Raw genomic sequence first — 57,671 nt, forward strand, 5'->3', positions numbered from 1 at the left:
TAGAAACTTGCTACTTATTATTAAATGGCGAGCTTCCAAATGCTGAACAGAAAGCAGAATTTGATGCTAAAGTTCGCAACCACACTATGGTACATGACCAAGTAAGCCGTTTCTTCAATGGCTTCCGTCGTGATGCTCACCCTATGGCAATTATGGTTGGTGTAGTAGGTGCATTATCTGCGTTTTATCACAACGGTTTAGACATCGAAGATGTTAACCATCGTGAAATTACTGCAATTCGCTTAATCGCGAAAATCCCTACGCTTGCAGCGTGGAGCTATAAGTACACTGTAGGTCAACCATTCATTTACCCACGTAATGACTTAGGTTATGCAGAAAACTTCTTGCACATGATGTTTGCAACTCCTGCTGATCGTGACTACAAAGTAAATCCTGTTCTTGCACGTGCAATGGATCGTATCTTTACGCTTCATGCTGACCACGAGCAAAATGCATCTACGTCTACAGTTCGTCTTGCTGGTTCTACTGGTGCGAACCCATATGCATGTATCTCTGCTGGTATCTCTGCACTTTGGGGACCTGCTCACGGTGGTGCAAACGAAGCTGTACTTAAAATGTTAGATGAAATTGGTAGCGTAGAAAACGTTGCTGAATTCATGGAAAAAGTGAAGAGCAAAGAAGTTAAACTCATGGGCTTCGGTCACCGTGTTTACAAAAACTTCGATCCACGTGCGAAAGTCATGAAACAAACTTGTGACGAAGTACTTGAAGCTTTAGGTATCCAAGATCCACAACTTGCTCTTGCAATGGAACTTGAAAGAATTGCGCTTTCTGATGAATACTTCATCAAGCGTAACTTATATCCAAACGTAGACTTCTATTCAGGTATCATCTTAAAAGCGATTGGTATCCCAACAGAAATGTTTACTGTAATCTTCGCGCTTGCACGTACAGTTGGTTGGATCAGCCACTGGTTAGAAATGCACAGCGGTCCTTACAAGATCGGTCGTCCACGTCAGCTTTACACAGGCTCGACTCAACGCGACATCCAACGTTAATTTTATTTTTAAAATTAATGTTAAAAAAGCTGCCAAATGGCAGCTTTTTTATTAGAAACAGTATTCATCGAAATGAATTAACGCCCCCAATCTACATCTTTTGCATATGGTTCGACCATTTTAATACGCTTTATATTTTCTTTTTCAATTTGAGTTAGACGTGTATCCACATTGGTATAGCAAGGCATATACCAATCATATTGCGAAAATGTAGTTGCCCAATTTTTGTTCTGAAAAGCATAACCATGACGTGCATAAATTTCATTACGCATATATTGCAACTGCCCTAGAGGCACTTGTAAATCAGCATCTTTCAACAAACGCACAGAAGCATCAGGAAATTCACCTTGCCCTTTTGCATATTTACATTGCTGCGCATTTAAACTAAAAAATTTCGGTTTCACCGTTTTCGTTGTAGACAACCACTGAGCTTCAATCGGTGAAGTATTACCCTTATATTCTAAAATAAACTGACCAACACTTACCCCCTGTCCAATTTCATTTAAAGTCAAAGTGTGATTCAAGTCAGTTTGCTGAATTTTCCCTTTAAAATTTAGTTGCTTACCATTTAACAGACTATAACCTGTAATATCACTGCCTTTTTGCTGCATGAACAAAGAAATTTTTTGCTCATCGTTATATAACCCTGTCCATGAAGGTGCTATTTGAGGGGATTGTGCTAAAGTCAGCGTAGTGCTTGATAAAATAGCAATCGCAATTAATAATTGTTTAGGCTTATTCATTTTAATGCTCTCATCTAAAAAAACTATTTCAATTATTTTGCTTGCACAGCATATCAGTGATCAATATTTATGTGGAAAATACTCAACCGATTCTCTCAATTGATCATCATATTAGTTTTTGGCTATCTATCTTGGTTAATGCTTAAAATCTGCCTGAATTATTTCCCTTGGTCGGATAGCACCAATTTTTTAGTTCTTAAGCAAGATGTCGTACACACTCAGCCTTGGCGCTTTGCATTTCAAACTCATGTTATCACTAGCAGCTTGGTATTATTGGCAGGTTTTACCCAATTCTCACATTCAATTCGTAATAACACACCACGTTTGCATCGCTGTGCAGGCTGGCTTTATATTGTTGCAACACTTGGAGCCGCCTTGCCTAGCGGCTTCATTCTTGCAATCTCAGCAAATGGCGGTTTTAGTACCCAAATTTGCTTTGTGATTCTAGGATTATTATGGGGAACAAGTACCCTATTTGCACTTTATTATGCTTTTGAAAAAAAATGGATTGCACATCGTAACTGGATGATTCGAAGTTTTGCTTTAGCCTTATCTGCATTAAGCTTAAGAACATGGAAACTTGCACTTTACCAAATTCAACCCTATTGGGATTGGCTTACACCAATCCACATTTATCAGCTTGAAGCATGGTTAGGCTGGACGATCAATCTATTAATCGCTGAAATCATTATTTACAGATTGAGTATTCAGAAGAAAAATATTTAAATTTCATCTTCTTCTAATGCACGCAGTAAATTATTACTAATTCCATCTGCACGCAACCATGCTAACTCATAACTCGCCTTTGCCAAAGCCAACACACGACGCTCAAACTCATCCCAAATGGGTTTAACCTGTGAATCTGTAATGCCTAGCCCACTATCATGTGCCAAATGCTTATTCTTCTCGCAAATTTTCAAAGCATGATACAACTTCCGCCCTGTAGTGGCTGTCTCTAAGACACGAATATGTTTACTGTGAATAAAACCTTCAATATGTTGAAGATTGGCGTGAGGTAGTAAAGGCACCAAAATTTGATTCAGCTGCGCATCTAAGCGCTTCCACACCATGAGCCTTTGCTCTGGCGTATAAGTATTCCATTGAATCACTTCATGATTGAAACGGCGACAACCACGACAAACTAAATCACCAAATACCGTTGAGCAACGTCCCGCACAAGGGGTCAATGATGGAATTCGACGATCGTTACTCAAAACCAACTCCTTTAAAACCATATTTTTTTTATGGTTTTCTCGCTTATTTTCAGATTTCGCGCTAAAATGTGCGCCTTATTTTTCTATCTTAATACATTTGGAGTTATCCATGAACGCTACTGTAGAACAGCTTGCACCTGTAGAACAGCAAGCGACCAATAATTGGGTTGTTGCGGCACTATATCAATTTAAAGAAGTTTCAGATGCAGCTGACCTGCAACAACGTCTTTTGAACTTAGTGAAGAGCATCAATTTATGTGGAACTCTGATTGTAGCGTCTGAAGGAATTAATGGAACTGTTGCTGGCGACCGTACCGCGATTGATACCGTTCATCAATTCCTTTTAAACGAAGGGTTTAATGCAATGGAATATAAAGAGTCTGAAAGCTCTGAAAAACCATTCCGTAAAATGAAAATTAAACTTAAAAATGAAATTGTCACTTTAGGTGTTGAAGTTAAACCACGTGATTTGGTTGGCCACTATCTTGATCCTAAAGAATGGAACGATTTAATTAGTCGTGATGATGTGATCTTGATCGACACGCGTAATGACTATGAATACAAAGCTGGTACATTTAAAGGCGCGATTGATCCGAAAACTGAAAGTTTCCGTGAATTTCCTGAATATGTAAAACAAAACCTTGAACAACATAAAGACAAAAAAATTGCGATGTTCTGTACAGGCGGTATTCGTTGCGAGAAATCAACGTCTCTACTTCTACAAGAAGGCTTTAATGAAGTTTATCACCTCAAAGGCGGTATTTTAAAATATCTAGAAGAAACCCCTGCCGAAGAAAGTATGTGGGAAGGTGAATGCTTCGTATTTGATGGTCGTACGGCGGTGACTCACGGCGTTGAAGAAGGTGAAAATATTAAGTGTCACGCTTGTGGATGGCCACTTACTAGGGTTGAAGCTGAATTACCAAGCTATGAACACGGTGTGTCTTGTGTTTACTGTATTGATAAAACTACGGATAAACAAAAAGCTGGCTTCCGTATGCGTCAGTCACAAATTGCAGCGGCAAAACGCAAGCGTCTATAAATAAGTATAAACATTTAATAAAAAGCCTTAGCTCAAACTAAGGCTTTTTTTATTTTAATCATCAAGATTATTAACCAATACATTATTGAGAGTTATTTAGACAACGATTATTCTACCCCCTAACTCACAAATCACATTTAGGCGCTATGGCACTGGAAGACTGGGTATTATCCATCATGGAGAAACTAGGATACTTGGGTATCGCATTTTTAATGTTTCTTGATAATATTTTCCCACCGATTCCATCCGAAATCATTATGCCATCCGCAGGCTATACTGCGGCAAAAGGTGAACTGACTTTAATCGGAGTGATTATTGCTGGTAGTATCGGCTCACTTCTAGCCGCGGCATTACTGTATTGGATGGGTAGAAAGATTCCGCAACACCACCTTTTTACTCTTGTCGAACGCTACGGAAAATACCTCCGTATTAGTGTTGCTGATCTTGAAAAATCACTCACTTGGTTTGAAAAATATGGACATAGGATTGTATTTTTTGGTCGTATAGTACCTGCACTTCGCTCTTTAATTAGTATCCCAGCAGGTATGAGCAAAATGCCTTTTAGTAAGTTCATGGCTTACAGTACTGCAGGTACAATTCTTTGGACCACGCTACTTGCCTATGTTGGTTATCATTTTAGTGAAAATCCAGCATTGATGAGTGCTATTACACAACGTATTGGTACTATTATTTTAGCTATTGCAATAGCATACGTACTTTGGTTCTTAATCAAGAAATTCTATTTATCAAAAAAATACTAGATGACATTTTCAACTCTATTTAAATGAATACTGAGGTTCAAATAATGCAACATGATTTTTGGCATGACAAATGGCAAAACAATAATATTGGTTTTCATCAAGACCAACCTCACGCCCTACTCACCCAATATTTTAGATCATTAGATTTAAAGCCTCATGCTCGTATTTTTGTTCCACTTTGTGGTAAAAGTTTAGATATAAGCTGGCTAATAAATCAGGGTTATCAAATAGTTGGTATTGATCTTAGCCCTATTGCAATCCAAGATCTTATTTCAAATTTAGAGTTAAGTTTTAAAGAGACGGAATCAGGTGAATTGACTCACTATCAACATCCTCAAATTGAATTATTCGTTGGTGATTTTTTTCAATTAACAGCACAACAACTTGGGGATATAGATGCTGTTTATGATCGAGCTGCTCTAATCGCTCTTCCACCACAAATGCGAAGCCAATATACACAACATTTATTAGACATTACAAAACAAGCACCTCAGCTATTAATTAGCCTTGAATATGATCAAAACCTACTTCAAGGACCGCCGTTTTCCGTTCCTGAACATGAATTAACTCAGCATTATGCAACGCATTACCAAATTAAATTATTGGAAACGATAACAGAGAATCTTAAGGGTAAAGTAATCGCCCATGAAAATGCTTGGTCTCTGAGTAAATCACCACAAATAAACTAAATAGTGCAGACGCATATCAAAGGATTGAAAGTGATCTCGACTTGATGCTTCCTCAATCACAGAAACCTTAACTCCCAAACGAGATATAAAAAACGTCCTCTAAAGGACGTTTAATATTTAATTTGGTGTCAAATTATGCATTACTTTTGTAACTACATAAGATGTAGCATCACGCAGGCGTATGGTACATGAGATAAATTTCGTTCAAATTATCAGGAATTTCTTCCGCTAATTCATCCATCAATTGACCATTACGACGGAAAGACTCCATTTGAGGATCTTCTTCATCAATGCCACTAAACACCATAATTGGTAAAGTTAAATCAACCAATTGTTCTTCAAACTCTGGAGCAAACCATGCCTCTTCATTCAAGAACATTGCATCAACAAAACCAACGCTCCAATCACCTAAACTTGAATCAACATCTGCTTCTTCAATTTCAAAAGGGAATTCAATTCCGTTTTCATTGGCTAAATCTTGACGAATAGACTCTAACCAAGCTTTGATTTGTTCAATGATTTCACTAGGAACTTTCTTTTGGTTACTCTCAAAAAGCTCATCCAACCAACGATCAAATTTTGGACCAACCGCGATAGCACACAAAAAGCCATGAGTCGCTGCAAAATCTAAACCGTGCTCATTTTGATCACCGTCAAGAAAATTACTCAATAAGTCTAAATCTAATGTGCTCATTTTATGATCCAAATTTTAAATACATCGGCAACAGCATAACATTTTCAAACATAAAGTCTTAGCAATTTCGCTTCACTTTAGTCATCCAAATCATCGTCGTCGAAATCATAATCGAAATCTTTTAATTCTCGTTCTAAACGGCGTTGAGCGAGTAGATCATCAATCAAACGGCGCTTTTCTAATGATTCTTTGGCACTGATTTTGCCTGATGACTCATCAAAACCAACATCATCCTCACCGTAGTTATCATCATCTAATTCGAAATCTGTAGAAGACACTAACAGTACCTCTAAATGAAAAAATATAAATGGGTCTAGCCGCTATTTATCGGTCTTATCCAACCTTGTCAAGTTTTATTTGATTTTTTCACTATAAAATGGTGTTTTGTACTTTTTTTCATCGTTTTTTTTGTGTATTTATATTCTAACAATTGTAAAAATGAAAAAATTCTTGAATAGGAATTCTCTGCTTGAAAAATTATGACACACCCCCATATTTAAGAAACTACAGTTCAATCCAACCTATTTTTTATTTAAAGCGAGCGGATCAAATCCAAAACATTCCTCGTGAATTGTGCTATCATGCACGGTTTTTCACCGCCACAGATTCAACAAAAGAGTAAGCAAAGATGAGCGATATGAATTCCCCTACTTCGCAAGTAGCGGCTCTGATTAGCCGAGGCAAAGAACAAGGTTACTTAACTTACGCTGAGGTTAACGATCATCTACCAGACTCAATTACGGAAAGTGAGCAGATTGAAGACATCATCCAGATGCTTCAAGACGTTGGTATTCCAGTGCATGAACGTGCACCAGAAACTGATGACACCATGTTTGGTGAGTCTACTGAAGCTGCAGACGAAGTCGCTGAAGAAGAAGCTGCTGCCGTATTAGCATCGGTTGAAAGTGAGCCTGGTCGTACCACTGACCCTGTACGTATGTACATGCGTGAAATGGGGACAGTTGAACTTTTAACGCGTGAAGGCGAAATTAGCATTGCAAAACGTATCGAAGAAGGTATTCGTGACGTTTTACATTCAATTGCTTATTGGCCAAATGCTGTTGAAGTCGTTTTACAAGAATATAATGACTTTTTAACAGGTGAGCGTCGTCTTGCCGATATTCTTTCTGGCTACTTAGACCCAGAAACTGATGATGACATTCCAGAAGTACTGGAAGAAGAAGCAGAACTTGAAGAAGCTGAAAGTGCTTCACCTGCGACAAAAGATGTAAAACTTGACGATGATGACGAAGACGAAGAATCTGAAGGTGATGATGATTCTGAAGGTGAATCTGGACCTGACCCTGAAATTGCCAAAGTTCGTTTTTCTGAACTAGAAGCTGCTTGGAATGATACAAAAGCAATTGTAGCAAAACATGGTCGTAATAGTGACGAAGCAAAAGCTGCACTAGAAGCTTTAGCTGCTGTCTTTATGATGTTTAAATTCACACCACGTTTATTTGACATCATTTCAGAAATGATTCGCGGCACACATGAACAAATTCGTACCAATGAACGTGAAATCATGCGTTATGCAGTGCGTCGTGGTCGTATGGATCGTAATCAATTCCGTACAACGTTCCCTGAACAAGAGTCAAATCCAGCTTGGTTAGATGAACAAATCGCGAAAGCCCCTGCTGAAACCAAAGCACATTTAGAAAAAGTGCGTCCTGACGTATTGGCATTCCAACAGAAGATTGCCGATATTGAGAAAGACCTTGGTTTGAACGTAAAAGATATCAAAGATATCTCTAAGCGTATGGCAGTTGGTGAAGCAAAAGCACGTCGTGCCAAGAAAGAAATGGTTGAAGCAAACTTACGTTTGGTTATTTCAATTGCGAAGAAATATACCAACCGTGGCTTACAATTCCTTGATTTAATTCAAGAAGGTAACATTGGTTTGATGAAGGCTGTAGACAAGTTTGAATATCGTCGTGGTTATAAATTCTCGACCTATGCAACTTGGTGGATTCGTCAGGCGATTACACGTTCGATTGCCGATCAAGCGCGTACTATTCGTATTCCAGTCCACATGATTGAAACGATTAACAAGATCAATCGTGTATCACGTCAACTTCTTCAAGAGATGGGACGTGAACCGACACCTGAAGAATTAGGTGAACGTCTTGAAATGGACGAGGTTAAAGTTCGTAAAGTACTTAAAATCGCAAAAGAACCGATTTCGATGGAAACACCGATCGGTGATGATGAAGATTCGCATCTTGGTGACTTCATTGAGGACTCAAACATCACATCTCCAGTCGATGCTGCGACCTCAGAAGGTTTAAAAGAAGCGACTCGTGAAGTGCTTGAAAATTTAACAGAACGTGAAGCTAAAGTGTTAAAAATGCGTTTTGGTATCGATATGCCAACCGACCATACTTTAGAAGAAGTGGGTAAACAGTTTGACGTAACACGTGAACGTATCCGTCAGATTGAAGCGAAAGCGTTACGTAAACTTCGCCACCCTTCTCGCTCTGAACACTTACGTTCATTCTTGGAAAATGACTAATTGATGGGAAGTTTTGAGTGATGGTGAGAGCCACCGTTCAAAACTTGAAATTAAACATTCCATCCCCATCTAGTTATTAGATCATAAGCGCCTGCACTGATGCAGGCGTTTCAAATTAAGAGGTTGCTCATGTTAGACCGCACTCCTTCTCGTGAATTACAAGAACATCTTTGGGTTTTCCCAATGGACTATCCAATCAAATTGATTGGTGATGCTGGGGATGAACTTCGAGTGGCTGTTGTTGATATTTTGCAGAAGCACTTCCCTGAATTCGATGGTGGTACAGTAAAAGTACAACCTTCACGTACAGGTAAATACCATTCTTTGACCGCACAATTACGCTTCGAAGAATTGGAACAAGTTCATGCGCTATATGCTGATCTTGCAGCCTGCCCTTTAATTAAGACGGCGCTTTAATACAATATAGGGATATACAAGATATCCCTATATTTTTCACAATATACAAATAATTTTAATCAGCGACAATTTTTAATGTTTTTGTTACTATAAGTAGTATATTACTAGGAGTAACAATAAGTGCAACAAATAACCCTTCTATTCTGTATTATTTCAACGTCTTTTCTAGTTGGTTGTGAAAAATTATCTTTTAATTCTGCTAAATGTAATAGCGATGATACTCGTAAACTAGTCATCGAACTTATAAATAAAGATATTGATCAATTAACATCAGAACAAGTTAAAACACTTATCAATACTCAAAATATAACCCTAGATATGGGAAAAGTCAGAAGTACAATTAAACAATTTGATATTACAGTTAATGATGTCAGAACTAATAACTCAGACCCTAATAGTAAAAAAGAATTTTGTGTGGCTGAATTAGATATTAAGATCCCATCACAGGTTATAGATGCTGCAAATGAAAGTCGAAAGCTATCAGACGAAACAGATATTGCACAGCAGGCTGTTTTAGATGATCTTAAATTCGAATTAAACCAATTAAAACACGAATTAGAATATTCAGTTCAACCAACAGATGACGCAAAGAAAATCTATGTCTCTTTAGAAAATCAGAATCTTATTTCAAATTTTGTTGCAAAAATCACTATTGACTCTCTCACTAGAACTGCTAAACAAAGTGCCAAACAGCAAGCTGAACAAGCAGAAGCAGAAGCGGCTCAAGCACAAGCACAGGCTGAAACTGAATATGCACAATTACGTATAAACGAAGCTCAACAACAAATTGATGCCGCAAACGCGAATCTTAATTTAGTTTGGAATGCAACAACCAAAGAGATTCGTAGTCAATTATTAGATAGCCAAAAAACATGGTTAAAAAAACGTGAACTCGAATGCAAACTACAAGGTAATAATGCCGAATATGGTGAAGAAGAAATCACTACCCTTAACTGTGAAACAGAAATGACAAACTCTCGAGTGGATCAATTAAAACAAGCTATTTATCAACTTGATTCTAATTATTAAGCTATTTCCCCTTACATTTAAAATATTGGAATTTTTTATGAAAAAACTCGTATTACTTAGCTGCCTTTTTGGCCTCCCTATACTACACGGATGTTCATTTACGGGTCAAAAGCATCTTAAATGTGATGATCCTAATGCTATTGTATTACTACAGAAAAACCTACAAGAACAATTAGAGAAAAAACTTGATATAGGATTAAAAGATTTAATCAAGAAAAATCTTTTGGAAGATGTAGATACAAGTAAACTTCAAGTATCAGCTAAATCTATCCAGTTTAATTTAATGGATAGTCGTACCAATCATATTGATCCAGATAGCCCTAAAACAGTATGTGCAATTGATTTAACAACCACAATTCCATCAGACATTATTAAAAAATCTGACAGTGTCCGTAATATTGCAAATACGTCAAATACAGAAGATCAAGCACAAAAATTAGAACTTGATTTTACTCAAAGTAAAGTAAAAATCACATTGGACTATATTTTACAACCTTCTGATAAAGGTGATAAAATTTTTGCAACAATTACCAACTCAGACAAACTTACTACACTTCTTTCGGACACGCTATTTTATGCATTTATTAAACCACAGGTAGATAGTGGGAAAATTGGCTTTAATGGTCAACAACACGAGCCTGATACTCAATATTCTAATGAAGAATATTACGAATAAATTCATAAATTTTTTTTGAAATAGAATTTCATAGCTTTTATAGAGTTATGAGAATCTATTTCGAAACAAAAAAATATCTTTTAATGCCCATTTTAAATACAATAATCTAGAATCAAATGAATCTATCTATTCCTATGGATATTTTAAGCCCTCAAGTTAATACTCCCTCCTTAATCGTTCGTTGTTTCAATGATCTACAAGACTACACAGCTCGTTTTGAAGCAATGAAAGACTTCACAACCAATCGCGATGAAACCACACCCGATGAAGTTTGGTTATTACAACATCAAGATGTTTTGACTCAAGGGCAAGCAGGTAAAGCTGAACATATCCTGATGCACAGCAACCTCCCTGTTGTCCATACTGATCGCGGGGGACAGGTCACTTGGCATGGCAAGGGGCAACTGGTCGCATATTTTTTGATTGATCTAAACCGTCTAAAATGGCATGTCCGTACATTAGTCAGCTTTGCTGAGCAGGTCATGATCGATCTACTCAAACAATACAATATCGAGGCTTACGCTAAGCCTGATGCACCAGGGGTCTATGTCGATGGGCGAAAAATTGGCTCTCTAGGCTTTAAAATTCGCCGTGGTCGTAGTTACCACGGTTTAGCCTTAAATATTGATTGTGACCTAAGTGGTTTTCAAACCATTAATCCTTGTGGATACGCAGGTTTAGAAATGGTACGCTTGCAAGACTTGCTTGAAGATTACCCAAGCTTTGAGCAACTTTGTCATGATTTTATTATCTATTTACAAAATACGAATTTCTTTCATGACCTTGTAGTCAAATCTGAATAAACTACTTTTAAATTCCAAAGAAATAAATTAGAGTAATTACTCTAAATTTGCTTTTGCATAATTTTAACAAGGGATACGCGAGTGATTTCGACCAAAGCAGTGAAGCCCACTTTGCAATTTGCCTACGTAAAACTCATGATGGATGTCGTCGGTCGTGGTTTAGTAATGGCAAGCCAAGTGGATGAAGAAGTACAACAGGAAGTCTCTAAATTTCCAGTTGGCTTTGTACTTTCAATGAATGTTTTCCCAAATGGTCCTGCATTTATTGCACGAGTGACCGAAGAAAAACAATTAGAGCTTTTATCCAACTATAAAGGCAAACCTGATTTAACAATTACCTTCAAACATTTAACTCATGCTTTTCTGGTATTTTCTTTCCAAGAAAGTACCGCTCAAGCATTTGCCAATGACCGTATGATTGCTGATGGTGATGTGTCAAGCGCCATTCGCTTAGTGCGTTGTTTGAATAAAATGGAAGCGTTAATTCTACCTAAATTGATTGCCTCACTTGCTGTGAAACGCTATCCAGCTGAATTAACATTCAAAGAAAAATTCACTGGCGCAAAAAATATCTACCTCAAAGTCGCACAATCATACTTCAAACGGAGCGCATAACATGGCTAAGCCTTATTACGAATTTTTCTGTCCTGTAAAAGTAATTGCTGGTAACGCCGCGTTAGAGCACATCCCTTTTGAACTTGCGACTCTAGGCGCAAAACGCCCAATGATCATTACCGATAAAGGCGTACGTGCAAATGGTCTACTCAGCCCAATTGAAGCTGCTTTTAGCACCACAGATGCTGTAATTGGTGCAATTTTTGATGACGTCCCACCCGATTCAAGCTTAGAAGTAGTACGCGCAGCAGCACAACTATATCGCGAAAAAAAATGTGATGCGATTATTGCGATTGGCGGTGGTTCGGTTATTGATACATCGAAAGCAACTAATATTTTAGTTTCAGAAGGTGGCGATGATTTATTGCAATACTCAGGTGCGCATAACCTACCAAAACCATTAAAACCATTCTTCGTTATTCCGACAACCTCTGGTACAGGTTCTGAAGCAACAATGGTTGCTGTCGTTTCTGATACGCAAAAAAATGTCAAACTTGCATTTGCTTCTTACTACCTCATGCCACATGCTGCAATTCTTGATCCGCGCATGACACAAACATTGCCACCACACCTAACCGCAATGACAGGTATGGATGCACTAACTCACTGTGTTGAAGCTTATACCTGCTTAGCAGCGAATCCTTTAAGCGATGCTTATGCAAGCGCGGGTATCAAGAAAATTAGTGAAAACTTATTTAAAGTTTTAGACAACCCAAGTGATGCCCAAGGTCGCTTAGAACTTGCTCAAGCATCAACAATGGCTGGGATTGCATTCTCGAACTCAATGGTGGGCTTGGTACACTCACTCGGTCATGCCTTAGGTGCTGTTGCTCACCTACCCCATGGTCTTTGCATGAACTTATTCTTGCCATATGTGCTTGAATACAACAAAGAAGTCAATGGCGCCAAGATTGGTGAATTATTATTGCCACTTGCTGGTGCAGATATTTATGCACAAACGCCTGCAAACTTACGTGCAGATAAAGCCATTGCAACAATCTTAACCATGCGTGATCGTTTATTCTCGCTGACTAAACTTCCTCGTACTTTACGTGAAACAGGTAAAGTGACTGAAGCTCAATTAGATGAAGTTGCTGAAAAAGCATTGAATGATGGCTCAATCATCTACAATCCAAAAGAAGCAAATTTAGAAGATCTTCGTGCAATTTTGCAAAAAGCATGGTAATTCATTAAGTTAAATAAATAATTTAATGTATCAAGCCCCGATATCAATCTGTTATCGGGGCTTTTATATTTTGAATGAATCTTTATTCATCTATTTGTCTACCTATTTGGCAAAAAAATTGCTAAAACAAGCATAAAAGTACTGACAATTTATAACAAACTACGATAAATTGGCGCACTTCTATTTTCTGTAGCAGGGATCATTTTCGTCTCAAATGATCCTTAAACCATAGCTGATCCTTGATCAACGATTATGAGGATAACGCCGTTGACAAATACTTCTGGGACTCCATCGGTAGCTAAACTACAAAAAACGCTTGGTCTCTGGCACATTATCATTATTGGCTTGGCCTATATTCAACCGATGACCTTGTTTGACACTTTCGGTCTGGTATCAGAAGAAAGCCATCATCATGTTCCAACCTCTTATATTGTGGCATTGATTGCGATTTTGTTTACATCGCTAAGCTATGGGCATATGATTCGCCGCTATCCATCTTCAGGATCGGCTTATACGTACGCACAAAAATCAATCCATCCCAATGTTGGCTTTATGGTGGGCTGGTCTTCTTGGCTTGATTATTTACTATCGCCAATGGTAAATATTATCTTGGCAGGAATTTATCTTGAAGCCTTATTTCCAAATGTAAATCATTGGATTTGGGTAATTGTATTAACAGCCTTTATGACTGGCGTTAATTTACGTGGCGCTCGTTTTGTTGCAAACTTTAATAGCTTGATTGTTTTAGTTCAACTGATCGTCATTGGTGTATTCACCTATTTAGTTTATAACAAACTACAAATGGGGTATAACGCAGAAGGTCCGATTACTGCAGAAACACGCTATCAACTTTGGAGCTTACAGCCATTCTGGAATGAGCTAACCTCTATTGGTGCGTTAATTACAGGTGCGACTTTACTGTGCTTTTCATTTACAGGTTTTGATTCTCTAAGCTCTCTTGCAGAAGAAACCAAAGATACTGAAAAGACCTTACCAAAAGCGATTTTCTTGACTGCATTATTCGCAGGTGTAATTTTTATTATCAGCACCTACTTTATGCAAATCTATTTCCCTAATGATCCAAAGAGCTATTTCCAAGATGTCGCTGCAACACAGCCAGATATTTTATTATTGGTGGGTGGTTCGCTGTTCCAGTCTTACGTTTTAGCGTTTGCAATTGTGACTGTCATGGCATCTGGTATTTCGGCTCATGCCGGCGTATCTCGTTTAATGTATGTAATGGGACGAGATGGTGTCATTAATAAGAAAATCTTTGGTCATATTAGCCCAAAGAACTTCACCCCTTCTTATAACATTATCATTGTCGGTATTGTCGCCTTAGCTGCTGGACGCATGAGTTTGGATATTGTGATTTCAATGATCAGCTTTGGTGCTTTGATTGCATTTACTTTTGTAAATCTCTCAGTAATTTCTCGCTATGCACTGCGTGATGGTCGAACCAAAAATATCAAAGATATCTTCAACTTTGTTATTATTCCATTGCTAGGCTTTCTGAGCGTTTTTGCAATGTGGTTAGAAATTGAAGAGACCGCGCTGAAATATGGTTTATGGTGGGCAATGTTTGGTGTTTTATATTTAGGCTATAAAACCAAAGGCTTTAAATATAATGCCCCTCAACACAATGAACACGAATAAAATCATCTAAATCTAAAAAGGCGCTAAATGCGCCTTTTTATTAACTCAAAAACTTAGCTGTGCAGTTTTTCAACAATTGATTTAACACGTTCCGCATACAGCTTCGCTGTTTCTAAGTCCCCTGTTGGAATCTCATCTACACTCGCATCAGAAGGTGATTGAACCAGTAAACCAACAGAACCGCCTAAATTATTCACATCTTCGCGTTTTGCAGCTTTGGTATTGGCTGGAAGTAAACCTAAACTCACCCAAATACCACCATGCTGAGAAGCTAAGGTTTGTAATTGAATTAATGTCACTTGTTTATCACCATTTAAACTCGCACTGTTTGTAAAACCTGCAAAAACTTTATCTTGCCAACCACGCGTGAACCATACCTTTGAGGAAGCATCAGCAAATTTCTTAAATTGCCAAGGTGCTGTTCCCATATATGTAGGTGCACCAAATACAATCGCTTGGGCATCATTTAACGTTTGCCAGTCTTGCTCTGTAATTTCACCGTTCTGATCGATTTCAATTAATGTAGCATCAATCGGTTGTGCAAAAGTTTGTGCAATTACTTTGGTGTGACCATAACCAGAGAAATAAACCACTGCAATTTTTGTCATGAGATGATCCAAAATTTTTTAAAAAGTTCGATTTAATGATATATTTTAGAAACTAGGTGTCAATTAGTTACCAATAGGTAACTAGGTGTGCTAAATGAATAAATCGAGAGTTAAAAACATGAATCAGGCATTAAAATATAATATTTATCAACAACATTGCCCTGCTCGATTATTTTTTGAAAAAATTGCAGATAAATGGGTTTTGTTGATCATCAATATACTTGCAAAAGAAACTCAGCATTTTAATTTACTCAAAAAAAGTATTCAGGGTATTTCCCCAAAAGTGCTTTCACAAAAACTAAAAATGTTAGAACGAGATGGATTTATTACAAGACAAGTACAAGATACTGCACCCATTCGTGTTGATTACTCATTAACCCCACTCGGCTTAGAAGTCGCAAAAATGGCATATCAATTAAAAGACTGGGCAGAAAGTAATATTGAACAAGTCATTTATGCACAGCAACGTTTTGATGCAATACAAGAACAATAATTCTAATCATTCAGTGAGGTGTGTATGTATCCACAGCCTTTAATTGCAGTAGCTGATGTCGAAAAAAACAGTCAGTGGTATCAAACAATACTTGGTTTAGAAAGCGGACATGGTGGCAGAGAATATGAACAATTGTTGTTTGAGCAGCGTGTGGTGTTACAACTGCACCAATGGCAAGCTCATGACCAGTCATATATCGGTGACCCCAAACGGCTGATTGAAAATGGGGTTTTATTGCGATTTGAAAGCACTTAGATTGATGAGATTGTTCAAAAATTACAAACTCATCAAATCGAAATTTTAGAAGGACCAAAATACAACTCTAACGCACACCATCGAGAGATTTGGTTTAAATATCTGAATGGTTATACCTTAGTTGTTGCAAGTCCGTATGGTGATCTCTAACCAAAGGAATTAAAGTTGTTTAAAACCCTGTTGTCTCCAAGCTTCATAGACGATTACCGCAGTCGCATTAGAAAGGTTTAAGCTTCTTGAGTTCTCAGCCATCGGCAAACGAATCCATTGTTCTTGCGGAAACATGAGACGGACTTGCTCAGGCAAACCCCTTGTTTCAGGTCCCATCAGCAAAGCGACAGGACGATTAAGATCAACGGTGTGCGGTGTCGCTGTACCTTTAGTAGTCAGTGGAAAAACATGCTCAACACCTTTGGTTTTTAAATCGGCAAGACAGAGTTCGATATTATCCCAAATTTGCATTCTTGCCCATTCGTGGTAATCCAAACCTGCTCGCTTCAATTTCTTATCGTCTAGTTCAAAACCTAAAGGTCTCACTAAATGCAATTGAGCACCTGTATTGGCACACAAACGAATAATATTACCTGTGTTTGCAGGTATTTCTGGTTCGTATAGGACAACATGAATCACAAATTTTCTCTACTATTTAAATTCTCCAAATCTATTTATTAAATAGATCTGGAATGATGACAACGCCATAATGGAATTTTATTGCCATTTTAACTGTTCACGCAGACTGACCACTTCACCAATAATGGTTAAAGTCGGTGCTACGATATGATGCTCAGATACTTTGGTCGCTATATCCGCTAAAGTTCCAACAACCACATTTTGATCTGGCGTAGTACCTTTGGAAATAAGCGCAACTGGCATATTTGGACGCTGACCATGAGCAATCAGTTGCTCACAAATGCGTTCTAAACCGACTAAGCCCATGTATAACACCAAAGTTTGGTTTTCATAGACTAGCTCTTTCCAAGGAAGTTCTGGTGATCCTTCTTTAAGGTGTCCTGTTAAAAAACGTACGCTTTGCGCGTAATCACGATGCGTGAGTGGAATACCTGCATAAGCAGAACACCCAGACGCCGCTGTAATACCTGGCACAACTTGAAATGTAACATCAGCTTCAACTAATTCTTGAATCTCTTCGCCACCACGCCCAAAAATAAATGGATCACCACCTTTTAAGCGGCAAACACGCTTACCCTTTTGCGCATATTCAACCAACAAAGCATTAATACCATCTTGTGGGACTGAATGATTAGAACGTGCTTTACCGACATAAATTTTTTCAGCATCACGGCGGCACAATTCTAAGATCGGTGCAGAAACCAAACGATCATAAATCACCACATCAGCTTGTTGCATCAAACGTAATGCTTTTAAAGTCAGCAACTCTGGATCACCGGGACCCGCACCCACTAAATAGACTTCACCTTTCGGTGCAGTCCATTCTGTTAAGGCTTGTTCAATTAAATTATTTGCTACCTCAAGATTGTCATTAAAGACTTGTTCTTTTAGTGGGCTTGCGTATAAGTTTTCCCAAAAAATACGACGCTCATCTGGATTCGCAATTTTTTCTTTCACCTGTTTACGCCATTGACCAGAAAACTCAGCTAATTTACCCATACCATGTGGAATAGAACTTTCTAACTGTGTACGAATTTGACGTGATAAAACAGGTGAAGCTCCATTTGAAGCCACAGAAATAACGAGTGGTGACCGATCAATAATTGCAGGCACCATAAAACGACAATTTGGAATATCATCCACGCTATTGACGAGAAGATTACGTATCTCACATTGCTCAAAGACAGCTTTATTCACATCAGGCTGATCTGTCGCTGCAATCACTAAGCGATATGGCGTTGCTAAAATATTTACAGAAAAAGGCGCTTGGATATATTGCCCCAGTGACTTCTCAACTAATTGTTGCAAATCAGGCTCAATCTCTGGTGCAATCACATCAATAATCGCACCAGCTTTGACTAACAAGTTTGCTTTGCGGTAGGCAATATGCCCACCACCCACAATCAGACAACGTTGCTGCTGCAACTTTAAAGAGATTGGGAAAATTTCCACGATACGCCTCTATATTTTTTAGATCTGATTGAGTTAAAGCAAAAACTATGCACAAATTCGATGCATTTTAGTCGATATAACTAATACCGCCCATATATGGACGTAAAACTTCAGGAATTTCGATTGAACCATCAGCACGTTGATAGTTTTCCATCACTGCAAGCAAAGTACGACCTACAGCTAAACCTGAACCATTCAACGTATGCACTAATTCGATCTTCTTCTGATCTACGCGGTAGCGTGCTTTCATACGTCGTGCTTGGAAATCGCCCATGTTTGAGCAACTTGAGATTTCACGATAGGTATTTTGGCTTGGCACCCATACTTCTAAGTCATAAGTTTTGACTGCACCGAAGCCCATATCACCACCACAGAGCAAAATCTTACGATATGGCAAACCAAGTGCTTGCAAAATGCCCTCTGCATGTGCAGTTAGGTCTTCAAGTGCCTGCATTGAGTGCTCTGGTTTTGAAATTTGCACCATTTCGACCTTATCGAACTGATGTTGACGAATCAAACCACGCGTATCACGACCATAAGAACCTGCTTCACTACGGAAACATGGTGTATGTGCTGCATATTTCAGTGGCAAACGATCTGCATCTAAAATTTCATCACGCACAAAGTTGGTGACTGGCACTTCAGCAGTTGGAATCAGGTAATATTCTTTTTCACCTTGCAACTTGAATAAATCTTCTTCAAACTTTGGTAATTGACCTGTACCACGCAAGCTATCCGCATTGACCAAATACGGTACATACGCTTCGGTATAACCATTTTTAAGCGTATGTGTATCTAACATAAACTGGGTCAACGCACGTTGTAGACGTGCCAAAGGACCTTTAAGTACGCTGAAACGTGAACCTGTTAATTTAGTTGCTGTTTCAAACTCAAGACCGCCCATCCACTCGCCAAGATCGGTATGATCTTTGATTTCAAAATCAAATTGACGTGGTGTGCCCCACTTTAAGATTTCTAAGTTATCACTTTCATCTTTACCTTCTGGAACAGATTCATCAGGTAAGTTTGGAATCGCCAGTGATTTTTGCTCTAGTTCAGTTTGCAACTCAGCAAGCGCAACTTCAGCAGCTTTGATTTCATCTCCAATGGCAGCCATACGTGCCATAATTTCAGATGCATCTCCGCCCGACTTTTTGATTTGACCAACTTGTTTTGCACCAGCGTTACGTTCAGCCTGTAAATTTTCAGCTTTGGATTGTAAATCTTTACGGCGAACTTCTAAATCAGCCCACTCTTGTGCATTAAGCTGAATACCACGTTTTGCTAAAGCAGCATTGACTGCTTCAATATTATTTCTGAGTAATTTTGGGTCGATCATAATCAATCATGAATAGAGAAAAAACTGGCTATAGTGTAAGGCTTTAACCTAAAAAAATACAGCGATTGGCAATAAACTATCAGCATCTATAAACAATGTTTAGATGCTGACTAACAACTAATTTGGCTCTTTAGGTAAGCTTGGTAAATATTCAGCTTTAATGAATTGCTTCGCTTCATAATATGGCAAGGTCAACTCACTCATCCCTTCCGCATAAGAAGCCAATTCATACAGCGGATAAACAAATACAATTCCATTCACGCCATAGTAATAGTTATCACTGACTTGCAATTGATCTTTCTTAATTTGGTGACCATCTAACCAGTTTTGATTAGCTGCATATAACTCATCACGAAGTTTTTGATTCATATTCGCTTTGATTAGCTCACTTACGGTGATGTGTTTCTTATTGGATAAATCAAAATTCACAAATTCTTGATGCGACATACCATGCGCTGCACCCGCAGAATAGGAATAAGTCTGCATCGCAAAAGTCGCTAAATTATAATTCTGCCCCACGAAACGCACATAGGTGCTGCTTTCACTAAGCGATGGTTGATCAGCAGGCACTTTTACTTTTTGATCAGCAAGATTAGAAAATGCATTTGGCTCTGCTTTTTTCATACGATTGAGAAAATATTCATCAATCCATTTTTGATTGGTTTCAACATTTTGTAAATTATACTTGGTACAACCATCTTCTAAACAGACTTTTTGTTTGGGTATTTTGACTGCAATAACTTTCGCTTGAATGAGTGGAATATCTACTTTGTCCTTTTCATTAGTTGTATCTTTTTTAGGTTGGCAACCTGTTAATGCAATAATCGTCAGGATAGGAAGAAGCGGAATAATTTTTGATAATTGTGTAAAGTTCATCGTCATGCAAGTCTCTGATGTTTTTCTTAACTATACAAAGCCTTGCCTATAGATGAAATTAAGAAATGTATCTACATTTCACCTCAAAGAGCCACAGTAATGGCAGCCCTTTGAGTATTTAGAATATTACTGATCAATAATATCCGTACCTTTCGGTGGCGTGAAATTAAATACTGATGCAGGAATAGTTGGATTAACTTTTACATTAGTAAAGCGAACATTTGTTGTTTGACCTAAAGAATCTTGTAAGACCATTAAGTTAGGTGCCTTATTTGCACCAAAACTAATCGTTAAACTTTGGAATGCTCCATCCTCTTGTTTTGGATACAAAGTATAATAAAGCTTACTACGATCAGGCTGCGTTACGCGATAAGATTGCATAATCTGATTGGTATTCCCAGACAGTAAAAGCGCTGGGGTATTCGCAATTTGATCATCCAAGCTTTGACGTACTGCTTGTTGAAGATCAGGATCATAAATCCAGACTACTTTACCTGTGGTCACAATCGTTTGTTTAGCAGGACTTGTGGTTTCCCAATAAAACTTTCCAGGTCGTTCAACTTTCATTGAACCTTTAAAAGTCTGATTCATATGTTGTGCAGTTAAACCTTTTTTCTGAACTGCTTTATTACTCGCAGCTACTTTGGTACTTTGTTCAAAATCTGCTGTGAATCTTTGTAAGCCAGAGAGTTGTTGAACCAAACTATTCGTCGCCTGCTGAGTCGATGCAGCCACGGGTGCAGCAAATACCTGACTACTCACAACAGGAGCAAGTGTAGCTACACTTAAAGTTGTTGCATAAGCGATTTTTTTTACGAAATTCATAAAATGAACCTTCTATCAGATTTTTACTGTTATGACGACATCTTACTGTTTTTGATCATTTAAAAAATGAAGAAAAGCATTGGTTTTGTGTAATTCGTGTCGCAAAGTTCTGCATTATGTATGAAGTTACAGCCTTTATGTAGAAATTGTAATAATAAAAGTGCTTAGCGATAAAGATTAAAGAAGCGTACATTTTTAATGATTGTGTCTGAAATAAGAAACTGTTTATCAACAGCATGCTAGACGAAAAATTAGATTTTGTTAGTCTACTATAAGCTCCATTTAGAAGTATAACGAATGAAAAGCCTTGCCTTTATTCACCGTAATGATACCCGCTTTGCCATCGGTGACTTTTATCCTGCTCTTTCCGTATTTTCCTATCAAGAGTTAGGTAATACTACTTCACCTTTTTTACTCTTAGATCATCTTGGCCCTGGTATTTTAGAACCTAAAAGTAATAAAAAAGGTGTCCACGAACACCCTCATCGTGGTTTTGAAACCGTGACCTTTGTTTTTGCTGGGGAATTAGAGCATCAAGATTCAATTGGGCATGGGGGGATTATTAAACAAGGTGATGTGCAGTGGATGACAGCTGCCTCTGGGGTACAGCATATTGAACATTTCAGCCCAGAGTTCAGAGAGCAAGGCGGCTATTTTGAAATGGTGCAATTATGGGTCAATTTACCAGCTAAAGATAAAATGTCACGCCCTCGCTATCAAAGCTTATCGAATAATACGATTCCAAAAATATTATTAGAACACGATGCTGGTTATGTCCGTATTGTTGCAGGGCAATTTGAAAATATTCAAGGTATTGCTCAAACCTTTAGTCCAATGAATGTATTTGATGTTCATCTAAATAAAGGACATCAAATTATTCTGCCAGCAGCTCATGGAGATACAACATTAGTTTATTTACGTCGCGGTAAGGCGCAATTTGCTGAAGATGAAGACCTTTTAGAGGAACAAGCCATCGCGATGATGTCTAGTTTTGAGACCGATGTTTCAATCACCGCTTTAGAAAATTGCGACATCTTATTTCTATCTGCTCCACCTTTACAGGAACCTGTTAATGGGCATGGTTTTTTCGTAATGAATAGTTATGAAGAAATTCTACAAGCCTATGAAGACTTAAAAATGGGTGTGTTTGGCAAGTACTGAACTAATGATCTATTTCAAAATGAAGAGCAATAAAAAACCCGCTAAAAGCGGGTTTTTTTTGAACCATTAAAGCTTAAGCTTCAACAGTTACATAGCGACGGCCAAATTGACCTTTCACTTCAAATTTTACTACGCCGTCAGCAGTAGCAAATAAAGTATGGTCACGACCCATACCAACATTTGCACCAGCGTGGAATTCTGTACCACGTTGACGAACGATGATGTTACCAGCAGTTACAGTTTGACCACCGTAAACTTTAACACCTAACATCTTAGGATTCGAATCACGACCGTTCTTCGTCGATCCACCGGCTTTTTTAGTTGCCATGTCTATTTACTCCTGAGTTAGCCTGCGATACCAGTAATTTTCAACTCGGTAAACCATTGACGGTGACCTTGTTGCTTACGGTAGTGTTTACGACGACGCATTTTGATGATGCGGATTTTGTCGTGACGACCATGGCCAACTACTTCTGCAGTTACTTTTGCGCCAGCTACTACTGGAGCACCGATTTGAATGCTGTCACCGTTAACAACCATCAATACGTCATCAAACGTAATAGTTGAACCAGTTTCTGCTTTCAACAATTCTACTTTAAGGGTTTCACCCTCAACAACACGGTGCTGTTTACCACCGCTTTGGATTACTGCGTACATAATGTACTCCAACATGCCCGTGTCGTCGTGTCGATAAAGGGATATACCGAGCTTAAAACGAACGCCACTGGGGTTATACAAGGGGACAAATTTTAAGTGAAAACTGATCAAACAACAAGTCATTTTGCACAAATGCAAAGATATTGATAAGTTGCTTGGATTTTTTAATGAAATCAATTAGATTGATGTCGGCTTGTTTTGATTGATTCTGATCAAAATTTGAAATACATTTTTTAAAACAAATTGCGACAATAACAAACTGTGTTTTTACAAAGTCATAAGTAGAGTGATAACGGTTGGTAGAGAATTTCTTTTTTTGCCTAAATTAAAACCAAAAAACTCACCGTCTTGTTGTAAATCACAGATTACATGACTTGTATAACTGTTTAGCAATAAATTAATTGATACACTTGGCAACATTATCCACCTATACGAGGTTTTCCTTCATATGGTTATCGATTTCAAGCAAGACATTCTCTCCCCTGTTGCGACAGATTTTGCTGCGATGGATCACCTTATCAATGAAGGTATAAGTTCTAAAGTTGGTCTTGTTATGTCTGTCAGTAAACATGTGGTTGAAGCTGGCGGTAAACGCATGCGCCCAATCATGTGCTTACTTGCCGCTCGTGCTTGTAATATCGCAAATATGGAACAAGCTCAACACTTAGCTGCCATTATCGAAATGCTGCATACAGCGACCTTGGTGCATGATGATGTCGTTGATGAATCCAACTTACGCCGTGGTCGCCCAACCGCAAATGCCACTTGGAATAACCAAACTGCGGTTTTAGTCGGTGACTTTTTAATTGCACGTGCTTTTGATTTATTGGTCGACCTCGGCAACATGACTTTATTGAAAGATTTCTCAGCTGGAACATGTGAAATTGCTGAAGGTGAAGTCCTTCAACTACAATCACAACATCAACCTGATACCACTGAAGAAACCTATCTCAGAATTATTCACGGTAAAACTTCGCGTTTATTTGAGCTTGCAACAGAAGGTGCAGCAATTTTAGCTGGCACTGAAGAATATCGAGAGCCTTTGCGTCGTTTTGCTGGTCATTTTGGTAATGCCTTCCAAATTATTGATGATATTTTGGACTACACCTCTGATGCCGACACATTAGGTAAAAATATTGGTGATGATTTAATGGAAGGTAAACCGACTTTACCGTTAATTTCAGCATTAGCTCATTCAACTGGAGATGATCATGCGATTATTCGTCGCAGTATCGCGACAGGTGGTATCGAGCATTTGGACAAAGTCATTGAAATTGTTCACAACTCAGGCGGCTTAGACTACTGTCAAAAACGTGCCCAACAAGAAACGGATGCAGCTTTAGAGGCGCTTAAAGCGCTACCAGATAATGAATATCGCCAAGCACTGATTAATTTGACCTTAATGGCCTTACATCGACTTCAATAATTTTATGAGTGCCTATGCATTTAACTTTATCTGATTTATTTTTAAAAATGCAGGAACAGCTTGATCAAAACCAAGCTGTTTTAGATGAAAATATTATCATCGAATTAATTAACTGCTTACGACCAAAGAATCCAAAGGATGCGGACGAAGTTAAACAACAGATTCAGGGCTTCATCAAAATATTATTATTGACGCCGACGTCTGCACTCCTATTACAAAATTTCTTACTCAAACTGATTAGCCAATACAAACAGATTAGCTTGTATGCTGATAGTGGTATTCTTTCATTAGATGGCTTTTGGAATCAGCTGAGTCAACGCCTTGGCGCGCACTTTCTTCCATTGGTTGAAGATGGTCAGCAGTTAAAGACTCTTATTAGGAAAGTATTTCACCAAGAAACAGATAGTCAATGGCTTGATCTGATTGAGAATCAAGACTGGATCACTTTATTTAATCTGTTAGCCGAAAACCAAAGTAATACGATTGAAAAACAAATTTCTAAAAATGAGTTAATCAAAGCGATTACCGTTTTGTCTTATCGAATCAGCGGTATAGGTTTATATCCTGAATTTATTAATGCTCAGCCAGATATTATTGAATATGAATCTCCCTTCTTAGTTCAAAATCGAGAAATTGTTGAGTTCATCGAAAAATATAAAAAACAAATTGATGATCAAGATGCTGTTGTTGTAATGCCACCACCTGATGCATCTCAGGCATTCGTGATGCTAGATCAATGTCGTGAAGTTGTGCTCAAAATTCGCCGTGCAACTAAACGTATTGGTGTGAGTGTTAGCTTAACCTATTTATTGTCTCTACTTGAGCAAGCAATTGATCGTATTGAACTTTTATTGAGCTTATTGGCAAGTAAAAATGAGGTACGCTATCTTGCACTGGGTGAATTACTCACTGACTTAACCAAAGCACATTATGATGAAAAAAGTGTTCGTCATTTACTCAGTTCAACCAGTGAACTGATTGCATTACAGGTCACTGAAAATGCGAGTAAAACAGGTGAACATTATGTAAGCACTGATAAAGCTGGCTTTTTGGGTATGTATAAAGCAGCAGCTGGTGCTGGTGCAATTATCGCAACGATGGCCACTTTAAAGATTTTGACTGCTCGTTTAGTGCTCGCACCTTTTACACATGCATTTTTATATAGTATGAATTATGCATTAGGCTTCATGCTTATCCATGTCTTACACTTTACCGTTGCGACTAAGCAACCCGCGATGACAGCGGCAGCACTTGCTGCAACAGTACAACATCAGAAAGGCAGTAAAACAGCTCAAATTGCTGAATTGGCTGCTCTGATTATCAACATTATTCGAACTCAATTTATTGCTATCCTCGGTAACATTTCGATTGCTATACCAGTAGCAGCTTTAATTACTTTTTTATGGCAATACAATCTACATGAACCTTTGCTTTCATCAACAAAAGCAAGCAAAACCTTACATGATCTAAATCCGTTTACTTCGTTAGCTGTACCCCATGCTGCAATTGCTGGAATATGCTTATTTTTCTCAGGACTACTTGCAGGCTACTTCGATAATTTGGCGATCTACCGAAAGGTTGGTCCTCGCTTAAAACAACACCAGCGTTTGAAACGCTGGATGGGACAACAGCGTTTAGATAAATTTGCCAATTATATTGAAACCAATCTTGGGGCTTTGGCTGGTAATTTTCTTTTTGGCATCATGCTTGGCAGTATGGGGACGATTGGTTTTATTCTTGGTTTACCTTTAGATATTCGACATATTGCCTTTGCCTCTGCCAATTTTATTCAAGGTCTTATGACCATCGGTAGCCCTGATATTGGTTTAATCATCGTGTCTTTTTTAGGGGTTATGCTAATCGGCCTGACTAACTTATTTGTCAGCTTTACCTTGACAATTATTGTTGCACTTCGTGCCCGCCGCGTCCGCTTCGCTCAATGGAAACCACTCGCAAAATTAGTGATGACTCATTTCTTAACTCGACCAAGTGACTTTTTTTGGCCCCCTAGCCAACCTGTACACTTAGAAGAACAAAATAAAACTGAGCAAAAAATGAGACATTAATCGAATTTTGTTATGTTTTTTTAATGAAGCTTATAAAAATATGAAAATGAAATTATCATAAAATTTCAAGACTTGACCAAAAGTGTACTCACGAGTACACTTTAAAACATTCGATAACCCTGAACAATGGTTAAGCAAAAAATGAGGTTCGCATGCCGTACCTACTGCTTTGTATTGGTTGCTTTTTTTTAGGATTGGGTGTGATTGGGTTCATTTTTCCAAACACATCAAATCTAGACCTTTTTAGTGTTCAAGCTTTTTTTGAACACCGTTCATTGATGCTTAACAACGTGACAATTCTACTTTCTCTGTTAGGTGGGATGCCATTTTTATTATTTTTAACCACTTTTTTGTGTCTTTATCAAACTTGGATTAAAAACTATAAGAATGTGATTTTTATCACTTTGAGTGTGGGTGGAAGTATTGTGATTGGTTGGCTTCTGAAATGGAGTATTGATCGACCAAGACCCTTGGAGTTTTATCACTTAGTTCAAAGCTATGGCGCATCATTCCCAAGTGCCCATAGCCTTTATGCAGCAACCCTTGCGAGTTTAATGATGTTATTGCTTCAGCAACATAAATATCGCACGAGTGTCATTTTAGTATCTACGTTATGGTTTATTTTCATGGGGATATCTAGAGTTTACGCGGGGGTTCACTTTCCGACTGACGTACTTACGGGTTGGGGAATTGGATTGGTTTGGACTTCATTGCTTTGGTTTTGGCTGTATCAAAGCAATTTCAGCAATAATTTGTTTTTAGATAAGAAATCTAAATTGAGGTGGAATAATGATGTCGGCTAAGCTTTGGGCACCTGCCCTGACTGCTTGCGCATTAGCAACAAGCATTGCGCTTGTTGGTTGTAGCAAAGATCCTAAAAATGCACAGCAAACTGCTGCTGCACAAAAAATGCCACCTCCAGAAGTCGGTGTCATCGTTGCACAACCACAAAGCGTTGAACAAAACGTTGAACTTTCGGGTCGAACATCTGCATATCAAATTTCAGAAGTTCGTCCACAAACAGGCGGTGTCATTTTAAAGCGTTTATTTGCTGAAGGCAGTTATGTACAAGCAGGTCAAGCACTCTATGAAATTGATGCGAATACAAATCGTGCAACTGCTGATAGTGCTCGAGCAACTTTATTGCGTCAGCAAGCAAATCTAAATGCGCTACGTGTGAAAGAAGGTCGTTATCGTCAATTGGTTGGAACTAATGCTGTTTCTAAACAAGAATATGATGATATCAATGCTCAAGTTCAACTCGCTGAAGCAGATGTCGCAGCATCACAAGCAGCGCTTAAAAATGCTGAAATTAATTTAGGTTACTCAACTGTTCGAGCACCTATTTCAGGACAATCGAGTCGTTCATCAGTTACCTCTGGTGCTTTAGTTACAGCAAATCAAGCAGATCCATTAGTGACAATTCAACAACTTGACCCAATCTATGTTGATATCAATCAATCAAGTGCTGAACTATTGCGTCTGCGCCAGCAACTTAGCAAAGGTAGTTTAGACAATAGCAACAATACTCGGGTCAAAATTACACTTGAAGATGGTTCAGATTATCCATTAGAAGGACAACTTGCATTCTCTGGCGCTAGTGTTAACCCAGAAACTGGTACAGTGACTTTACGTGCGGTATTCCCAAACCCAAATCATCTGTTATTACCAGGTATGTATGCAACTGCAAAAATTTCTCAAGCAGTTCTACCGAATGCTTACTTGATTCCTCAAGCGGCTGTAACACGTTTACCAACAGGTCAAGCAATCGCACTGATCGTAAATGCGAAAGGTGCAATTGAAACTCGCCCTATCACAACAGTCGGCGTAAAAGGTCAAGATTGGATTGTGACTGAAGGCCTAAAAGTTGGTGATAAAGTTGTAGTCGATGGCGTTGCTAAGGTCAAAGAAGGGCAGGAAGTTTCTGCTAAGCCTTATCAACCACAAGCAAAAGCACAACAAGATCAGAATGCTGCTCCTCAGGCAAGCGAACAAAAGCAAGTCAATTCACCAAAAGCTGAACAAAAAGCTACTTCACAAGCTTAAGGGGTAGATTGCATGGCTCAATTTTTTATCCATCGCCCGATTTTTGCATGGGTGATTGCGTTGGTCATTATGTTGGCGGGTATCCTCACGCTGACAAAAATGCCCGTTGCGCAATATCCAACAATTGCTCCCCCCACGGTAACGATTTCCGCAACTTATCCTGGGGCATCTGCTGAAACAGTTGAAAATACAGTTACCCAAATCATCGAACAACAAATGAATGGTTTGGATGGCTTACGTTATATTTCTTCAAACAGTGCAGGTAATGGTCAAGCATCTATCAATTTAAACTTTGAACAAGGTATTGATCCAGATATTGCTCAAGTTCAAGTTCAAAACAAACTTCAATCAGCTACAGCACTATTACCTGAAGATGTACAACGTCAAGGGGTACGAGTGACTAAGTCTGGTGCAAGTTTTATGCAAGTTGTTGCATTTTACTCGCCAGATGGCAGCTTAACTGGATCAGATATTAAAGACTATGTAAACTCAAACATCTCTGAACCACTTAGTCGTGTTGCAGGTGTCGGTGAAGTCACTGTATTTGGTGGTTCTTATGCAATGCGTATCTGGTTAGATCCAGCGAAACTGACTAGCTTTAATCTCACACCTTCAGATGTTGCTGCGGCTATACGTTCACAAAACGCTCAAGTTGCAGTAGGTCAATTAGGTGGTGCTCCAGCAGTTCAGGGTCAAATTTTAAATGCGACTGTCAATGCACAAAGTATGTTGCAAACACCTGAACAGTTTAAAAACATTTTCCTGAAAAATACGGCTGCTGGCGCACAAGTTCGCTTGAGTGATGTGGCACGTGTTGAATTAGGCTCGGATAATTATCAATTCGATTCTAAGTTTAATGGTAATCCTGCGGGTGGTGTTGCAATCAAACTTGCAACAGGAGCAAATGCACTTGATACAGCAAAAGCTGTTGAGAAACGTTTATCAGAGCTTCGTAATAACTATCCAACAGGTTTAAAAGACAAACTTGCTTATGACACAACACCCTTTGTTAAACTTTCGATTGAAAGTGTAGTTCATACGCTGATTGAAGCAGTTATTCTTGTATTTATTGTGATGTTCCTGTTCTTACAGAACTGGCGCGCAACCATTATTCCAACGCTTGCTGTACCCGTGGTGGTATTGGGAACATTTGCCGTAATTAATATCTTTGGCTTTTCGATCAATACGCTCACCATGTTCGCAATGGTACTTGCCATCGGTCTATTAGTTGATGATGCGATTGTCGTCGTCGAGAACGTCGAACGTGTGATGCAAGAAGAGCACTTAGAACCTGTACCTGCAACTGAAAAGTCAATGAGTCAGATTTCTGGTGCTTTAATTGGTATTACCAGTGTATTAACAGCGGTATTCGTACCAATGGCATTTTTTGGTGGTACAACTGGGGTTATTTATCGCCAGTTCTCAATCACTTTAGTCACTGCAATGATTTTATCTTTAATCGTTGCATTAACCTTTACCCCTGCCCTTTGTGCAACGTTGTTAAAACAACACGATCCAAACAAGCCAGAAAGCAACAATATTTTTGCACGCTTCTTTCGTTGGTTTAACCGTAGCTTCGATAAACTATCAGTGAAATATCAAGGTGGTGTCAATCGTATGACACACCATAAGATTTTCTCTGGGATCATTTATATCGTAGTGATTGCTGGTTTGGTTGGTCTATACAAAGTGTTGCCATCTTCTTTCTTACCAGAAGAAGACCAAGGCGTAGTTATGACTTTAGTTCAGTTGCCGCCAAGCGCTAGCTTAGAACGTACTGATAAAGTTATTACCACAATGACCGATTACTTCCTGCATAAGGAAAAAGATCATGTTGATTCGATCTTTACCGTTTCTGGTTTCTCGTTCACTGGGGTCGGTCAAAATGCGGGTCTCGCCTTCATTAAATTGAAGGACTGGAGCGAACGTACCACACCTGAATCACAAATTGGTGCGATTATTCAGCGTGGTATGGCACTCAATATGATTGTAAAGGATGCTTCTTACATCATGCCATTACAATTGCCTGCTATGCCAGAATTAGGCGTATCATCAGGATTTAATATCCAGTTGAAAGATGTCAGTGGTCAAGGTCATGAAAAACTGATTGCGGCAAGAAATGCAATTTTAGGTATGGCATCACAAGACAAACGTCTTGCAGGTGTTCGTCCGAACGGTCAAGAAGATACACCTCAATACAAAATCACTGTTGATCAAGCGCAAGCTGGCGCAATGGGTGTCAGTATTAGTGATATTAACAGCACCATGAGCATGGCTTGGGGTGGCTCTTATATCAATGATTTTGTTGACCGTGGTCGTGTCAAAAAAGTTTATGTCCAAGGTGAAGCAGATACTCGCATGATGCCCGAAGACCTAAACAAATGGTATGTACGCAATAACAAAGGCCAAATGGTTTCATTCTCAGCATTTGCTAAAGGCGAATGGACGTATGGTTCACCACGTTTAGAACGTTATAACGGCGTATCATCTGTCAACATTCAAGGTACACCTGCACAAGGTGTCAGCTCTGGTGATGCAATGTTGGCAATGGAAGAAATCATTGGAAAGTTACCATCAATGGGCTTACAAGGTTTCGACTATGAATGGACAGGTTTATCTTTAGAAGAACGTGATTCTGGTAATCAGACACTTCCTTTACTGATTCTTTCGTTATTGATCGTCTTCCTATGTCTTTCTGCATTATATGAAAGTTGGGCGATTCCAATTTCTGTATTGTTAGTTGTACCTTTAGGTATTATTGGTGCCTTTACATTGACATGGTTGGGTATGGTGATTAAGGGCGATCCAAACCTGTCCTTTAATATTTACTTCCAAGTCGCGATCGTAGCAGTCATAGGTCTTTCTGCCAAAAATGCAATTTTAATTGTAGAATTTGCTAAAGAATTGCAGGAGCAAGGTGAAGATCTATTTGATGCAACCTTACATGCTGCAAAAATGCGTTTACGTCCAATTATCATGACTACACTTGCTTTTGGTTTTGGTGTTTTACCATTAGCCTTAGCAAGCGGTGCTGGTGCTGGTAGTCAGCACTCAGTCGGTTATGGTGTACTTGGTGGTGTAATTTCTTCAACACTTTTAGGTATCTTCTTCATCCCTGTGTTCTTCGTGTGGATTCGTAGTATCTTTAAGTACAAACCTAAAACTTTAAATACTCAGGAGCATTGATCGTGATGCAAACTGTTTGGTCTATTTCCAGTCGTGGCATTGCAATCTCTGCACTCGCGCTCTCTTTGGCTGCCTGCCAAAGTATGCGCGGGCCAGAGCCTGTTGTGAACACAAATACTCCTGAAAGCTACGCGTCTTATGGTAATGCTTCTGGAAAATCAATTGCTGAACAAGGTTATAAAGACTTTTTTGCTGACCAACGTTTATTACAGGTCATTGATTTGGCTCTTGCTAATAACCGCGATTTACGTACTGCTGCATTGAATATCCAAAAAGCTCAACAGCAATATCAAATCTCAGAAAATAATCAATTGCCAACAATCGGAGCAAGCGGTAGTGCTGTGCGCCAAGTCAGCCCTTCTCGTGATCCGAATAATCCTTATTCAACTTATCAAGTTGGTTTAGGTCTCACCTCTTATGAGCTTGATTTCTGGGGACGCGTACGCAGCTTAAAAGATGCGGCTTTAGACGGTTATCTTGCAACTCAAAGTTCACGTGATGCAACGCAAATCAGTTTAATCAGCCAAGTCACTCAAGCTTGGTTGAATTATTCATTTGCAAGTGCGCAACTTAAACTTGCCGATCAAACGCTCAAAGCACAACAAGATTCGTTTAACTTGAACAAGAAACGTTTTGATGTGGGCATCGATAGCGAAATTCCTGTGCGTCAAGCACAAATTTCGGTTGAAACTGCGCGTAATGATGTGGCGAACTATAAAACACAAATTGCTCAAGCACAAAACTTGTTGAACTTGCTTGTTGGCCAGCCTGTTCCTCAGAACTTGCTGCCTCAACAACAAGTGACTCGTATCACTCAGCAAAATGCGTTAAGTGCAGGCTTACCAAGTGATTTGTTAAATAATCGTCCTGACGTGAAAGCTGCCGAATATCAACTCAGTGCTGCTGGTGCGAATATTGGTGCAGCAAAAGCACAATTATTCCCAACCATTAGTTTGACTGGTTCGGCAGGTTATGCATCAACTGACTTGAGTGATTTATTCAAATCAGGAAATGCGTTATGGTCTATTGGACCAAGTATTAACATGCCAATCTTTGATTGGGGTACACGCAAAGCGAATGTGAAGATTTCTGAAACGGATCAAAAAATTGCACTTGCTAACTATGAAAAGTCAGTACAGTCTGCTTTCCGTGAAGTGAATGATGCACTTGCAACGCGTGCCAATATTGGTGATCGTTTAACAGCTCAACGTCGTCTAGTTGAAGCAACAAATACGACTTATAAACTTTCTAATGCTCGCTTCCGTGCAGGTATTGATAGTTACCTAACCGTATTAGATGCGCAACGTTCAGCATATTCGGCTGAGCAAGGTTTATTGTTGTTACAACAAGCGAACTTAAATAGCCAAGTGGAACTCTATAAAACGCTTGGTGGTGGTTTAAAAGCCAATACAAGTGAAACTGTAAATCCACAACCTTCTAGCGCACAAATTCACGCCGCTCAATAATTTTGATTATTTTCGGTTTAAAAGCTCACTTCGGTGAGCTTTTTTATTGCAACACATGCAAATTTTTCTTATCTTCAAAGATAGCATATCAATGATTTAGACAAATACCATGTTATTAAGCAGTTTAGAATCTATGCCCGGGCATACTATTTTACGTCAGTTAGATGTTGTTTATGGCAGCACCGTTCGTAGTAAACACGTTGGTCGTGACCTTATGGCTGGTTTGAAAAACATCGTGGGTGGTGAACTGACAGGTTATACAGAATTACTTGAAGAATCTCGTCAAGAAGCAACTCAACGTATGATTGATAAAGCACGAGGTTTAGGTGCCAATGCTGTTGTCGGAATCCGCTTCTCGACCTCAAATATCGCTCAAGGTGCATCTGAACTCTTTGTCTATGGAACAGCGGTCGTCGTCCAGCCGATTACACCAAAACTTCCTGATCCATTTAACGCTTAGGCATGTCTATGAGTGGATTAATTTTTCAGATCATTCTTTTTCTGATTCTATTTTCAGTCGGTTGGGGATTTGGTCGTCATATCGAACAAAAACATTTACGTGAATTAGATGAAAAAGAAAAACAATTTGCCCATATTCGGATTGATACCAATCGATTTGTTGAAACATCAGCAAAGGGGCAATTGGTGAGTAGCAATGTCGTCATCTCACATGATTACTTTAAATATGTACTTGCCAATATTCAGAACTTTTTCGGTGGTCGCCTGACCAGTTATGAAAGTGTGGTTGAACGCGCACGTCGTGAAGCCATGCTCCGTCTCAAGCAAGAAGCAGATCGAATAGGCGCAAATCATATTATGGGGGTTCGTCTCAGTACCACAGAATTAGGTATGCAGGGTGGTATGGTTGAAGTATTTGCTTATGGTACCGCGATTTTAAATAAATAAACTGGCTTCAGGATTCTGTGCTAATGCTTGCTTAATAATATCTGCTGTTTTGTATCGGACAAACTCTAGAGCCATACCATTTTGTTGCACTGCTTTTAAACAAATTTCTTGAGTTTGTTGTTTCACACAAGAGAGTAACAAACCATTTAGAGAAACTGCTTCCAAACAAATTAAGTCTGTTTGCTCACGAACATATTCAAAACCATTACCATAATGATTTTGTATACAAAACAAACAAATTTCTTCAGTTTGCTCATGGACATATTGCAAGTAAAATTCATCTTGAGCAACTGCTATTCGACATAGATCGGGCGTTTGCTGTTTAACAAAATATAAAGCTAGACCAAAACATTCAACAGCTGCATAACAAATTTCTTCAGTCTGTTCAGGCACAAACTCAAGTGCACTACCTGTTTTTTTTACGGCAATTAAACAAAGCTGCTCAGTACGATTAGGGATAAACTGTAATAAATGACCATCATATTTAACAGCTGTGAATGCCATTTCATCATCAATAAATTGGGCAAAACATATAGCTTCTGGATTTTGGAAAATCGCAGCTCGACAAATCTCCAAACTTTGTATTTTGACAAACTCTAATGCCAACCCATCATTAGCAACGGCTTCAAGTACAAGCGCTTTGGTCTGTTGATCTATATATTCTAAAACCAAACCATTTTGTTGGACTGCAAGCAATAACATTTCAGTGCTAATATTTTTTACATATTTAATCGCATAGCCTGTTTGTGCAAGTGCAACTTTACAAATATCACTTGTTTGATATGGAACAAATTGTAAAGCCATACCATTTTGCTGAACTGCAACTAAACTAAGTGCTTCTGTCCTTTGCTCTACTGGGATTAAACCCAAGGCATAACCATCTGCTTTTACAGCAGCATATAAAACGTCATTAGTTGGATCAGATAGAAATTGTAAAGCTAAGTAATTCTGTTGAACTGCTATAATTTGCATCTCTAAGTCTGGCTGCACCACAAATTGTATTGCTCTACCGTCGAATTGTAACTGGTTAATAATTTCATTACGTTTTTGAGACATTAATAAACCTTTTAAAATATTCACTCCGCAAAAATCGCTTGCCAATAATGATAGGTTTTCTCTTCACCATTCTCTAACTTAAACTCGTATGACATCTGACGCGTCTCAATAATTTCAAACTCAACAGGATGTTTGAATAAACCGCCTGCATAAGCAAAGGTATGATATTCACCATTCTCACCACAGAGATCAACTTCACTTGGTATTCGTGCAATCAGTTCAGCATCAATATTTTGACCAATAAACGACTCATCGAGCTTACTGGCATCAGTCACAATAATTTTAGTTTTAATACCTGAGTCTAAAAAATCTTGCATCACTTCGTTCGAATTAAGATTCCAGATCGGTTCAACGACTTCAATCCCTAAAGGATGCAAACGATCTTCTCGATATTTGCGTACATCGCTCAGGTAAATATCACCAAAGATAAAGTGTTCAACACCTTGCGCTTTAAAATGATTGGCAGCATCTAACATACGCTGCTCATACACAGGCAGATTTTTGGGTAAAAATACAGGATAAAGTGGAATCCCAATACTTTCAGCTTGCTTCATCAATAATAAAAATGGAATCGCATGCATGGAAGACAATTCAGTTTCTTCATTTATTGTAGTTAATAAGGCAACTACCTCAAATTCATCCTGTTGTAATACTTTATACAATGCCAAAGATGAATCTTTACCACCACTCCAATTGAAAACGGCTTTCTTGCGCTTATTCACACTCATTTCACTTTCATTTTGCGAATCATCTTATACAATAAGTTTGGTGATAATCGAGAGACCAAGACACCCAATTGTTCTTTTTTCCCACCAACAACAATATATTCATCTCCTGCCATCAAAGATTCAACGACACGTTCTGCAAATACATCTGCTTCTAAACCATTTTCAATCGCTTCATCTTGATGCCCTTGCGGTTTACCCTCACCATTTAAAGCATTAAATGAAACATTGGTTTTAATAAAACCAGGGAAAACCACTGAAACCGCTATTCCCTCTTTGGCGACTTCCGCACGTAAACTATTGGCCCACATGTGAATTGCAGCCTTAGCCGCAGAATAAGTCGCGCGATATTGGGTTCCTAAAAGACCCGCCACACTCGAAATAAACACTACCCGACCTGATTTTTGTTTGAGCAAAGTTGGTAATACGGTTTTGGTAAAGAACACTTGTGAGAAATAATCCACCTCCATGATGGCACGTTCAGTGTGCATACTCGTTTCTTCAATCAACGCGCGCTGACTCAAGCCTGCATTATTAATCAGCCAATCAATACGTCCTTTGGTTGCGAGAACTTGTTCATGTGCATGGCGGACTTGCGCTTCATCGGTAATATCAGCAGCGATTGAAAGATGCTGTTCAGGCTTAAGTAAACCCACTCGAACCGATTCCAACTCATCATAACGGCGTGATGTCAGTACAACTTGAGCACCTTGTAAAGCGCACTCTCGTGCCAAAGCTTTACCTAAGCCCGAAGATGCACCTGTAATCCATACGACTTTATTTTCAAGACTTTTAAGTTTCGCCATGTCATATATCTCCTTTATTTATGCAGGGTGACGCATAAATTTAAGAAAGTAATCTACATAAGTTGCCGCAACCTGTTGATCAAGTTGAGTACCTAATTTCTCTAAACGCTTATACCCTAAATGAGTCGTCATATTAATTACGCCATTTAAAGTTTTATCCACTACGAAATTAAATTTTAAGCTCTTTTTAGGCTCACGAATTAAATGAGTTACTCCAACATCAATCACTTCTGTCAGTAATTTAAGTGAATTCGCAATTTCCCGACTTTCCCCTTCAGCTAATTTTTGACTCGAAGCTTTAACCTGTTGAGTCAACTGTTGCTCAATCGGATACGTCATATATACCGACTCATCTTCAACTCGAATTGTTTTAGATAAATATTCAACCAATGGAACTAGACGATCATTCCCAAAGAATGACACTGACCATGGCATATATTTTCGAATTGCTTCTAAAATCTGCTGAATCACTTTTTCAGATTCACCTGTGAGTGAGTGATGTTGATTGTCTTGTAATAGCACCATAAAAACTTGTTCAATCACTTCACATGCAATTTCAGATAAAACTGCCCCCAAAGCATTTGCTTGGCTTTCTTTACTACCTTGTAAGAGCTGCGTACGGATATGAGCAAATCGCGCGTATGTATCGGCATGAATATTTAAAAAAACGTCAGTTTTCATTCTAATAACCCTATTCTAGATTCCATAAAATAAGGGCTTATTAAATAAGCCCTTATTCACCCTTAGATTCTGTTTTTCTTTCATTTTTGGCTTTTCAAGTGCTGAATTTACCACATTCTATTCACGATCAACATGCATAAATGCCAAAAAGTGATTAACGCAATCTGATGCAGTATTTAGATCTACTTGGTTACTCATTTTCTCTAAACGCTTATAACTGAGTTGTGCCGTTATATGAATCACCCCATTTAAAGTTTTATCCACCACCTTATTGAAATTTAGGCATTTTTTTGGTTCACGAATTAGATTAGTTACACCTAAGTCTATAATCTGAATCAACGTATGAAACACATCAGCCATATCATTGATTTCGTTGTTTTTGATCTGTGCAACTAATGCGTGTGCCTGTTGTACTAGGTTTCGATCAATCGGATAAGATACATAAACTTGCTGATCATGATATTTAATCATATTAGAAAAATAGTTCACAAAAGGACAAAGCCGTTCATTACCAAATAGTGCGATTGACCAAGGCATATATCGACGTACTGCACCAATAATTTGTTGAATTACTTTTTCAGATTCAGTCTTATATTTCTGCGATATCGCTGTAGGTTGAGTATTTTGAATCAATAATACTGAAAAAACTTGTTCTACGATGTCACAAGCAATTTCTGAAAGTACTTCAACTAGAACTCTAGATTGACTCGCACTCGTTCCATCATTGAGTTACTGATGAATCGTCTCAAACTTATCATAAGTTACTTCATTGATTTTTAATAGAATTGAATAACTCATCGTAACCGTCCTGTTTTAAGTTTTAATATTTTTATATCGTTGTTTTATGCTTAAACATTTTTAATTATGTGATGTAACACACATAAATCTAACTTTTTTCAAGAAAAAAACAACTGTTTTCATCGACTTTTTTTGATGAAAATATTCATCATTTTTTTGCTACAATAGATCTAATTTTTTATTCAATTTTAATCTTCTGTACTATGACTGACGCTCAATCTGCTCAAAATATTGCAACTACTTACGATCCAACTGAGATCGAAAAGAAGTGGTACCAAATCTGGGAACAACAAGGTTATTTCAAACCCTCAGGTCAAGGTGAATCATTCTGTATTATGATTCCACCACCGAACGTCACAGGCAGCTTGCACATGGGTCATGGTTTTAACAATGCCATCATGGATGCTTTGACTCGCTATAACCGTATGTCTGGTAAAAATACCTTATGGCAACCAGGTACTGACCATGCAGGTATTGCAACACAAATGGTGGTAGAACGTCAGCTTGGCGCACAAAACATCAGCCGTCATGACTTAGGTCGTGAAAAGTTCATTGAAAAAATTTGGGAATGGAAAGAACAATCTGGTGGTACGATTACTCGTCAAATTCGCCGTTTAGGTTCTTCTGTTGACTGGTCACGTGAACGCTTCACCATGGATGAAGGCTTATCCAATGCGGTGAAAGAAGTCTTCGTTAAACTGCATGAAGATGGCTTAATTTACCGCGGTAAACGTTTGGTAAACTGGGATCCTAAATTACAAACTGCCCTTTCTGATCTTGAAGTAGAGTCTGATAAAGAAGAAGCAGGCTCATTGTGGCATTTCAAATACTTCTTTGAAGATAAATCACTCCGCACGCACGATGGTAAAGATCACATTGTTGTCGCAACTACACGTCCTGAAACTTTATTAGGCGATACTGCGGTTGCAGTTGCACTGGATGATGAACGCTATTCACACCTTGTAGGTCAAAATATCATTCTACCGATTACAGGTCGTGCTGTTCCTATCGTTAAAGATGAATATGTTGATAAAGAATTCGGCACAGGCTGTGTAAAAATTACGCCTGCACATGACTTCAATGACTATGAAGTCGGTAAACGTTGTGAATTGCCGATCATCAACATCTTCAACAAAAATGCGGAAGTATTGGCTGAGTTTGAATACATCGCTAAAGCAGGCGAGCAAATTTCTAAAACCATCGCTGCACCAGCAGACTACATTGGTTTAGAGCGTTTTGCTGCACGTAAACAATTGGTTGAACAAGCTGAAGCGGAAGGCTGGTTAGATCAAATTCAACCGTATACGCTTAAACCACCTCGCGGTGACCGTTCAGGTGTGATCGTTGAGCCATTATTGACTGACCAATGGTATGTAAAAATTGCACCACTTGCTGAGCCAGCGATTAAAGCGGTGAAAGATGGTGACATCAAATTTGTACCTGAGCAGTACAGCAACATGTACATGGCGTGGATGAACAACATTCAAGACTGGTGTATTTCACGTCAGCTTTGGTGGGGTCATCGTATTCCAGCTTGGTACGATGCTGAAGGTAATGTATTCGTTGGTCGTGACGAAGCAGAAGTTCGTGCCAATAATAACATTCCTGCTGATGTTGCATTGAGTCAAGATGAAGATGTATTGGATACATGGTTCTCTTCTGCGCTTTGGACATTTTCAACTTTGGGTTGGACTGGCGACAAAGCAAAAGATGCTGAAAACTATTTCCTCAATACCTTCCACCCGACTGATGTGTTAGTGACTGGTTTTGACATTATCTTCTTCTGGGTTGCACGCATGATCATGATGACCATGCACTTCATGAAAAATGAAGATGGTACGTCACAAGTTCCGTTCAAAACTGTGTATGTACATGGTTTAGTTCGTGATGGCGAAGGTCAGAAGATGTCTAAGTCGAAAGGTAACGTACTTGACCCACTCGACTTGATTGACGGTGTAGACCTTGAAACCTTAGTACAAAAACGTACGACGGGTTTGATGAACCCGAAACAAGCAGCGAAGATTGAAAAATCAACCCGTAAAGAATTCCCAGAAGGCATTCAGGCTTACGGTACAGACGCCGTTCGTTTCACATTCTGTGCACTCGCAAACACGGGTCGCGACATCAAATTCGATATGAAGCGTGTTGAAGGTTACCGTAACTTCTGTAACAAAATCTGGAACGCAACCCGTTTCGTATTGATGAATGTTGAAGGTCAAACCGTTGGTCAAACTGCTCGTCCTGATCTTTGGGAGTTACCTGAACAATGGATTATCAGCCGTCTACAAAAAGCTGAAGCTGCGGTTCAACAAGCCTTTGCAACCTACCGTTTAGATTTAGCTGCACAAGCGATCTACGACTTTATTTGGAATGAATACTGCGACTGGTATGTAGAACTCACCAAGCCAGTATTGAACGATGCTGAAGTATCTGAAGAGCGTAAAGCGGAAGTTCGTCGTGTGTTATTGGCTGTGATGGAAGCGTCTTTACGTTTGGCTCACCCGATTATGCCGTACTTGACTGAAGAAATTTGGCAAACGCTTGCGCCAATGCTGGGTATTGAAGGCAAAACGATTATGACTGCGGCATACCCTGTGCCTGCTCAAGAGAAAATCAATGAGCAAGCTGAAGCGGACATGCAATGGTTACAAGGTTTGATTGGTGCGGTACGTAACATCCGTGGTGAAATGGGCTTAGGTAATGCACGTTTATTACCAGTGTTGCTTCAAAACACAACGGAAGCTGAAAAAGCACAGATCACACGTATTGAAGCATTGTTTAAAGCTTTGGCGAAAGTGGAAAGCATTACTTTCTTGGCTGATGCTGAGCAACCGCCATTGTCTTCTTCATCTGTTGTGGGTCATGTGTCTGTATTTGTTCCAATGAAAGGTTTAATTGAACCGAAAGCGGAACTTGGTCGCCTACAAAAAGACTTAGACAAAGTGCAAAAGCAGCATGACCAAATTGCAGGAAAATTGGCAAATGAAGGTTTTGTGGCAAAAGCACCTGCGGCTGTGGTTGAAGGTGAAAAAGCGAAATTGGCTGAGTTTGCTGATCAGTTAGTGAAAATTAAAGCGAATATGGAGCAAATTGCCGCATTATAAAATAATAAGGGGCTATTTTAGCCCCTTTTATTTAGGAATTTTCAGATGAGTGTTTATTTTGAATTAGCCTGTATAACTTGTAATACCTATATCAATTTAGGTAATTATTGTTCTATGGGATTTTCTTATGGTAACACCCAATTATATGCATTTTTAGATCAACATATTCACTCTACTTGTGAGCTATTAGTATGTCGTGACGATCATGACTCAGCATGGTATGATATTAAATATAATCAAAATAATTTAGATCAAGATTATGAAGATCAAATTAACACTTCATTACAAAATCACTTTTTAAAAATACCAAAAAATAGCGGTATTAGAATTTACAACCAATTAGCTCATTTCATTGAAATATATCAGAATCAACTAGACGATTTAGAAAACATAGCTGAATTTATAATCAACACATCTTGCTTAAAAAATAAAGAACTAAAAATAGAAAATGTAAATTGCTTACCAATATTAAATGCTCAGTTTATCCCACTTGATCGATATGAGGATAGCTTTGAGCTAGGCTGTATAGAATGCAAAAAGTTTATTGATATTGGTACTACTGCTACGTGGATGGTTAATGGCTTTGAAGATTATGATTTATTATATACATTTTTAGCAGAGCATAAAAATTGCTCATCAAAAGTTTACATTTCAACAAATTATAGTTCGAATAAACCATGGAACCGTGCTGAAAACCATCTGCCTAACCAATTTCATTGTCATCCAGAATGGACTTGGGACACTCGCTCATTAAACCCTAAAGCGATTTGTTGCTATCAAAGTTCAATTTCTCAGTTTTCCGATACAGTCACCCAAGTCTTAACTTTAAGAAGTGATATGATAGAACTGATTACTATTTCAAAAGATTCTATCGAAAAACTAGAAACCATATCAGATTGGCTATACAATCATAAAGATCATTATATTGAGATTTCATAACCTAAATCCTTTCCACCCCCAAATTAATACCTTTTTAAGTTGATATTTCAAAAATATAAATCAGTGCTATATCAAATTAAAAATAATATCTATTCCAAAAAAATTTCCATGCATCCCACTAAATACCTAATTCTTTATGCCAACTAACATCACATCTTCTTTCCAGATTTTCCTCTTTTAAAAACTCTGCATATTTACTCAACTTAAGGAGTAATTTCTTTCTAGGTTTTATATCTAACCAATCTTTTACATCCAAGAAAATATCATTATCAATATCCCAGATTTGTTTATAATGAATATCAATTTTCTTTTGCCCATTAACGAAAAGTTGAAAAGTATTTTTTAGAAATCCATCTTTTTGACTTACTGTTAAGCTCTCATCATCTAAACGATACAATGCTCTATCAAATAGAAAGTAAACAAAATCGCCACAACCCAAAATTGCTACTAATTTCCTCTGTTTATCAACTTCAGCATAAAGGCCATATCCATTTGATGCACGCTGATTTTTTGATATATTCGATTGATCTAATTCTCTATTTTCAAAGTTAAAAGAATAAAGTTTGTCTTCATGATCAATGCTTAAAAATATTATTGGATTATTTTCCATTCGTTAATATCCGAATAAATTTAATATTCCTATATTGCTTAACTCTATTAATACTACAAGTAATAGGCTTGCTAACATAGATTTAATATATGATATTCCCTCTCCTCTTAGGAGATGAGGAACGATTTTAGTTCCGCAAGGGAGAGGTGCTTTTACTTTTCAAATGAACACAAATATTCCACAAATTACCCAAAACTGATTCAGTATTCTTCAACACATCATTGTTCCAATACCGTACCACACTTAAACCCAAAGCCTCTAAAAACTTGGTTCGCTCAAAATCATAAGCTCGACCATCATCTGTATTATGTTGACTACCATCCAACTCAATCACTAAACCCAATTCATGGCAATAAAAATCCACAATATACGGTGCAATTACATGCTGTCTGCGAAATTTGAGATTCATAAATCGTTTAGCGCGGAGTAATTGCCACATCAGGTGTTCTGCATCAGTGGCATTAGTCCGCATGGTCTTGGCGAATTCTAATAATTGTGGGTCTAGTTTCATTTTTTCTCCTATTTTTAATTTCCCTCACCCCAGCCCTCTCCCTAAGGGAGAGGGAGCGTCCTTTGTGAATTTGATAGTTATTCGATACGCAATAAGTTCCCTCTCCTTTCAGGAGAGGGCTAGGGAGAGGTATTTTAAAAAAAGCTTACAATGCCCCATGCACCAACAACATCTCCACCCCACTCACCTTCTTCATATGTTTTAAACGCTCTTTTTCCCACTTCAACTGCTGCTTTAACTCAGCACAATCTGCATCTATGGCTTTATATACATCACTAGTATGTAGATGCTCAGCTTTGACTTTCTTCGCCAACTGAAACGAATCTAAAATCTCTTCAATTTGGCTTTCAAGTTGCTGACTCTGTGCATCCAAAGCCAGTTTATAAAACTTCACTTGTTCTGCCGATAACTCTTTTGACCCTACACCTTTGTTCTGTTCAAGCTGTAATTGAAGTTTCAATAAATAAAATAAATCCTGCTGTTCATAAGCCTGACTCGCATGTTGGAACAACTCGGTTTTTTCTTCTTTCTTAGTCTCGTCTTGCTCACGGTCAGGGTGAATCATCGCAGCAATCTTTAAATAGACTGTTTTCAACGATTGCGCTGCCATCTGCTCAGCTTGTTCACGTTTCTGCTGTTGTCTAAGTTGTTTGGCTTGCTCTCGTGCCTGTTGCTGCTCAGCAGCATATTGCTCAAAGTCATCTTCTTCTAATTCTATATTTTGATCAAAATTTTCATTAAGTTCGAACTTAACTGACTGTACTTTTTTATTCTTTTTCGATGATTGATGTGTATGTTGCTGATAAAAAGTATCAATCTGCTGTATCAGCTTTAACTGCTCATCTTTCAACATTTTGGAGCGCTTTAAAAATTGGGCAAGTTGGGAAATTTTTTCATCCAATTGTTGCATATCAGCTTTGGAAAACTCATGGCTGTGTAGCAGATTCCAAAGTTGATCTAACTGCTGAAACAAGATTTCATGCAATTCGCTATATACTGGCAGCAGTTTTTGGCGAGTATGTTTTTGAATTTCAGCTTGGGCATTTTGCCATGTCGCAAGACTAACTTTTTGCTGTTCGATTTTATCAATCAAGCGATTCAGTTTTTTCTGCTGTGGTGACTGTTCAGCCCTTTGCTGTAAGCTAACTTTGAGATCAAAGGACATACTCATCTGCCTGAAAAATAAAAAGTGTAGCAATAATCAGATAAGGAAGGTAGTAAATCACCCTTTGAATATAATCACGTAGGGGCATCGTATTGTCGCTCAGATTTACACCAACATGCCTAGATCGTGCGATTTAGCGCTTAGCGACAATAAAAACGTCCTGTTTTCACACAAAATGCACCACTTATCACCAAAATTACAATTTAATTTCTAAATTGGTGCATTTTTTGCATTATATTTTCCATTAAATTGAGCTATTTCAGAATAGCTTGGGGTTTTAGATTTACTAAATCCATTTTGGTGCAAAAAACGAATCAATTATTTGCATAAAATATGGTTTAGCACTTTTTTTGAGCATTAATATGCAAAACGTAGATCTATTTTTCTTACTGCTCGGTGCAGTACTCGTATTAGCAATGCATGCAGGCTTTGCATTTTTAGAGCTTGGCACCGTACGCCACAAAAACCAAGTGAATGCGCTCAGTAAAATCCTTACTGATTTTGCAATTTCAGCAATCGCTTACTTTTTTGTGGGTTACTGGATTGCCTATGGACAAAACTTTTTCCATGCAGGCAGTGCTTTAACAGCAGATCATGGTTATAACTTGATGCGCTGTTTCTTCTTACTCACCTTCGCAGCAGCGATTCCAGCAATTATTTCTGGCGGCATCGCAGAACGTGCCAAAATGCGTTCACAAGCAATCGCTACTTTAATTTTGGTTGCTTTAATCTATCCTTTCTTCGAAGGCATGATTTGGAATGGCAACTACGGCTTTCAAAAATGGTTAGAGACCTCTTTTGGTGCAAGTTTCCATGACTTTGCAGGTTCAGTCGTTGTGCATGCAATGGGTGGCTGGATTGCATTAGCTGCAGTGATTTTACTTGGCGCGCGTCATGGTCGTTATAAGCATGATGGTCGTGTGAGTGCACATCCACCTTCATCGATTCCATTCCTTGCTTTAGGCTCATGGATTTTAATTGTCGGCTGGTTTGGCTTTAATGTCATGAGCGCACAGCGCGTTGATGCCATTTCAGGATTAGTTGCGATTAACTCACTCATGGCAATGGTTGGCGGTACATTGACTGCAAACTTTATGGGTAAAGATGACCCTGGTTTCTTACACAATGGCCCACTTGCAGGTCTAGTTGCAATCTGTGCAGGCTCGGATATTGTGCACCCAATTGGTGCATTGTTGATTGGTAGTGCCGCAGGCGGTATGTTTGTTTATCTATTTACTTATACTCAGAACAAACTCAAAATCGACGATGTGCTTGGTGTATGGCCTTTGCATGGTGTGTGTGGTGCTTTCGGGGGTATCGCAGCAGGTATTTTTGGTCAACAAGCATTAGGTGGTTTAGGCGGTGTATCTATTATTTCGCAAATCATTGGAACTGGCTTAGGTATTATCATTGCACTTGTTGGTGGTTTTGTAATCTATGGTATTTTGAAAGCCACAATTGGTATTCGCCTCTCTCAAGAAGATGAATATCGTGGTGCAGACCTTTCGATTCACAAGATTTCAGCCAATTCAGAAGAATCAATGTTCTAAACTGTAATGTTTAAAGCGGCAATCAAGCCGCTTTTTTTATGGATATTTAAGAGACAATTAAGCTTTAAAATATTAAATAGCAGCATGATTTTTCCGCCCAAACTGCATGCGCTATGATCTTCAAAACCCGCTTTTTTTTACTCACAAGCTCTTTATTGTGCATCAGTTTTTTTATCCTGTTATTTCTGTTTCCCGTTGGCGGAGCAATTGATCTTTATTTAATTCAACCATGGGTAGGAACTTTTGGCGATTTTGCTTTGAAAGGCGATTGGTATCTTGCAAAGCTAAATCATACTTATGTCAAAAAAGTTTTAACTATTGTCTATGTAAGCTTTTTCCTACTGTGGATCGCTTCTTTTAAAATAGAAAAATTCAAAGCGAAACGTTGGCAGTATGGCTATATGTTTTGGGTCAGTATGTTATGTACATGCATTATTGGTCTAATGAAAGCACAAGCTGCTCACGCTTGCCCATGGGATATGACCCATAAGACTGTCACAGGTTTTATTTGGGATTTTTCAGCAACTGCTGGACATTGTTTTCCAGGTGGTCATGCAAGTACAGGTTTTGCCTTAGTTACAGGCTATTTTCTTTATCGCCTCGATCAGCGTAAAAGAGCTTGGTTTTATTTATTTGCAGGTGTATTACTTGGCTTCGCAATGGGCTGGGCACAAATGATGCGTGGTGCACATTTCCTCAGTCATAATTTATGGACAGCTTGGTTTTGCTTTGCTATCAATGTTGTGGTCTATATGATCACGTATAAACGTCATTTAGCTCATGCAGCGGCTAATTCTGTAACGCAAATGAGTCCTGATATGATAAAGTGATGCCCTACTCGCATGGGCTTCATGCATGATCATGATATTCACTTAGGTACTGTTTGCTGCTGATGGATGACTTTCAAAATTTCTTAGAAACTACTTTAACTAAGCAACAATCTTCCATTCAAGCCTATGATCTAGGTTCTCATAAAGTATGGTTAAAGAAAGCATCTGAACGTCACGGTTTATGGCTTTACACGCCATTGAAGTGGTTAGCAAAAATATTTAATTTAGGCGCAATTACTCCAGTTCCAAATCAAGGTGGTTCTGCTGCAATTGAATGTGAATACAATCGGATTCAAACACTCAAATCTTTAGGTGTTTCTACATCGAATGTTCTTGCAGTTTCAAAAAAAGGAATTTTGCTTGAAGACATCGGATCACAACATCAAAGTAGCGTCTCACAACTAGATCAAGCATTGGCTTGTCAAAAAGATATTCTTTCAAAATCATTATTATTTAGCCAAGCTATTCAAGCTATTCAAGCTATTCATACTAAACAAGGCTATTTAAGCGAAGCATTCGCTCGCAACATTCTTGTCGACCAAAATAATCAGTTTAGTTTTATTGATTTTGAAACTGACCCGCATGAAGTCCTGAGTTTACATGATTGTTTTGTTCGTGACTGGTTGCTATTTATTTTTTCTACAGCCTATCATTTTGAATTTGAACAATTAGCTGATGCTAGCCAAATCCTTTATCGTGCATTACTTGCCGAACCACAAGCATATAGTGACATTTGTAAAGTTGGGAAACGCTTAAAATGGGTTCTGAATTTTAATATTAGCAAAGTGGGCAATGATGGCAAACGTATCCAAAAATGCGTTTTATTCTTACGTTATTTGAAAGAGCAATCAGAAAAAAATACGTAATTTTCAAATAGTCCTTCAATACAAATGCAGTGCTTAATGTCACGATTAAAGTTTTTTAGGTAAGCGAACTAAAACTGAGAGTCCTCCTAGATCAAGACTTCGAGATAGGACTAGGCTTCCCCCCAGTCGCTGCGTGGCTTTATCGACAATTGAAAGTCCGAGACCACTGCCCACTTCTAAATGATGGTGCACTCGATAAAAACGTTTTAGAACTTTATCGTATTGTTCAGCATCAATACCGACACCGCTATCTTCAATTTGAATACAAGCAAAATCGTCACTGTCACTGTAAACCGAAATGTTAATAATGCCTTGATCTGGCGTGTACTTAATCGCGTTATCAATCAGATTAAAAATAATTGAATGTACAGTTAATTCAAGGCTTTGCATTTCTATCAAATCGTTACGCTCAAAACCCAAATCAATTTCTTTCTGCATAGCCAGATTAACAAGTTGTTCAACACAATTCAGTGCGACATCATTAAGACAAAATTGCGTATTCGGTTCTATCAGACTTAATGCAACATCTTGCTTTGCTAAAGCTAAAAGCTGCGTCACCAAATGCTGAATACGTGCCAAGCCTTTACTCAAATTTTGCAAAGCTTCATGTTCAGGAAATTGGCTAATCAGGATCTTGGTCTGTAAATTGAGTGCAGTGACAGGTGTTCGTAATTCATGTGCAGCATCTGCTATAAACTGCTTTTGTTCGGTTTGAGCATGTTGAATTCGTTCGAATAAATGATTCATTTCTTCGATCGTTGGGATCAACTCTTGAGGATAATGATTGCCATCTATGGGGGCTAAACCTTCTGAATCACGTCGCTTTAATTCTGTTTTGAAATCGTCGAGAGGTTTTAAACTCAAACGAATGATAAAGGCTAAAACTACAATCGCAAAAGGCAATAAAATGATATAGGGAACAAACATACTCCCTGCCAATTCCCAAGCAAATGATTGGCGAACATCTTCCTGCTGACTAACTTGTATTTGATAGTCTTTTAAAGGAATGACATAGACACGCCATTTGCCTTGTGGCGTTTCTTGGCTATAAAAACCTGCTTGTTTTACAGGCGGAATGAGTAAGTGTGTTTGATGCCATAAATGACTTTGATCTTTATAAGCCCAAATATCAACCAGCAAATCTTCTTCGTGATATGTGCGATGCAGTTCAACTTTACTCGCAACACTCGTTAAAGGCTGAGCTGTCGAACGCTCAGCCATATATTGCATTTGTGTATCAAGAATCTCATCAACTTCATGTAAAGCTGTTTTATAAGCGGTAAAGATTAATAAACATCCAAGCAGTAAACTAAAGATCGAAGTTCCCCAAATCAGTCTTTTTTTCAGTGAGTATTGCTTAGATATTTTCATAAATATTTATGATTGTCCCAGTCGGTAACCCAAACCACGGATGGTTCGAATAAAATCTTTACCTAGTTTTGCACGTAAGTGATGTACATAAACCTCTATGGTATTACTGGTCACCTCACTATCAAAATCATAAAGCTTATCTTCAAGATTTGCTTTGGAGAAGATTTTATTTGGATGGCTTACAAGCGGAATTAAAATTGCCCATTCACGGTTTGATAACTCAATCTGTTGTCCTTTGAAGGTCGCCAAATGCTGCTCGACATCAAGAACCAAATCACCATTTTTCAATAACTGCGATTGATTTTTAAGTTGTGCTGTTTCTGCATGACCCCGACGCAATAGTGCATTAATTCGTGCCAATAACTCATCGAACTCATAAGGTTTAATTAGGTAGTCATCCGCACCTTGATTCAATCCATCGACACGGTTTTGCAGTTGATCTCTGGCTGAAATGATCAATACTGGAAGTACACTACGTTGACGGATTTGTCTCAATACCTGCATACCATCCATCATGGGTAAACCTAAATCAAGCAAAACTAAATCAAAATTATGCTTTGCTAATAAGGACAGCCCATCTACGCCATTATTGACCCACTCTACCTCGAATTGATGGTAGCGCAACAGAGTCAATGTTGACTCTGCAATCATAAAATCATCTTCGATCATCAAGATTTTGGTCATGACTTTATCTCACCTTATGGGTTGGAACATGTCGCTAACATGTCATTTTTAGGGTCAATCACCTTGGTTTTGACATCAAGTAAACTCAACATCGTTGGAAACAAATTGTCTTGACTCAATTCACTCTTATTTTGCTTCGCTAAACATTTCATTTGTTCTGGAGCTTGTTTTTTCCAAAGATCAGAGAACCACATAAACATTGGAACATGGGTTTGTTGAGTCGGGGCAATTGCATAGGGTGCTCCATGTAAATACATGCCACTTTCACCTGTTGATTCACCGTGATCCGATAAATACCACAAGCCTGCTTCGTGTTGTGTTTGACCTTTTAACGTTTCAATCAATGAGTCCAAAACATAATCCGTATAAAGCAAGGTATTATCATAACTATTCACAAGTGCATCACGCGAACAACCTTGAATCGCATTGGTATCACATGTTGGTTTAAAAACTTTAAATTCTGCAGGAATACGTTTGTAATAGGCTGGACCATGGCTACCCATTTGATGTAGTACCACTAAGCGTGGACGCGTATCATCTTTAGGAATTGTTGCAAGATATGCTTTCAAGCTATCAATTAAAATATCATCAAAACACTCTTCATCTTTACACCATTTCTTTTGAATTGGCTCTGGAATCTTAAATTGTTCAACTCGATCACAAGTTCCCTTACAACCAGAATTATTATCAATCCATGTCACTTGATAACCTGCACGTTTTGCAATATCGAGTAGACCTTCACGATGACTTGCAAGTCGTTCATCATATTCTTTACGTGGCATACCAGAGAACATGCATGGTACGGAGACAGCTGTCGCTGTACCACAAGAACTCACTTGAGCAAAATTAATTAAATCCTGTTTCGCAAGCTTCGGATTGGTATTCTTAGCATAACCATTCAAAGAAAAGTTTTCTGCACGTGCCGTCTCACCCACCACTAAAACCATCAATTTGGGTAAAGCAGCAACATTCGCTTTCTGCATTGAAGCATCTTCACCATAAGTCAATAATGGTAAGTTTTCTTTAGGTGCTTTCTTCTTATAATATGAAGCAAATGAAGCAATCATATTTTGCGGTGAGATCATTCCCTTCAAATCACGGTTTTCACGGAATATCGCTGCAAAATCAACGTAAAAAACAAACAATAATCCACCAACCAAAGCCAATGAAACAATTGAAGCAATCACTTTTTTTACAATTTGACGCAGGATTGGTTCAGGCTTTAACTTCACCATCAAAATTGCAATGATGGGAAGCACTGTCATTCCTAATGTCCATACAACCAAATGCCAAGACCATGTATCACGTGCTTCAGCAACATCTGTTTGCATTAAATTTTGCACTTGATCTGATGTAATTAAAACACCAAGTGTATTCACAGTATATGAAGCAAAGCCACCAATAAAAACTAAAGCGATGGCTATTGGTTTTGCTGTCCATTTCCAGTTAAAAAGCTGAAAAATAAAATGATAAGCTGCAACAACTACAATGACGGATGCTGCGACAAACATTCCCGCTTTTATGCCAGTATAAGGCGTAAGCGATTGGATTTTTTCATAAAAAGCAAAGTTAAGAAAAATACCTAACCATATTGCAAGCAATAGATTAAATGCAAACAAGGATATCGATTTGGTCTTGAGTTTCTGTAGGAACATGATCTTCACAGTCTGAAAATAGATTTCTTAACTTGCTTAAGATAAGAATAAAAACTTAAAAATGACTTAAACTAAATAATTGAGAGTTAACAAAACAATGGATCTAGATCTAGGCATCAAAGCATATGTCAAAATAATTCATTCCAAAACAATGAATTCCATTTACTTTTCATCTAACAGTTGTCTTAATGTTATTGTCGAAAATCATTTTATTCAGTTAAATGATTATATTACAACATAATAAAATAGAAATAAAAAACACCCCCTAAGTCAAACTTAGGGGGTGTTTTTAGATACGAGATATTAGAATTTAAATTCTAAACCTAATCCTGCTACAGGTTGCTTATCTTTTTTGTCCGCTTGTTCAAGCGTTAGATAACCCGCATAACCGTATGTTTTAACTTGTTTGCTAAATGCATAGTCAGCACCAGCAATCACTTGTTTGGCTTTAAAATCTGCCGTGTTGTTTTTAAAACTGGTATCATTTTGGCTATATTGACCTTTTACCGTCCAATTTTTTGCTTGCGGAATATTATATTCAGCACCAATTAACCAACCTTGAGTATCATCAATATTTTCAGATCCGGCAGCGTTACCTTCAGCCTTTTCGACCTCTGAAGTTTGGTAAAGTGCTTTTAATGCTAAGCCTTCAACAGGATTTAAACGACCAATTGCACGAACTGTATTTGCAGCAGCAAAGACTGAACTTGCATAAGTACGTTTACTATTAATTGGATCTATTGTTGTTCCCACATCAGGATCAGATGCATTTAAAAAGCCACGACCTAAGAAGTTACTTGGAATTGCTTTGTCATAACCAATACCCGCCACGAGTAATGGATTTTCATAAGTAACAGATGCAGACCATGCATCACCTAAGCCACGACCAGCAACTTTCGCACCACCACTTGTCGCTTTGATGCCAGATGATTCACCCGTAGCAAGTAATGCGTTAAATTTAAATGCACCATCTAGTAATTTAACGGCTGGAGATTCATAAATCACCGTATTATCGATACGGTTTTCGCCAGTGAAAATACCACCAATATCAGCTTTATTCCCTACATAGTTATTGAATGTATCAACGACACTTGATAATTGCTTTACAGGCGTATCATGCTTACCAATCTTAACTGTACCTAATTGGCTGTCTTTTAAACCAATAAAACGGTTACGTTGGCTCCAATCAGTGGTGTCACCATCAGCACTTAAACCCCATTCTGCAGCATATACAGCGCTTAAACGATCGGTTAGTTTTTCATCACCCTTAATTCCAATAAACGAACTATTTGAGCTAATCTCCCAGACATCTTTATTTCCAATCGTTGCATTTTTTTCTGGTAAATAATCAACACTGGCATCAATTTCACCATAGATTGTTGGTGCTGCAAATGTTGAAGTTGCGAGTAAACCAAGCACTGCTGCTGTTACAATTTTGATTTTCATTGTTTACGTCCTAGCTAAATTTGTAACAAATCCTACACATTAACTTTATATGACAAAACGATTAAAATCTTATTTATTTATTCTATTTTCGACTAAAGTTTAATTTTTACACACATCAATTACACTTTATGAATTCTATAAAAAATATTTTTTTATTAATAAATTTCAATGAATTAAACAATATTCTCAAAAACACTATTCTATAAAAAATACTTAAACGCAATCACGAGACTTTGAGTTAAAACAATAAACTTTGCGGATGAACCAATATAAAAACCATCATTTATATTTCAAAATTAAGAAATATTAAAAGAAATTTGTAATAAAAATTTGTTTTCATCTTGTATTTTCTTTCCAATAGAAAATCGGGAATAGACTCAAAATAGCAATCATACAAATCAAACATAAGTAACGATAATATCCAATTGCATCAGCCAAAATTCCACTTCCTAAGTAGAGTAAACCACTCATCGTAGCCATAATTGATACCTGAAAAGTAAAATCTGTACCTGCAAATGCTTTGCGACTGTACTGCATAATCAAAGTTAAGATGGCCACCAATAACATTGCTGAACATGCATCTTCAAATGCATTGACGATATATAACCAAAATGGCGTAATCTGCTGATTAGTTTCATAGCCATAAGCAATGCCAGTATAAGCAACTAAACTGATAATCTTCAGAATTGAGAAAGTAATTAAACATCGTATTCTGGAAAAATGTTTTAATAAAAGCCCAGCAACACCTGCTCCTAGTAGCGCCGCCATGGCACCAAAAATAGTAATAAAAACGCCTATTTGGGTGTAATTTAGACCCATATCGACCATCAAAGGTTTTAATAATGGTCCTGCCAAACCATCAGCAACTTTAAAGCTCAATAAGACTATCAACCACGTTTTTAACTCTTGAGAAGATGTAAAATAAGTAAGATATTTTTTAATTGATTGGCTAAATGAAATCGAAGAAGTTGTCTGCGCGCTATTTGTAAAATCATGCCTAGGCTCTCGATAAAACAAAATAGGTATGGTATTCAAAAAAACTAGCCCAGCTAAAACTAAAAAAGTTTTCTGCCAGTCCAACCAATCTAAACACCACAACACCGCCCCACCACCCACAATAAATCCTAAACGTGAACCAATCACTTGAAATGTATTGCCCCAATGCTGTTGATCCTGTTTGAGTAAATTGACAGCTAAAGCATCAGTGGCAATATCTTGTGTCGCACCAGTGAAATTCATTAAAAAAAGTAGAGCAAAGAAAATAAATAAATAACTGGGTTGATCAAGTGCTTGAATAGGGAAAAATGACAAAATAACCAAAATAAAAACACTCGATAATTGCATCGGAATAATCCAACTACGGTAGTGCCCTAAACGAGAAAGCGCAAAACGGTCAACATACGTCGCCCAAAAGATTTTGATCGACCAAGGCAACATCAGTAAACCAAAACCACCGATATGTGCTAAAGAGACACCTTGTGCTCTTAAAATTACGGGTAAGGCATGGGTCATGAAACCTACTGGTAATCCCTGTGCCCAATATAGAGAAAACAATAAAATGTAAATCTGTCGAAGATTAAGCATTTAGAGTTTTCCAGAGCAATAAAAGAGAGAACTCAAGTATCCAATCCTTTCATTGATCTGGCAATAAAATCTTAGTTTTTGCCAATGCGAGACCTGTCATGAGCGTTTAACATAAATGGTAGTTGCCATCGTATTTACAGATTTATGCCACAATATTTTCCTGACTTACCTCCGTTAGTTCCGCAACGTGGAACGGTTTTCAGTCGTACTTTGTGTAGAAAACTGTTTTTAGGACAAGGTTGGACTGTGGTTGGAGAAATTCCAAACTTACCCAAAGCAGTTGCTATCATTTCTCCACACACTTCAAATATTGATGGTTGGTATGGTTTCTTAGCGATTGGCGGGCTCGGTTTAAAAATTACAGTTTTGGGAAAAGATACTTTATTTAAACCACCGTTTAAGCCGCTTCTAGATTGGGTAGGACTCATTCCTGTTCATCGTGATAGTACCAATGGTCTCACTGAACAAGTGGTCGCGACTATTCACAAATATGACAAAATTTGGGTTGGTATGGCGCCCGAGGGAACGCGAAAAAAAGCTGAAAAAATAAAAAGTGGTTTTTATCATATAGCTCATGCAGCAGGAATACCCATTGTGATGTTTGCTTTCGACTACGATCGCAAAACCATTTACAGCTTAGGAGCATTTACACCAACAGGTCACTATCAAAATGACCTTGAACAGATTATGCAGCGTTATGTTGGTCATTTTTCTCCAAAGAATCCTGCTTGGCTAGCAGAACCATTACAAAAACTTGTGAAAAAGGACTAGAAAATTGGGGGTAAATCTGCTCTGATGTGCCCATCTTTTTGTCTATTTTATCTCCACTTCATATGAAAATTGCTCGACTGTCTTGCTTGGCTTTATTCAGCTTAGCTTTATTTGGTTGTGATCAAACTGTAAAAAATGCTCCCCCTACAACTTCGATTAAAGCTCGTGAACCTGTTATCGCTTTGGCTTTAGGTGGAGGTGGTGCAAAAGGCTTTGCGCATATTGGTGTCATTAAAGTTTTAGAATCTCATGGCATTAAAGCTAAGATTGTCACTGGAACAAGTGCGGGTAGCTTTGTTGGAAGTATTTATGCAAGTGGGCAAACCCCTTATCAAATGCAAAATCTCGCATTAAAACTTCAAGAATCTGATTTGCGTGATCTTACCATCAATAGTCAAGGCATTATTTTGGGTCAAAAACTGCAAAACTATGTCAATACTCAAGTTGGTAACAAACCCATTGAAAAATTTCCAATTCGCTTTGCTGCGGTCGCCACTCGTTTAGACAATGGTAAAAAAGCTGAGTTTATTAAAGGAAATGCAGGTCAAGCCGTACGGGCCTCTTGTAGTATTCCCAATGTCTTTGTCCCTGCGGTGATTGGGAATACGAAATATATAGATGGTGGTTTAGTCAGTCCAATTCCTGTCAAAACTGCCAAAGATATGGGTGCTGATATTGTGATTGCAGTCGATATATCTGCGCGTCCAACAGGTGATAAACCATTAAGCATGTGGGGTTTATTGGATCAGACCATTAATATTATGGGGCAACAAAGTATTAATGAAGAATTGAGCCAAGCAAGTGTTGTAATTCAACCGAAAGTCGGTCATTTGGGTGTACTTGATCTGAAATCGAGTAATCAAGCAATTTTAGAAGGTGAAAAATCGGCCCAAGCGAAAATCACATCAATCCAAAATGCAATTGCAACGTTTAAGAAATCTCCTGCTGCATTCAAACCTGCACCAAAAGCTAAATTCTAATCATTACCTTCAGGGGGTTGCTGCAATTTTATAATAATCATCAGCCCCAATATCTAAAAAAACAATCTTTGTATATTCATAAACATAATGATCTGCTAAAGTGCCAAAGTGAATGTTTTTTCACCTAACTCAGTTTAATGATGCGAGCAAATCTATGGAATTTGTAGTTGAACCTTGGCACTGGTTTGTATTAGGAATTTTGCTGATCCTTTCAGAGTTGATTTTGACCGCTTTTGCTGCGTTATGGTTTGGCGTAGCCGCAATTATGGTCTGCATTTTATTATGGCTTTTCCCAATGATGGGCTTTACCACCCAAGTGGTCACATGGGGAATTTTATCCATTTTATGTACGATTCTTTGGTTCAAGTTTATCAAACCACTTTCAATTGATAAAACTAAAGCAGGTCTAGCGCGTGAATCAACAATAGGTCAAGTGGGTATGGTGATTAAAACTGGACTTGATCATGGACAAATCGTTGTACGTTTTCCCATGCCTATTTTAGGTTCTGATGAATGGAATTGCCGTTCTACAGCTCCAATACAAGTTGGTGATCGTGTCCGAGTAATTGATATTTTAGGTAATGATTTAGTCGTTCAACCACATAGCAACTCATAAACATAAAGAGGGTTTCCAATGCCTGTCGGTACTATTGTTGTCTTAGCACTTTTAGCTTTTATTGGCACAACTATTTTTAAAGGGGTACGTATTGTCCCTCAAGGGTATAAATGGATTGTGCAACGTCTAGGTAAATACCATACCACCCTAAACCCAGGTCTGAACTTTGTTATTCCTTATATCGATGAAGTGGCGTATAAAATTACAACGAAAGATATTGTGTTAGATATTCCATCACAAGAAGTGATTACTCGAGACAATGCTGTTTTAGTAATGAATGCAGTCGCTTATATCAATCTAACAACTCCAGAAAAAGCCGTGTATGGAATTGAAAATTATACATGGGCGATTCAAAACCTAGTGCAAACTTCATTACGTTCGATCGTCGGCGAAATGGATTTAGATGATGCTTTATCATCTCGTGACCACATTAAGGCAAAATTAAAAGCTGCCATTTCTGATGATATTTCAGATT

The 57,671-nt window shown here is 38.2% G+C and carries 56 protein-coding genes and 2 pseudogenes (2 of these 58 only partly in view); 33 read left to right on the plus strand and 25 right to left on the minus strand.

The features are described 5' to 3' along the window. Nucleotides 1–1,019: the 3' portion of a citrate synthase gene (gene gltA, locus O1450_RS11240; protein ID WP_269228484.1), read on the plus strand. Its footprint begins 256 nt before the window's first position; the window shows 1,019 of its 1,275 coding nt (coding positions 257–1,275); the start codon falls outside the window, past its left edge; its stop codon occupies nucleotides 1,017–1,019. A gap of 77 nt (nucleotides 1,020–1,096) precedes the next feature. Here the strand turns inward: gltA and O1450_RS11245 are convergent, their stop codons facing one another. Continuing rightward, nucleotides 1,097–1,762 (minus strand): YARHG domain-containing protein, encoded by a 666-nt coding sequence (locus tag O1450_RS11245; RefSeq protein WP_269228485.1) that lies wholly within the window; start codon nucleotides 1,760–1,762, stop codon nucleotides 1,097–1,099. Nucleotides 1,763–1,831: 69 nt separating this feature from the next. Between O1450_RS11245 and O1450_RS11250 the strand changes: the two genes are divergently transcribed. Further along, entirely contained in the window at nucleotides 1,832–2,488 is a 657-nt protein-coding gene (locus O1450_RS11250; RefSeq protein WP_269228486.1) for a DUF2306 domain-containing protein, read from the plus strand. Here the strand turns inward: O1450_RS11250 and O1450_RS11255 are convergent. After that, nucleotides 2,485–2,976, minus strand: coding sequence for a DUF1289 domain-containing protein (locus O1450_RS11255; protein ID WP_269228487.1), 492 nt, complete (start codon nucleotides 2,974–2,976; stop codon nucleotides 2,485–2,487). The two genes, O1450_RS11250 and O1450_RS11255, sit on opposite strands and share 4 nt — an antisense overlap. A 109-nt stretch (nucleotides 2,977–3,085) precedes the next feature. Between O1450_RS11255 and trhO the strand changes: the two genes are divergently transcribed. From trhO to tmpT, 3 genes are all read left to right on the plus strand, one after another. Next, on the plus strand, nucleotides 3,086–4,018 hold the full coding sequence (gene trhO, locus O1450_RS11260; protein WP_269228488.1) for an oxygen-dependent tRNA uridine(34) hydroxylase TrhO: 933 nt from the start codon (nucleotides 3,086–3,088) through the stop codon (nucleotides 4,016–4,018). 146 nt (nucleotides 4,019–4,164) lie between these two features. Beyond that, nucleotides 4,165–4,779, plus strand: a complete 615-nt coding sequence (locus O1450_RS11265; protein ID WP_269228489.1) for a DedA family protein — start codon at nucleotides 4,165–4,167, stop codon at nucleotides 4,777–4,779. Nucleotides 4,780–4,823: 44 nt separating this feature from the next. Next, entirely contained in the window at nucleotides 4,824–5,468 is a 645-nt protein-coding gene (gene tmpT / locus O1450_RS11270) for a thiopurine S-methyltransferase (protein ID WP_269228490.1), read from the plus strand. 169 nt (nucleotides 5,469–5,637) lie between these two features. On the opposite strand, the gene O1450_RS11275 is transcribed toward tmpT, so the two are convergent. Next, nucleotides 5,638–6,162, minus strand: coding sequence for a YecA/YgfB family protein (locus O1450_RS11275; protein ID WP_005161776.1), 525 nt, complete (start codon nucleotides 6,160–6,162; stop codon nucleotides 5,638–5,640). Nucleotides 6,163–6,239: 77 nt separating this feature from the next. Further along, nucleotides 6,240–6,440 (minus strand): PA3496 family putative envelope integrity protein, encoded by a 201-nt coding sequence (locus O1450_RS11280; RefSeq protein ID WP_004664469.1) that lies wholly within the window; start codon nucleotides 6,438–6,440, stop codon nucleotides 6,240–6,242. A gap of 350 nt (nucleotides 6,441–6,790) precedes the next feature. Between O1450_RS11280 and rpoD the strand changes: the two genes are divergently transcribed. The 8 genes from rpoD to O1450_RS11320 all read left to right on the plus strand — a co-directional run bounded on the left by rpoD (nucleotide 6,791) and on the right by O1450_RS11320 (nucleotide 15,056). Beyond that, a complete protein-coding gene (gene rpoD, locus O1450_RS11285) occupies nucleotides 6,791–8,674 on the plus strand; it encodes an RNA polymerase sigma factor RpoD (RefSeq protein ID WP_004664471.1) in 1,884 nt (627 codons plus the stop codon). A 129-nt stretch (nucleotides 8,675–8,803) separates the two neighbouring features. Next, the gene (locus O1450_RS11290) at nucleotides 8,804–9,091 is read left to right on the plus strand and encodes a YbeD family protein (protein WP_005269633.1); all 288 of its coding nucleotides are present in this window, start codon (nucleotides 8,804–8,806) and stop codon (nucleotides 9,089–9,091) included. A gap of 120 nt (nucleotides 9,092–9,211) precedes the next feature. Beyond that, a complete protein-coding gene (locus tag O1450_RS11295; protein WP_269228491.1) occupies nucleotides 9,212–10,120 on the plus strand; it encodes a lysozyme inhibitor LprI family protein in 909 nt (302 codons plus the stop codon). Nucleotides 10,121–10,157: 37 nt separating this feature from the next. Further along, complete coding sequence (locus O1450_RS11300; protein ID WP_269228492.1) at nucleotides 10,158–10,796, plus strand: hypothetical protein; 639 nt, start codon at nucleotides 10,158–10,160, stop codon at nucleotides 10,794–10,796. Nucleotides 10,797–10,930: 134 nt separating this feature from the next. Next, nucleotides 10,931–11,599, plus strand: coding sequence for a lipoyl(octanoyl) transferase LipB (lipB, locus tag O1450_RS11305; protein ID WP_269230464.1), 669 nt, complete (start codon nucleotides 10,931–10,933; stop codon nucleotides 11,597–11,599). Nucleotides 11,600–11,680: 81 nt separating this feature from the next. After that, nucleotides 11,681–12,214 (plus strand): hypothetical protein, encoded by a 534-nt coding sequence (locus O1450_RS11310; RefSeq protein ID WP_269228493.1) that lies wholly within the window; start codon nucleotides 11,681–11,683, stop codon nucleotides 12,212–12,214. A 1-nt stretch (nucleotide 12,215) separates the two neighbouring features. Further along, nucleotides 12,216–13,400 carry an iron-containing alcohol dehydrogenase gene (locus tag O1450_RS11315; RefSeq protein ID WP_269228494.1) on the plus strand — a complete coding sequence of 395 codons (1,185 nt, stop codon included), beginning with the start codon at nucleotides 12,216–12,218 and terminating at the stop codon, nucleotides 13,398–13,400. 252 nt (nucleotides 13,401–13,652) lie between these two features. Beyond that, nucleotides 13,653–15,056 carry an APC family permease gene (locus O1450_RS11320; protein ID WP_269228495.1) on the plus strand — a complete coding sequence of 468 codons (1,404 nt, stop codon included), beginning with the start codon at nucleotides 13,653–13,655 and terminating at the stop codon, nucleotides 15,054–15,056. A 53-nt stretch (nucleotides 15,057–15,109) separates the two neighbouring features. On the opposite strand, the gene O1450_RS11325 is transcribed toward O1450_RS11320, so the two are convergent. Continuing rightward, entirely contained in the window at nucleotides 15,110–15,664 is a 555-nt protein-coding gene (locus O1450_RS11325; RefSeq protein WP_004664484.1) for a flavodoxin family protein, read from the minus strand. Between the two features lie 118 nt (nucleotides 15,665–15,782). Here O1450_RS11325 and O1450_RS11330 point away from each other — a divergent pair, with 118 nt between their 5' ends. Further along, nucleotides 15,783–16,157, plus strand: coding sequence for a winged helix-turn-helix transcriptional regulator (locus tag O1450_RS11330; protein ID WP_269230465.1), 375 nt, complete (start codon nucleotides 15,783–15,785; stop codon nucleotides 16,155–16,157). A 24-nt stretch (nucleotides 16,158–16,181) separates the two neighbouring features. Next, nucleotides 16,182–16,562 (plus strand): annotated as a pseudogene (locus O1450_RS11335) (VOC family protein). A 9-nt stretch (nucleotides 16,563–16,571) separates the two neighbouring features. Here the strand turns inward: O1450_RS11335 and O1450_RS11340 are convergent. The 5 genes from O1450_RS11340 to lolA form a co-directional block, all read right to left on the minus strand. Then, nucleotides 16,572–17,042, minus strand: coding sequence for a tRNA (cytidine(34)-2'-O)-methyltransferase (locus tag O1450_RS11340; protein WP_004664488.1), 471 nt, complete (start codon nucleotides 17,040–17,042; stop codon nucleotides 16,572–16,574). A gap of 78 nt (nucleotides 17,043–17,120) precedes the next feature. Beyond that, a complete protein-coding gene (gene cysG / locus O1450_RS11345; RefSeq protein ID WP_241307165.1) occupies nucleotides 17,121–18,494 on the minus strand; it encodes a siroheme synthase CysG in 1,374 nt (457 codons plus the stop codon). 67 nt (nucleotides 18,495–18,561) lie between these two features. Beyond that, complete coding sequence (gene serS / locus O1450_RS11350; protein WP_269228496.1) at nucleotides 18,562–19,833, minus strand: serine--tRNA ligase; 1,272 nt, start codon at nucleotides 19,831–19,833, stop codon at nucleotides 18,562–18,564. 117 nt (nucleotides 19,834–19,950) lie between these two features. Continuing rightward, nucleotides 19,951–20,715: an RsiV family protein gene (locus O1450_RS11355; RefSeq protein ID WP_269228497.1), complete on the minus strand. Its 765-nt coding sequence runs from the start codon at nucleotides 20,713–20,715 to the stop codon at nucleotides 19,951–19,953. Nucleotides 20,716–20,835: 120 nt separating this feature from the next. Beyond that, complete coding sequence (gene lolA, locus O1450_RS11360; protein ID WP_004664497.1) at nucleotides 20,836–21,534, minus strand: outer membrane lipoprotein chaperone LolA; 699 nt, start codon at nucleotides 21,532–21,534, stop codon at nucleotides 20,836–20,838. 297 nt (nucleotides 21,535–21,831) lie between these two features. Between lolA and O1450_RS11365 the strand changes: the two genes are divergently transcribed. After that, nucleotides 21,832–22,695 carry a pirin family protein gene (locus O1450_RS11365; protein ID WP_269228498.1) on the plus strand — a complete coding sequence of 288 codons (864 nt, stop codon included), beginning with the start codon at nucleotides 21,832–21,834 and terminating at the stop codon, nucleotides 22,693–22,695. Between the two features lie 73 nt (nucleotides 22,696–22,768). On the opposite strand, the gene rpmA is transcribed toward O1450_RS11365, so the two are convergent. Together rpmA and rplU are read right to left on the minus strand one after the other, a co-directional pair. After that, a complete protein-coding gene (rpmA, locus tag O1450_RS11370; RefSeq protein ID WP_004640422.1) occupies nucleotides 22,769–23,023 on the minus strand; it encodes a 50S ribosomal protein L27 in 255 nt (84 codons plus the stop codon). Between the two features lie 17 nt (nucleotides 23,024–23,040). Beyond that, nucleotides 23,041–23,352, minus strand: coding sequence for a 50S ribosomal protein L21 (gene rplU / locus O1450_RS11375; RefSeq protein ID WP_004664501.1), 312 nt, complete (start codon nucleotides 23,350–23,352; stop codon nucleotides 23,041–23,043). 448 nt (nucleotides 23,353–23,800) lie between these two features. Between rplU and sdsA the strand changes: the two genes are divergently transcribed. The 8 genes from sdsA to O1450_RS11415 all read left to right on the plus strand — a co-directional run bounded on the left by sdsA (nucleotide 23,801) and on the right by O1450_RS11415 (nucleotide 34,448). After that, complete coding sequence (gene sdsA / locus O1450_RS11380) at nucleotides 23,801–24,778, plus strand: All-trans-nonaprenyl-diphosphate synthase (RefSeq protein WP_269228499.1); 978 nt, start codon at nucleotides 23,801–23,803, stop codon at nucleotides 24,776–24,778. 14 nt (nucleotides 24,779–24,792) lie between these two features. Beyond that, nucleotides 24,793–26,844: a site-specific recombinase gene (locus O1450_RS11385; protein WP_269228500.1), complete on the plus strand. Its 2,052-nt coding sequence runs from the start codon at nucleotides 24,793–24,795 to the stop codon at nucleotides 26,842–26,844. Nucleotides 26,845–26,996: 152 nt separating this feature from the next. Further along, nucleotides 26,997–27,647, plus strand: a complete 651-nt coding sequence (locus O1450_RS11390) for a phosphatase PAP2 family protein (RefSeq protein WP_269228501.1) — start codon at nucleotides 26,997–26,999, stop codon at nucleotides 27,645–27,647. Then, nucleotides 27,634–28,890 (plus strand): efflux RND transporter periplasmic adaptor subunit, encoded by a 1,257-nt coding sequence (locus tag O1450_RS11395; protein WP_269228502.1) that lies wholly within the window; start codon nucleotides 27,634–27,636, stop codon nucleotides 28,888–28,890. Before O1450_RS11390 ends, O1450_RS11395 begins: the two co-directional genes overlap by 14 nt. A 12-nt stretch (nucleotides 28,891–28,902) precedes the next feature. Further along, nucleotides 28,903–32,076 (plus strand): multidrug efflux RND transporter permease subunit AdeJ, encoded by a 3,174-nt coding sequence (adeJ, locus tag O1450_RS11400; protein ID WP_269228503.1) that lies wholly within the window; start codon nucleotides 28,903–28,905, stop codon nucleotides 32,074–32,076. Nucleotides 32,077–32,081: 5 nt separating this feature from the next. Beyond that, nucleotides 32,082–33,542, plus strand: coding sequence for a multidrug efflux RND transporter AdeIJK outer membrane channel subunit AdeK (gene adeK / locus O1450_RS11405; RefSeq protein WP_269230466.1), 1,461 nt, complete (start codon nucleotides 32,082–32,084; stop codon nucleotides 33,540–33,542). A gap of 109 nt (nucleotides 33,543–33,651) precedes the next feature. Next, nucleotides 33,652–34,002, plus strand: coding sequence for a YbjQ family protein (locus tag O1450_RS11410; RefSeq protein WP_269228504.1), 351 nt, complete (start codon nucleotides 33,652–33,654; stop codon nucleotides 34,000–34,002). Nucleotides 34,003–34,010: 8 nt separating this feature from the next. Continuing rightward, nucleotides 34,011–34,448 (plus strand): YbjQ family protein, encoded by a 438-nt coding sequence (locus O1450_RS11415; RefSeq protein ID WP_269228505.1) that lies wholly within the window; start codon nucleotides 34,011–34,013, stop codon nucleotides 34,446–34,448. Here the strand turns inward: O1450_RS11415 and O1450_RS11420 are convergent. The 5 genes and pseudogenes from O1450_RS11420 to O1450_RS11440 form a co-directional block, all read right to left on the minus strand. Continuing rightward, nucleotides 34,437–35,504 (minus strand): DUF4116 domain-containing protein, encoded by a 1,068-nt coding sequence (locus O1450_RS11420; protein ID WP_269228506.1) that lies wholly within the window; start codon nucleotides 35,502–35,504, stop codon nucleotides 34,437–34,439. The two genes, O1450_RS11415 and O1450_RS11420, sit on opposite strands and share 12 nt — an antisense overlap. A 20-nt stretch (nucleotides 35,505–35,524) precedes the next feature. Next, a complete protein-coding gene (locus O1450_RS11425) occupies nucleotides 35,525–36,232 on the minus strand; it encodes an adenine nucleotide alpha hydrolase (RefSeq protein ID WP_269228507.1) in 708 nt (235 codons plus the stop codon). Further along, nucleotides 36,229–37,035, minus strand: coding sequence for an SDR family NAD(P)-dependent oxidoreductase (locus tag O1450_RS11430; protein WP_269228508.1), 807 nt, complete (start codon nucleotides 37,033–37,035; stop codon nucleotides 36,229–36,231). The genes O1450_RS11425 and O1450_RS11430 overlap by 4 nt, the downstream gene beginning before the upstream one ends. 18 nt (nucleotides 37,036–37,053) lie before the next feature. Then, on the minus strand, nucleotides 37,054–37,716 hold the full coding sequence (locus O1450_RS11435) for a hypothetical protein (RefSeq protein WP_005214182.1): 663 nt from the start codon (nucleotides 37,714–37,716) through the stop codon (nucleotides 37,054–37,056). A gap of 117 nt (nucleotides 37,717–37,833) precedes the next feature. Beyond that, nucleotides 37,834–38,514, minus strand: a pseudogene (locus tag O1450_RS11440) (hypothetical protein). Nucleotides 38,515–38,717: 203 nt separating this feature from the next. Between O1450_RS11440 and O1450_RS11445 the strand changes: the two are divergent. Together O1450_RS11445 and O1450_RS11450 are read left to right on the plus strand one after the other, a co-directional pair. Next, entirely contained in the window at nucleotides 38,718–41,618 is a 2,901-nt protein-coding gene (locus O1450_RS11445; RefSeq protein ID WP_269228509.1) for a valine--tRNA ligase, read from the plus strand. Between the two features lie 45 nt (nucleotides 41,619–41,663). Further along, entirely contained in the window at nucleotides 41,664–42,557 is an 894-nt protein-coding gene (locus O1450_RS11450) for a hypothetical protein (protein ID WP_269228510.1), read from the plus strand. Nucleotides 42,558–42,675: 118 nt separating this feature from the next. Here the strand turns inward: O1450_RS11450 and O1450_RS11455 are convergent, their stop codons facing one another. The 3 genes from O1450_RS11455 to O1450_RS11465 form a co-directional block, all read right to left on the minus strand. Further along, a complete protein-coding gene (locus O1450_RS11455; protein WP_269228511.1) occupies nucleotides 42,676–43,167 on the minus strand; it encodes a hypothetical protein in 492 nt (163 codons plus the stop codon). A 127-nt stretch (nucleotides 43,168–43,294) separates the two neighbouring features. Then, complete coding sequence (locus O1450_RS11460; RefSeq protein WP_269228512.1) at nucleotides 43,295–43,678, minus strand: endonuclease domain-containing protein; 384 nt, start codon at nucleotides 43,676–43,678, stop codon at nucleotides 43,295–43,297. A gap of 145 nt (nucleotides 43,679–43,823) precedes the next feature. After that, on the minus strand, nucleotides 43,824–44,843 hold the full coding sequence (locus tag O1450_RS11465; RefSeq protein ID WP_269228513.1) for a molecular chaperone DnaJ: 1,020 nt from the start codon (nucleotides 44,841–44,843) through the stop codon (nucleotides 43,824–43,826). A gap of 362 nt (nucleotides 44,844–45,205) precedes the next feature. Between O1450_RS11465 and O1450_RS11470 the strand changes: the two genes are divergently transcribed. The 3 genes from O1450_RS11470 (at nucleotide 45,206) to O1450_RS11480 (ending at nucleotide 48,089) form a co-directional block, all read left to right on the plus strand. Then, on the plus strand, nucleotides 45,206–46,393 hold the full coding sequence (locus tag O1450_RS11470; RefSeq protein ID WP_269228514.1) for an ammonium transporter: 1,188 nt from the start codon (nucleotides 45,206–45,208) through the stop codon (nucleotides 46,391–46,393). Nucleotides 46,394–46,506: 113 nt separating this feature from the next. Then, nucleotides 46,507–47,223, plus strand: a complete 717-nt coding sequence (locus O1450_RS11475; protein ID WP_269228515.1) for a phosphatase PAP2 family protein — start codon at nucleotides 46,507–46,509, stop codon at nucleotides 47,221–47,223. A gap of 62 nt (nucleotides 47,224–47,285) precedes the next feature. Then, nucleotides 47,286–48,089, plus strand: coding sequence for a serine/threonine protein kinase (locus O1450_RS11480; protein WP_269228516.1), 804 nt, complete (start codon nucleotides 47,286–47,288; stop codon nucleotides 48,087–48,089). A 45-nt stretch (nucleotides 48,090–48,134) separates the two neighbouring features. Here the strand turns inward: O1450_RS11480 and O1450_RS11485 are convergent, their stop codons facing one another. The 5 genes from O1450_RS11485 to O1450_RS11505 form a co-directional block, all read right to left on the minus strand. Further along, nucleotides 48,135–49,460: an ATP-binding protein gene (locus O1450_RS11485; protein WP_269228517.1), complete on the minus strand. Its 1,326-nt coding sequence runs from the start codon at nucleotides 49,458–49,460 to the stop codon at nucleotides 48,135–48,137. A 6-nt stretch (nucleotides 49,461–49,466) separates the two neighbouring features. Further along, nucleotides 49,467–50,144 (minus strand): response regulator transcription factor, encoded by a 678-nt coding sequence (locus O1450_RS11490; protein WP_087543277.1) that lies wholly within the window; start codon nucleotides 50,142–50,144, stop codon nucleotides 49,467–49,469. 14 nt (nucleotides 50,145–50,158) lie between these two features. Continuing rightward, nucleotides 50,159–51,799, minus strand: coding sequence for a phosphoethanolamine transferase (locus tag O1450_RS11495; RefSeq protein ID WP_269228518.1), 1,641 nt, complete (start codon nucleotides 51,797–51,799; stop codon nucleotides 50,159–50,161). A 303-nt stretch (nucleotides 51,800–52,102) separates the two neighbouring features. Next, entirely contained in the window at nucleotides 52,103–53,245 is a 1,143-nt protein-coding gene (locus tag O1450_RS11500; protein WP_269228519.1) for a porin, read from the minus strand. Nucleotides 53,246–53,581: 336 nt separating this feature from the next. Then, nucleotides 53,582–54,829, minus strand: coding sequence for an MFS transporter (locus tag O1450_RS11505; RefSeq protein WP_269228520.1), 1,248 nt, complete (start codon nucleotides 54,827–54,829; stop codon nucleotides 53,582–53,584). A 144-nt stretch (nucleotides 54,830–54,973) separates the two neighbouring features. Between O1450_RS11505 and O1450_RS11510 the strand changes: the two genes are divergently transcribed. The 4 genes from O1450_RS11510 to O1450_RS11525 all read left to right on the plus strand — a co-directional run. Beyond that, a complete protein-coding gene (locus O1450_RS11510) occupies nucleotides 54,974–55,600 on the plus strand; it encodes a lysophospholipid acyltransferase family protein (protein ID WP_269228521.1) in 627 nt (208 codons plus the stop codon). A gap of 62 nt (nucleotides 55,601–55,662) precedes the next feature. After that, nucleotides 55,663–56,580 (plus strand): patatin-like phospholipase family protein, encoded by a 918-nt coding sequence (locus tag O1450_RS11515; protein ID WP_269230467.1) that lies wholly within the window; start codon nucleotides 55,663–55,665, stop codon nucleotides 56,578–56,580. A gap of 154 nt (nucleotides 56,581–56,734) precedes the next feature. After that, nucleotides 56,735–57,196 (plus strand): NfeD family protein, encoded by a 462-nt coding sequence (locus tag O1450_RS11520; RefSeq protein WP_269228522.1) that lies wholly within the window; start codon nucleotides 56,735–56,737, stop codon nucleotides 57,194–57,196. An 18-nt stretch (nucleotides 57,197–57,214) separates the two neighbouring features. Beyond that, a protein-coding gene (locus O1450_RS11525) for an SPFH domain-containing protein (RefSeq protein WP_269228523.1) crosses the window boundary here: on the plus strand, nucleotides 57,215–57,671 show its 5' portion. Its footprint extends 395 nt past the window's final position; only the first 457 of its 852 coding nucleotides appear in the window; its start codon is at nucleotides 57,215–57,217; its stop codon lies beyond the right edge, outside the window.

The organism is Acinetobacter sp. TR11 (assembly GCF_027105035.1).
Taxonomy (GTDB): Bacteria; Pseudomonadota; Gammaproteobacteria; order Pseudomonadales; family Moraxellaceae; genus Acinetobacter.

What these genes read in the sequence shown, in the direction of transcription:
- O1450_RS11245 (WP_269228485.1), bottom strand. Translation starts at nt 1,762, where the DNA reads ATGAATAAGCCTAAACAATTATTAATTGCGATTGCTATTTTATCAAGC.
- O1450_RS11250 (WP_269228486.1), top strand. Translation starts at nt 1,832, where the DNA reads ATGTGGAAAATACTCAACCGATTCTCTCAATTGATCATCATATTAGTT.
- trhO (WP_269228488.1), top strand. Translation starts at nt 3,086, where the DNA reads ATGAACGCTACTGTAGAACAGCTTGCACCTGTAGAACAGCAAGCGACC.
- O1450_RS11265 (WP_269228489.1), top strand. Translation starts at nt 4,165, where the DNA reads ATGGCACTGGAAGACTGGGTATTATCCATCATGGAGAAACTAGGATAC.
- tmpT (WP_269228490.1), top strand. Translation starts at nt 4,824, where the DNA reads ATGCAACATGATTTTTGGCATGACAAATGGCAAAACAATAATATTGGT.
- O1450_RS11275 (WP_005161776.1), bottom strand. Translation starts at nt 6,162, where the DNA reads ATGAGCACATTAGATTTAGACTTATTGAGTAATTTTCTTGACGGTGAT.
- rpoD (WP_004664471.1), top strand. Translation starts at nt 6,791, where the DNA reads ATGAGCGATATGAATTCCCCTACTTCGCAAGTAGCGGCTCTGATTAGC.
- O1450_RS11290 (WP_005269633.1), top strand. Translation starts at nt 8,804, where the DNA reads ATGTTAGACCGCACTCCTTCTCGTGAATTACAAGAACATCTTTGGGTT.
- O1450_RS11300 (WP_269228492.1), top strand. Translation starts at nt 10,158, where the DNA reads ATGAAAAAACTCGTATTACTTAGCTGCCTTTTTGGCCTCCCTATACTA.
- lipB (WP_269230464.1), top strand. Translation starts at nt 10,931, where the DNA reads ATGGATATTTTAAGCCCTCAAGTTAATACTCCCTCCTTAATCGTTCGT.
- O1450_RS11315 (WP_269228494.1), top strand. Translation starts at nt 12,216, where the DNA reads ATGGCTAAGCCTTATTACGAATTTTTCTGTCCTGTAAAAGTAATTGCT.
- O1450_RS11320 (WP_269228495.1), top strand. Translation starts at nt 13,653, where the DNA reads ATGAGGATAACGCCGTTGACAAATACTTCTGGGACTCCATCGGTAGCT.
- O1450_RS11325 (WP_004664484.1), bottom strand. Translation starts at nt 15,664, where the DNA reads ATGACAAAAATTGCAGTGGTTTATTTCTCTGGTTATGGTCACACCAAA.
- O1450_RS11330 (WP_269230465.1), top strand. Translation starts at nt 15,783, where the DNA reads ATGAATCAGGCATTAAAATATAATATTTATCAACAACATTGCCCTGCT.
- serS (WP_269228496.1), bottom strand. Translation starts at nt 19,833, where the DNA reads ATGATCGACCCAAAATTACTCAGAAATAATATTGAAGCAGTCAATGCT.
- O1450_RS11355 (WP_269228497.1), bottom strand. Translation starts at nt 20,715, where the DNA reads ATGACGATGAACTTTACACAATTATCAAAAATTATTCCGCTTCTTCCT.
- lolA (WP_004664497.1), bottom strand. Translation starts at nt 21,534, where the DNA reads ATGAATTTCGTAAAAAAAATCGCTTATGCAACAACTTTAAGTGTAGCT.
- O1450_RS11365 (WP_269228498.1), top strand. Translation starts at nt 21,832, where the DNA reads ATGAAAAGCCTTGCCTTTATTCACCGTAATGATACCCGCTTTGCCATC.
- rpmA (WP_004640422.1), bottom strand. Translation starts at nt 23,023, where the DNA reads ATGGCAACTAAAAAAGCCGGTGGATCGACGAAGAACGGTCGTGATTCG.
- rplU (WP_004664501.1), bottom strand. Translation starts at nt 23,352, where the DNA reads ATGTACGCAGTAATCCAAAGCGGTGGTAAACAGCACCGTGTTGTTGAG.
- sdsA (WP_269228499.1), top strand. Translation starts at nt 23,801, where the DNA reads ATGGTTATCGATTTCAAGCAAGACATTCTCTCCCCTGTTGCGACAGAT.
- O1450_RS11385 (WP_269228500.1), top strand. Translation starts at nt 24,793, where the DNA reads ATGCATTTAACTTTATCTGATTTATTTTTAAAAATGCAGGAACAGCTT.
- O1450_RS11390 (WP_269228501.1), top strand. Translation starts at nt 26,997, where the DNA reads ATGCCGTACCTACTGCTTTGTATTGGTTGCTTTTTTTTAGGATTGGGT.
- O1450_RS11395 (WP_269228502.1), top strand. Translation starts at nt 27,634, where the DNA reads ATGATGTCGGCTAAGCTTTGGGCACCTGCCCTGACTGCTTGCGCATTA.
- adeJ (WP_269228503.1), top strand. Translation starts at nt 28,903, where the DNA reads ATGGCTCAATTTTTTATCCATCGCCCGATTTTTGCATGGGTGATTGCG.
- adeK (WP_269230466.1), top strand. Translation starts at nt 32,082, where the DNA reads ATGCAAACTGTTTGGTCTATTTCCAGTCGTGGCATTGCAATCTCTGCA.
- O1450_RS11410 (WP_269228504.1), top strand. Translation starts at nt 33,652, where the DNA reads ATGTTATTAAGCAGTTTAGAATCTATGCCCGGGCATACTATTTTACGT.
- O1450_RS11415 (WP_269228505.1), top strand. Translation starts at nt 34,011, where the DNA reads ATGAGTGGATTAATTTTTCAGATCATTCTTTTTCTGATTCTATTTTCA.
- O1450_RS11420 (WP_269228506.1), bottom strand. Translation starts at nt 35,504, where the DNA reads ATGTCTCAAAAACGTAATGAAATTATTAACCAGTTACAATTCGACGGT.
- O1450_RS11425 (WP_269228507.1), bottom strand. Translation starts at nt 36,232, where the DNA reads ATGAGTGTGAATAAGCGCAAGAAAGCCGTTTTCAATTGGAGTGGTGGT.
- O1450_RS11430 (WP_269228508.1), bottom strand. Translation starts at nt 37,035, where the DNA reads ATGGCGAAACTTAAAAGTCTTGAAAATAAAGTCGTATGGATTACAGGT.
- O1450_RS11435 (WP_005214182.1), bottom strand. Translation starts at nt 37,716, where the DNA reads ATGAAAACTGACGTTTTTTTAAATATTCATGCCGATACATACGCGCGA.
- O1450_RS11445 (WP_269228509.1), top strand. Translation starts at nt 38,718, where the DNA reads ATGACTGACGCTCAATCTGCTCAAAATATTGCAACTACTTACGATCCA.
- O1450_RS11450 (WP_269228510.1), top strand. Translation starts at nt 41,664, where the DNA reads ATGAGTGTTTATTTTGAATTAGCCTGTATAACTTGTAATACCTATATC.
- O1450_RS11455 (WP_269228511.1), bottom strand. Translation starts at nt 43,167, where the DNA reads ATGGAAAATAATCCAATAATATTTTTAAGCATTGATCATGAAGACAAA.
- O1450_RS11460 (WP_269228512.1), bottom strand. Translation starts at nt 43,678, where the DNA reads ATGAAACTAGACCCACAATTATTAGAATTCGCCAAGACCATGCGGACT.
- O1450_RS11465 (WP_269228513.1), bottom strand. Translation starts at nt 44,843, where the DNA reads ATGTCCTTTGATCTCAAAGTTAGCTTACAGCAAAGGGCTGAACAGTCA.
- O1450_RS11470 (WP_269228514.1), top strand. Translation starts at nt 45,206, where the DNA reads ATGCAAAACGTAGATCTATTTTTCTTACTGCTCGGTGCAGTACTCGTA.
- O1450_RS11475 (WP_269228515.1), top strand. Translation starts at nt 46,507, where the DNA reads ATGATCTTCAAAACCCGCTTTTTTTTACTCACAAGCTCTTTATTGTGC.
- O1450_RS11480 (WP_269228516.1), top strand. Translation starts at nt 47,286, where the DNA reads ATGGATGACTTTCAAAATTTCTTAGAAACTACTTTAACTAAGCAACAA.
- O1450_RS11485 (WP_269228517.1), bottom strand. Translation starts at nt 49,460, where the DNA reads ATGAAAATATCTAAGCAATACTCACTGAAAAAAAGACTGATTTGGGGA.
- O1450_RS11490 (WP_087543277.1), bottom strand. Translation starts at nt 50,144, where the DNA reads ATGACCAAAATCTTGATGATCGAAGATGATTTTATGATTGCAGAGTCA.
- O1450_RS11495 (WP_269228518.1), bottom strand. Translation starts at nt 51,799, where the DNA reads ATGTTCCTACAGAAACTCAAGACCAAATCGATATCCTTGTTTGCATTT.
- O1450_RS11500 (WP_269228519.1), bottom strand. Translation starts at nt 53,245, where the DNA reads ATGAAAATCAAAATTGTAACAGCAGCAGTGCTTGGTTTACTCGCAACT.
- O1450_RS11505 (WP_269228520.1), bottom strand. Translation starts at nt 54,829, where the DNA reads ATGCTTAATCTTCGACAGATTTACATTTTATTGTTTTCTCTATATTGG.
- O1450_RS11510 (WP_269228521.1), top strand. Translation starts at nt 54,974, where the DNA reads ATGCCACAATATTTTCCTGACTTACCTCCGTTAGTTCCGCAACGTGGA.
- O1450_RS11515 (WP_269230467.1), top strand. Translation starts at nt 55,663, where the DNA reads ATGAAAATTGCTCGACTGTCTTGCTTGGCTTTATTCAGCTTAGCTTTA.
- O1450_RS11520 (WP_269228522.1), top strand. Translation starts at nt 56,735, where the DNA reads ATGGAATTTGTAGTTGAACCTTGGCACTGGTTTGTATTAGGAATTTTG.